Here is a 47,715-nt window from a genome sequence, read left to right as displayed (position 1 = left end):
AATATTGGAAGTAGGAGCTGGCTTTAGCCACGAAGGGTTTAATACCAGTGATAAGTTCACCAGCGTAGGCGCTAAGCTTGCTGGCGCGCGAGGTTTGGTTGGCTAAAGTGCAACGATAAAACCAATGGGGGCGTTTAAATTGTAGGTCGTCCTTTAGGGCGAAAAAGTGAATATCACCACCGAGAGCACAGAGGCGCTTCGCTACACAGAGGTTAAATATTGGAAGTAGGAGCTGGCTTTAGCCACGAAGGGTTTAACACCAGTGATAAGTTCACCACCGTAGGCGCTAAGCTTGCTGGCGCGTGTAACTGTTGGTCATTGCTTGCTAACTTGTCGCTTTCAAACTCGCTAACTGTTTAAAGAAACCTTATTTAAGGTTTTGTCGCGCTGGCTTGGTGAGCCAAATCGGTGTTGCTGCTGGACTCTCTGTAGCAGGCTTTAGCGCGAATATTTTCCACCAGAGCATCACGCTTAATCTTTCAATGCGTAATTGATGTGAACGTATTACTCACAATTACTTATTTTCAGGGCATGATGACGGGGGAAGGGTGTTAAACGTGAGATTGGAATGACCCTGCGCATTTTATGGTTTTTATCTATATTTTTATTCAAAAAATTAAGATATGCTGAATTTTATTTAATTTATTTTTCAAGAGGTTGATATGGAGGTTAGTGAGGAAGATAATAAGCAAACAGATGGATATACACCTTTTTTCCTTAGTGCAACAGACGAAGCTAAAATTGATCTTGATGTATCGGATGTTTTTGACCAAGTAATTGCATCTGATAAAGCATACAATATAGCGATAACTGGGCCATATTCATCAGGTAAATCTAGCTTTGTAAGCTCATATAAAAAGAATAATACTGAGTTTTCTAATTCATCAATTGATGTTTCATTAGCTTCTTTTCAAGTTGATGAAATGGAGGTTCAGGATGGAACTTCAACTAAGTTAGAGGCATTTGAGTTTAGTGATATTGAAAAAAGCATTGTCCAACAAATTATTTATAAAGTGCCTTCTTCGACAATTCCAAAATCTCGCTTTAGTAAATTAGCTAATTCAAAAGATACTACCAAATGGAGGAATTATATATTTGCTTCGCTTTGGCTTCTTTCCATTTTCTATATTTTTAATCCAAAAAGTTATATTTTCATCGATCCTGTTAGACCAATGCTTGGGAAATATTTAGAGTTTTTTAACATTGGTTTATCTTTATTTATGCTTGTAGGTTGCCTGCTTGGTATTGCATTTATATTTAAATATTTAAAGAACAACCTTCCACTTTCTAAAATAAGTTATTTAAACCCGACTAGTGCAGAAGTAAGTTTTTTTTCTGAATCGGACTCTGTATTAAATAGGACCCTTGATGAACTGGTGTATTTCTTTTCTAGTTCACAATACAATAAAGTGATCTTTGAGGATTTAGAAAGGTTAAATAAGCCTGAGATTTTTACAAAGCTACGTGAAATAAACATCATCTTAAATAATAGCTTTGCAGTTAGAGAAAAGCATAAAGAAGGGGTTAAGTTTATTTATGTGACAAAGGATGATTGCTTTTCAGCCACTGAAAGAACTAAGTTTTTTGACTTTATTTTACCCATAATCCCGATTATTCATTCAAATAACTCATATGAGAAAATTCGTGAATTAATTTCTACAATTAAAAATGAAAAACTATCTCGAAGGTTTTTAAGGGATGTTACGGTTTTTATTACTGATATGCGGGTTTTACAAAATATAGTTAACGAATTCTACTTTTATCGAAAACTAGTTAATCATGATCAAAGTTTATCTGACGATAACTTATTCTCGCTAGTTTTATGCAAAAACATGTTCCCCGATGAATTTGAGCTTCTTCAACAAAATAGTGGGAATATATTTTCTGCTTTTAATACATCAAAAATAAAAAAAGAGGTAGTTGAAAGTAAAAAAGCAATTATTCGTGAGTGCGAAGAAAAAATTGAAAAAATTCAAAATGCGATAAAATTTACTGAAGATGAGTATGAAGTGCTCATAAGGTGGAAGCTTCAAATAATTACAACTCAATACCCCGGACTGCGTGGCTGGAGATTTGGTCAAGACACTATTAGTAATAGCGATTATGATTCTGTTTTAGCCAGTTTACGAGAAGGTATTGAATTAAAATTGTCTGACTATGGCATACTAGTATCATTAGCTGCAAATAATGAATATTTAGAGATCCAAAGTTACTTAGAAAAACTAAATATGCTTGATGAGCCAAATGAAAAAGTTGAGCAGCTTAATAGTAAAATAAATGAAGCTTCAATATTAATAAGTAAGGTTGAGAGTGCTTCACTCAAAGAAATGTGCTTTCTTTTTGAAGATAAAAAAGAATCCCTTATAGGCTTTAAGTCTGATCACATTATTCATTACCTGTTGCGTGAAGGATATATTTATGAAGACTATCAAAAGTATATTTCAATATTCTATGAAGGCGAATTAACTCGAAACGACTTCACTTTCAGAAATAATATTGTATATGGAAAGAAACCGAATTTTGAATACCAATTAAGTCGCCCAGCAGACATTGTTAAATTACTAGATGATAGTAGCTTCTCTCAAACAGCTGTGCTTAACTTTAATCTTTTTGAGTATTTGATCTCTGAAAATCACCAGTTGTTAAACCAAGTCCCCGTTATATTAGATATCAACTCTAAGCTTCTGATTGAGTTTATTGATCAGTTAGAAAATATTAGGTTTATTGAGATATCACCAGTGCTCGAAATTTTAGTACGTAGTAGATCTAACTTTCTTGAGTTAAGTAAAAGCTATACAGATAAGTTTGGAGAGTGGTGTTTTAAATTATGTAAGAGTAAAGACTTCTCTAGTGTAAATTTTAGTCATTATGTTTATTTGACGAAGTATTTAAATGAAAACACTAAAACTGTTGTTGAGATAGCAAGCGAATCAAAGGAGCTGAGAGAGGTAATTCTGGAAAATATAATTTTACTAGATCCTTTGTTAGAGTTAGTCGAATTTGATCATGACAATGATGAGCAATGTGAAGTATACACAACTCTATTCAAAGCTAGGTGTATAAGAATAAGCCCAATTAGTTTGCATAGTTATTTCAAATCTATTCACAGAAGTGAATCGTTTTCTTTAGCTGCCATTCTTAGCTCTGGGGATGCTTTGTTAACCGAAATAATTGATGATACTGATATGCTTCAACATTTAGTTAAAGAGTATTGGATAGAGAGTATCAAGAAAGGTATTGAAGACGAGAGTTCTATTGTTTTCATGTTAAAGTCTGAAATTGACATGGAAGTTAAAAAGCAAGTAATAAGTTGCATATCTACTCCACTACCGAACATAGGCAAAGCGAAGTTTGACTACTTAACTCATTTAGAATTATCAAAGCAAGATAAGGTCAAGGTTTCTGTTGAAAATTTAGTCACTATATTTGCTCGCATTTATCATGATAATGAGCTCTTTGAAATATTTAATAAAGAAGCTGACAGGGTTATTTCGGTTAATTTTGAAGTTTTAACCAAAGAAATTAGGGAATTGGATGATGACAGACTTCTTTCAAGTTTCGCTAGTATTGTTCTGTTCAATGTTATAAAACAAGATACATTCCAGTCATTAGTACATCCTCTGAGTAAGCATATAGATGGTTATGATTTAGATAACTTAACTGATCAGAAGTATGAGTACTTAATTAAAGAAGGTTTAGTAATTTACTCTGATAAACTTAAAAGTGAATTTGAGGAAGATAGGCCTGAACTTCTCCCATTGCTAATTTCGTGCAATAAAGATAAGTTTCTAGAAACTTATCAGTTTTACGATCTTAAAGATGAAACGCTTTGCGCAATTGCTAAATTAGAGATTCTTAGTAATGCTGAAATATTGACCATTTTTGAAGGGTTAAATGAAAGTAGCTTCTTTTCTTCTGATGAATTAGCTTCTTGCTTTGCTGATTTGCTAATACTTCAACCATCTAATGAAGTATCTGAAAAGTTGTTTGAATATTTAGTAGAGCATGTAGAACCTAAATCAGATAAAGGTCAGTCCTTAATTCGTTCAATGCATGATAAGTTCGATTCCATTAATCTTATAGAACATATGACTTTTGATTGTATTCCTTTTTTCTCACTCCAAGACAGGATAAGTATTTTTGAACGTGGTGAAGTGAGCGAGAAAAACAAGATATCAGTAATTGCTAGTTTAAGCGATGAAGAATTTAAAAGCCCTTTAATAAATACTATTTATTTAAGCTCTTTAGCTTGCCAAATGAAGTTTGATGGAGTTAAAGAAGTTAACATAATTAAGTTAGCTTCAGAACTAGATACTGATTATGATTTAATAAAGTTTTTATCCTATCAAATCGATCTATTATCTAAGGATGGAGTAAAAGATATCTGTGGTTTTTCTAAAGAGCAGATTGCAAAAATTAATACAGCTAAAACTCACTTTGAATTACCAAATACTGAAGAGTATGATCTTTTTTCTTCATTGATGTCAGATAAAAAGTTGATCAAAAGAAAGCAAGTCACAAAAACAGATAAAATTAGAATTTATTTAAAAAATTCTTAAATAATTAAAGACTTGGTGGTAGTTTATCAGATAGATTTACCACCAAATTGAACGCTTCTACCCCCTACACATCTTTACCCCATCCCCTGCATGTTTAAGCGCTATGATCTGGCCTTGGCTGTTGTGGGCCATGGCGAGCATGTCGCCTTTCATTATATTGCTCTCTATGGCGTGTTTGGTTTTTAAGTTATTCAATAGCGAGTCTTTTATTTGAATGAGTACTTCGCTGTGGCAGCTGGCGATGTACCAGTCGTTGTCTACTTTAACTAATTGCCCGTATTCAATATAGCGCTGTTGGTGTAGGCGCAGGTCGGCGGCGAGTTTATCGTCGAGTTGTTGTTTTTGGCTGGTGATCTCACTTGAATAACTGCCCGCATTATCTACTTGGTGTACTTCTATAAAGTGGTAACTGCTTTGCTGTACGGCAAAGGTGTTGTTAAGTGTGTGTTGTTGTTCTGTGGTGTTAAACATGGTAAAGCCCAGTACTACTAAAGCGCAGGCGAGGCCGGTCATTTGCAGGGGTAATAAAAATCGAGTCGGCTTTTTATTAGCTTTTTGATTCGGCATTTGCGTAAACAATGCCTGTTGCTCTGGCGTCAGTGTGTGGCGTTTTTTACGCTCACTAAAATGCTGGTTAAGTTGCTGCTCAAACTGTTCGTTATGCTTGTTCATGATGGGCTCCTAATAATGTTTTTAAGTTTTGTTTTGCATAACGTAGCCGCGTTTTTACGGTTTCATGATTGCTTTGGGTGATCTGTTGTATGTCTTCAAGCGAAAAGCCTTCTTGCTGTAAGCTGAGCGCTTCGCGTTGTACAAAGCTTAGTTGCATTAAAGCGTGGTTAAAGGCTTCGTAATCAAAGCTTTGCTGAGTATTAGGTGCTGCAATTGCAGTATCGTCTTCTAATTCTACAAAACGCTGTTGTTTGCGAAACTCATCGATTAACGCATTACGGGCAAGGCGGAACAACCAGGCTTTTGGGTTGTCTTGCGGTTGATAATAATGGCGTTTTTCCATCACTTTTAACCATGTTTGTTGGCTTATATCAAAGGCGAGTTGCTCATTACTTTGCGTGACTAAGTAATGATACAAATCGTTGCCAAACAAGGTAACGAGTTTAGTTAAGTGGCGATTGTCGCCACTTTTTGCGTAGTCAGCCAAGTAGTCGTTACTGGGCTGACTGATAAACCATGACTTTAAGCTTGTAAGCATAGGCAACCTTATCCATTAATGAGCTTTTATTGCGTTTGGTCTAACTTAAAATCAAGTTGTACGCTTTGCCCCGTTTGCATTTGTGCTACGCCATCAATCACTTTTGGGCGGTATTTCCAGCGTTTTATTGCCCGTAGTGCTTCACGGTCGAAAATGCGTTTTGGTTCTGCGTTTGTTACTTGTGCATCTATTACTTCACCGGTTTGAGATACATTAAAGCTTAATTGTACCCAGCCTTCAATGCCTTCTCGTGCGGCAATGGGCGGGTATTTAGGATTTATACGTACTATGGGGGTCGCATCACCGGTTGGTCGCTGTAAGTTAGCTTTTATATCGCCACCTATTTTATCAATACTTATATCTGGCGTTATTGCGGTTGTTACTATATTAGTATCAGTACTTGGCGGTGTACGCGGCGGCACTTTAGGCGGCGTTTGCATTTTAGGTGGCGGCGGCAAGGTTTGCTTGTGCTGCACTTTAGAATCTTCTGGTGCTTGGAATATTTCTACAATGATGCTGTCATCAATAAAGCTTGGCGCGCGTTGCTCGCCACTAATTAAGTACTGCATAAATGCAAATGCCGCAAAGGTCATGGCTGCACCACCAACAATGGCCGTTGATGTTTTTAAAGCATGATTAGTGTGTGGTAAAGCTACTGTTTGCATAAGCAAATCCTCGATAAGTTAAGTGGTATTCATCACTAAAACGTGCGCTAGATTAAAAAGGGGTGAAATATTTTTAAAAAGTTTCGTGTTTGCTTATGGGCATTGGTTACAATGGCGGCTGTGAATTTTGGTTTTTATTTTATTAGGCAGTTATGCAACTTATTCAAATTGATAAAGCTCGTTATCGTAAGCATTTAAACCGCGTTATTATCGGCTGCGGCTTGGCGTTGGCTATTGGCAGTTTAGCAATCTCACAACTACTAATCGCGTTATTCCCTGATGAAAGTGGCAGTCATTTTCATTGGAATTTAATAGGTGTAGTTATTACTAGCCTAACAATTGGCTGGGCGCTGAATAAATACCGCACGCATGATTATATGACCGAAGTGGTGTATGTGTGGGATCTCAAACAAGCATTGAATAAAATCACCCGTAAAATGGCAAAATTAAAAGCGGCGGGGCGAGAGGGGAATCCTCAAGCATTGTTAGCAATTCATTATAGTTATGCGGGCTCGCGGTTATTATGGCAACTAGACGATAACACTATCACCATGGATGAATTAGCTATTAAGCAAGCTGAGCTTGATAATGTGGCGGCTAAGTTTAATGTGACGTTAAACGTTGATGATTATGATGATGTTATTTTAAAGCAATTTTAGTTGCTTTTTTGTTTCTAGAATGTGTAAAGTAGCATTCGCTTTATAATAAAAAACTTAAAAGGAACTTCAATGACATTAAACAAGCTTTGCCTAGGTGCTTTGCTAACGATTTGTACTTTTTCATCTAATGCAAACGATGTTAATTTTTCAATCGGTGGCGGCTACCCTTACTTTGTTATACCAGAGGTATCATTATCAGCAGCACAAGGTACACAGCGCTGGTATGCTAACTATAAAATAGGCTTAGATGATGGTTTTTCTGTCGGGTTTGAACATGCGCTAACGAGCGATAAAAAGCATGCTTTAGGCTTAGTTGTTGGCGCCATTGGTGCACAAGATGATGGTCGTGAGTGTCCGGATGCTGATGATAAAGACATTGGTGAGACATTTGGTAATATTTTTGGCTGTGCGCTATCAGGTATGTTTGATACAGAAACGACCAACGGTGTAGGCGTGAGTTATAGTTACCTTTTTAGTGGTTTAAATGAAGGCGGTTGGCGCGTTCGTTTTGAATTAGGCTACGGTGAAGGCAGCAACAGTAATGAAAAACGCGCTGATGGTGGCGTGAGTATTAGTTACGAATTTTAATAATTGCATTAGCTTATATAGGCTTTAGTGATAAATTAAAGCCTACCTCTACCTTGTAATACATAGTGAGTCATCTGATGTAACTGGTTATTTAATTCCTCTTACTAGCACCGCAAATTCCAACCCTACTTGGTAAATACTACCTGAAAATAGACAACCCACTTGATGGTCGAGCCAGACTTATACCTCTATGCAGCTGTGATTAGTTAGCTGTAAAATCACATTTCATTCAGTTAAATGTAAACGCAGTGGGTGGTGTTTACGTATCACGATGATTAATACGTAATGATGTTAGATAGGAATCATATGAATAAAATTAACCACAGAAAACTATTAAACAGTAAATGGACGGCAGTTTCCCCCGTCAATAAAGAAAAGCATTTTATGATTACGGAAATGGAGTTTGACGAAGAGGGCGTTGTTATCAGCTGTGTTATTGAAGCGGTGATGTCAAAGCGTTCGATGGAAATAAATTGGCATGATTTAAAAGATCAACAGCGCTGGTTACAAGGTTGGAAGTAACCTAGGTATGCAGGTTTTAATTTTATTGGTATCTTATGAATGCATGTTGATGCTAGTGGATGAAATTTAATCATGAAAAAAATACTGATCGTTTGTTTAGGTAATATTTGCCGCTCACCGACTGCGGAGGCGGTGTTAAAGGCTAAAGCATTACAACGTGGATCACAGTTTGAAATTGACTCAGCGGGTACCGCAGGCTACCACATTGGAAATCCTCCCGATAAACGCTCTCAAGCGGCGGCACTTAAACGTGGCTATAGCTTTGAGGGGATACGTTCACGACAAGTCAACGCTCATGACTTTGAGTACTTTGATTTGATCCTCGCTGCAGATAAAGCCAATTTAGCTGATCTAACTGCACTTTGTCCGGCGCATTTGCAGTATAAGCTGTCGTTATTTTTAGCTTATGGAACCTGTGTTGATGAGATCCCCGACCCTTATTATGGTGGCGAAAATGGTTTTGAACAGGTACTTGATTTAATCGAGGATGCCAGTGACAAAATACTCGATACCTTACAAAAATAGCCCAGTCATGCTGGGCTTAAAACGTGTTTATAAACAGTATTACAAACACTGATGTTATTAGTAATTACGTGTATTTATCTGCCAATTTTAAAGTCTAGCTGCACTTGAGCTTTTGCAACCACTGCTTTTCCATCTTCAAACTTAGGGGCATAACGCCACTTTTCCATTGCTTTAATGGCTTCTTGTTCAAATGCTTCACCACCTTCAGATTTAATGATGGTGATATTTTTTACAAAGCCAGCGGTGTTAACGTCAAATTCCATTTGCACTGAACCATCTTGCCTAAACCTTGCTTTACTATCTGGGTAGTTAGGTTCTTGACGATAAAGTGGGGTTTGTTGCTGGTTTTCTTGCCACGGCACCATTTTAGCTATAGCTAAACAATGTTTGGTCGCTTCGTCACTTTTACCTGTTTTTTCATAAAGGTGAACTAATTTAGAGTGAGCACTAAGCTCTGTTTCATGATCGAAGCTAAGCGCATCATCAAATACACTTACAACTCGATTTAAACGCTCAATCGCTTTAGAATATTGTCTTTTACCTTCTGCAAAAGCGGCAACTAAAAAGTCAGCTTTGATCCGCTCTACTGAGTTCTCAGGTAAGTTTTGGCTGTAAAACTCGTCTGCCTCAAGTAGGTAGCGTTTGGCTTGGTTGTATTTTTTCCCTTGAAAGCCATACGCTAATCCTTGTGCAGCAGCCAGTTTCATATCTGCTACTAATTTTGGGACTTTTTGGACTGCAGCGATTTCAATAACTTGTTTGTATAGGGCGTCGGCTCTATTTACCGAATCAGTATTGGTTGCCATACCAAGCAATGCATCGATGAGTTCAATGCTACTTGCTGGATGATTAGCCGCTAAAATAGTGTAAGCCTGCTCAAACAAGGTAAAACGTTTTTGTTTGTTTTCTGCAGGGTATTGATGAAGCTCATTAGCATAGTTTATGGCTAAATTTGCAGTGTTATCTGATTTATCTCCATAGATTTGCTTACCTAGCAAATAGGCTTGTTCAGCTTTATCTTCTGCGCCTTTGCCTTGTTGCTGTGAATCAAGGTATTGCTGGTACACTATTTTAAATTGACTATGTATAGATTCATCGGCGTGACTATAACCAGAATAGGTGATGGTAAGACAAAGTAGTAGAGAGGAGGCTTTCATAATGTTCCTTATTATTATGTTTAATTAAATTATACCAAATAGGTACAACTATGTCATTGATTTAGAGTATCGGGTAAGAATTTTGTTTTTGGTGGGGTGGAATTGTCGATTTAGCGCAGGGCAATGCTTGAATTGCGAGTAACTGCCTCAATATAGTTATTACTCATTGCGGTGTTGTATTATTTTCAATGCAGTTTATTTTTGTGATATTATCACGTTTGCATTATCGCATTACTTTTTAATTTTGGATTTGTCGTGGCGCAAGTAAGAGCTAGAGTCCAGCTAAATGTTGGCAAAAACAGTGATATACCCGCAGAAATCGTGTCATTTAGCGATTTAAAAGATGGCCAAGAGCATGTTGCTTTGGTGTTTAATCGTGCTGATAGCGAGCAGTCTGTGCCGCTTATTCGTATGCATTCTGAATGTTTAACCGGTGATGTATTTCATTCATCACGGTGTGATTGTGGTGAACAACTCAACGAATGTATTGAAATGATGCATCAACAAGGTGGTATTTTACTTTATTTACGCCAAGAAGGGCGTGGTATTGGTTTATACAATAAAATTGACGCCTATGTATTGCAATCACAAGGTATGAATACCTATGAGGCAAATAATCATTTGGGCTTTGCTGATGACTTACGTGACTTTTCTGACGCGGTATTAATGTTAGAAGCGATGGGGTTGGCTCATGTAAAGCTGATGACCAATAATCCTAAAAAGCTTAATGCCTTGAAAGATGCTGGTATTGAAGTTGAATCAGTGGTTGGCACGCATGCACACATTAAAGCTGGTTTAGCGGGCAATAAAGCATACCTAGAGACGAAAATTAAGCATGGTGCGCATATGTTAGATATAAAGAAGATTAAAAAACCGTAATTTTAAGCTGTCGTCTATGTAATCCCATCCAACGCCGAGTTATACTCGGCGTGTTTTGTTGTTAATTTAAGAGCAAGTATGTCAATTGAATTACGAGTATTTAAGGCCGATGCAGGGCTGAAATGGTTTAAAGCAGGCTGGCTTATTTTTAAAGCTCAGCCTTTTACCTTTATTTTTATGCACTTATTTATAGGTATTATTGGTTTACTATCGCTATTTTTACCTTTCTTACAAATTATAGCAGCCATCGCCACGCCGTTTTTAACTGCGGGGTTTTATCAAGCGGTGATCACCAAACAGCAAGGCGGCAAAATTATGTTGGCCGATATCCTAAAACCGTTTACCGCCAAGGGTAATCGCATGGGGCTGCTACGTTTAGCGCTCTATCAAATGGCGGCCGGTGTATTGATGGCTTTGCTAGCTGGGGGTTTATTTTCCGAAGCGATTGCGATTATGAGTAATCCGAATGTCGATCCTAACATTGCCTTGCAGCAAGTAATTGATAGCATCTCGATGGCAAATGTTGCGCTGTTTTTAATTGCGTTATCGGTGTATTTAACGGCTTTTTCTTATGCGGTGCCGTTGGTTTATTTTAATCAACAAAAACGTATTTTTGAGGTGCTAAAAAGTTCATTTATGGTGTTTTACCACAACATGGCACCATTGAGTGTATATGGGGCAATTATTGCAGGCTTGATGATGCTTTCAATGTTTTTATCATTCTTGCCGCTGTTGGTTTTAATGCCAATTTGCTACATTAGCTTTTTTGTTTCTTATCAAGCTATTTTTATGCCGATCGTACCGCCTGCAGAGGCAGAGCCTGTTGCGCCGCAGCATAATGATCAAAGCGGTCGTTTTGACGCATAATGGCTGAAGAAATGGATGAAGCATTACAAAAGAAGTTAAAAAATTATGTACTTTGGTTACTCGGGCGCCAAGAATATTCGCGTCGAGAGTTAACCCAAAAATTACAGCAAAAAGAGGCGACGCCTGAATTTATCGAAGCTTTATTAGATTGGTGTGAAGAGCACAATTTTATAAATGAGCAGCGTTATGTTGAAGGTTTTGTACGTCGCCACATTGCTAAAAAACATGGCTTAAAACGTATTCAAAGCGAAGCCATGGGCAAAAGGATTGACCGAGCACTGTTAGAAAGTGTGATTGAATCATTCGAAATTGATTGGTTTGGGTTAGCGCAGGATGCGTATTTAAAGAAGTATTCAAATTCACAGGACGACTTCGATCACAAAGAAAAAGCTAAGCGCGTGCGCTACTTAATGTATCGAGGGTTCAGTTACGAACAAATAGATTTTGCAATGCAAGCACAGTAAAAATGGGTGAGACGTTCACATGCAGCACATGACTACCGCACAGATCAGGCAACAGTTTTTAGATTTTTTTGCCTCTAAACAACACCAAATTGTTCCATCAAGCTCGCTTATTCCGGGTAACGATGCGACGTTATTATTTAATAACGCCGGCATGGTGCAATTTAAAGATGTATTTTTAGGCGCCGAAAGCCGCCCTTATAACCGCGCAACTAGCTCACAACGTTGTGTGCGTGCCGGTGGTAAGCATAACGATTTAGAAAATGTAGGCTACACAGCACGCCACCATACATTTTTCGAAATGTTAGGTAACTTCAGCTTTGGTGATTACTTTAAGCAAGACGCGATTAAGTTTGCGTGGGAGTTTTTGACTGACGTTGTAAAACTGCCGAAAGAAAAACTGCTCGTTACTATCTACCATGATGATGAAGAAGCATTTGGTTATTGGGCTAACGAAATTGGTTTGCCTGAAGATCGCATTATTCGTATTGCTACTTCAGATAACTTCTGGTCAATGGGTGATACTGGCCCGTGTGGTCCATGTTCTGAAATTTTTTATGATCATGGCGAAGAAATTTGGGGCGGACCTCCTGGCTCACCTGAAGAAGATGGCGACCGTTTCATTGAAATTTGGAATCTGGTATTTATGCAGTATAACCGTCAAAGTGACGGTACGATGGAGCCGCTTCCTAAGCAGTCTGTTGATACAGGTATGGGTCTTGAGCGCATTGCTGCAATTTTACAAGGCGTGCATTCAAACTACGAAATCGATTTATTCCAAGGCTTAATTAAAGCTGCTGCAGAAGTTACCAATGCACAAGATATGGATGATAAATCACTGCGCGTAGTGGCGGATCATATTCGTTCATGTGCGTTTTTAGTTTCTGATGGGGTTATGCCATCAAACGAAGGCCGTGGTTATGTACTGCGTCGTATCATTCGTCGTGCAGTTCGCCATGGTAACAAGCTTGGCGCACAAGGTTCGTTCTTCTATAAGTTAGTTGCTGCGCTAATCGAACAAATGGGTCAAGCGTATCCAGAGCTTGCAAAACAGCAAGAAATCATCGAAAAAGTACTGCGCATTGAAGAAGAGCAGTTTGGCAAAACTCTTGAGCGTGGTTTAGCTATTTTAGAAGAAAGCCTGACTGATTTAACTGGCGATGTGATCCCAGGTGAATTGGTATTCAAATTATATGACACCTATGGTTTCCCTGCCGATTTAACCGCAGATGTAGCGCGTGAGCGCTTTATGACGATTGATGAGCAAGGCTTCCAAGAGTGCATGGCTGTACAGCGTAAAACTGCACAACAAGCTGGTAAATTTGGTGCTGACTATAACCAGCAATTAAAGTCTGACAAACACACTGACTTTAAAGGCTATGACGCAACGCACTATAGTGGCACTGTGATTGAAATGTTCGCGCAAGGTGAAGCTGTATCAGTACTTGAAGATGGCCAACAAGGCATTGTGGTACTAGATCGCACACCATTTTACGCTGAATCTGGTGGCCAAGTTGGCGACACCGGCACATTAACGGTAGCTGGCGGTGAGTTTACAGTAACTAATACTACTAAACTTGGTAATGCATTCGCGCATCACGGAACAGTGATGGGCCGTATTGGTGTGAATGATAAAGTTGACGCTAACATTGATGATAAGCGCCGTGATCGTGTTAAAAAGAATCATACAGCGACGCATATTTTACACGAAGCACTACGTCAGTTATTGGGCGATCATGTGTCGCAAAAAGGTTCACTCGTAGACCCTGAACGTTTACGTTTTGACTTCTCGCATTTTGAAGCAGTCACGAAAGCTGAACTACGTGAAATTGAGCGAGTTGTGAATGACGAGATCCGTCGTAACTTTGCACTAAATACTGAGCTGATGGCAATCGATGCCGCCAAAGAAAAAGGCGCAATGGCGTTATTTGGTGAGAAGTACGATGATGAAGTTCGCGTAGTGACTATTGGTGATTATTCTATAGAACTGTGTGGCGGTACTCACGTAAATCGTGCTGGTGATATCGGTTTATTCAAAATAGTTTCTGAGAGCGGTATTGCTGCCGGTGTGCGTCGTATTGAAGCGGTAACGGGTGCTGATGCAATTGCTTATGTAAGTGAGCAAGAGCAACACCTAAACGACGTAGCGGCTCTTGTTAAAGGCGACAGCGCATCAGTACTTGAAAAAGTAACAGCCTTGCTTGAAAAGTCAAAAGGGCTTGAAAAACAAATAGCACAGCTAAGCGACAAGCTAGCCAGTGCTGCGGGTGCATCATTAATTGATTCAATTGTTGAAATTAACGGTGTTAAATTACTTGTGGCAAACGTTGAAGGCACTGAATCAAAAGCCTTACGCGGCATGGTTGATGACCTTAAAAACAAGATTGGCTCAGGTGTTATTGCACTTGGTGTTGCTGATGGCGACAAAGTAAGCTTAATTGCTGGTGTGACTAAAGACTTAACTGGCAAAGTGAAAGCCGGTGAGCTGGTAAATCACATGGCATCACAAGTTGGTGGTAAAGGCGGCGGTCGTCCTGATATGGCGCAAGCTGGTGGCTCTGAGCCGCAAAACTTAACTGCAGCACTTGATAGCGTAACCGCTTGGTTAACTGAGCGTACTTAATAGCTCAGTACGTAAAGTTGATTTAACACTTTAGGAGGCTCAATTGAGTCTCCTAAAGTGTTTATTCTAAATCTGCTTTAACAACTAAGTCACGTCCTAAATTTATGGCTAAAACGGCATACCCTACTAAATACACACTACCGCATTTTTTATTGCCACTGGATTTACCTTAATTACGAAAAAACTCTGAACCATCTCCATAAATTCTTTACAGCGATGATAAAACTAATTTTTATTGAAACTTTTTCTCGATAACTGCATCCAAATAGTTAAGATTAATCATAACTTTGAAAAAATAGGCTATGCTTATATCGACTACCGTTATAGTGCACAGAAAAGATTTTAGTAACTACTTGAAGTATTAGATGACAGCCACCATTATATTAACAGTAAAGAGATTTCTGTTGGTTGCTCAGTTGCTAAAGTCGCCATTGAGGCAGTGAGTATGAAATCATATCCTAGTGTAGTAAGTTTGTTTTTATACATTAACGTAAACACGTATCAAGATCTGATATTAAAATATTAGTTTGAATAGATGAAACATACTTAGAATTGGCAATAGGCGCATTATAAAGAGTTTTTTTAACAGAAAATGAATCGATTTAGAGTTTTTACTTACTATTAAGGCTTATTTTCTTTAATATACAGACGCGGAATCTTTTAATTTATTGGAATACGGGAGCAAGAGAATGCTAATACTAACTCGTCGAGTAGGTGAAACCCTAATGATTGGTGACGAAGTAACTGTCACTGTACTAGGTGTTAAAGGAAATCAAGTACGTATTGGTGTTAATGCACCTAAAGACGTTTCGGTACACCGTGAAGAAATTTACATGCGTATTCAAGCTGAAAAGTCTAACCCGAATCCGGGCAATGCTTAATCAATTTAATTGATATGAAAGAGCCACTATTTAGTGGCTCTTTTTTTTATGTATTCAATAATCTCATCACTCAGTACGCTGTTTGAAACGTACTGCATGCCGCGACGACTTTTTAAAATAATACCGCGAACAGTAAAAATTACTTCATCGATATCTTGCCATGCTAGCTGATAGCTTTTATGTGGGTTTTCGCTTTTAAAACCGCTTTCATCAATAGTTAAAGTTGCCTCAGAGCCTGATGCTCGACTAAGCATCTGCCGCGTTACCCACCAAGGCCTGCGATAATAAAAAGCAACACATTCAAGTACTGCGGCCATGATCAAGAAATTTCCTAAATAGTGTTTTTCTAACCAATAAATAGCTGTAAGTCCTAAACTAACCAATAAGACTAAAAAAACATATTTCGGCTTTGCTTGTGCGCTGTAAGGCAGAGACTCATCAAAACATTCGTAAAAGTAGGGTTTATCTAATGTATAAGTGGTACTAAATGACATGATTTACAAATTTAGAATTACTGTGCGGTTATTTTAGCAAGCTTAGTCGCAAAAAGCCGTTCTTTTAAATGTTCATTTGTTTGTTACTATGAGGGCTTAAGATCTATATGCGTGACAGGGGATGGTGATGTTTAGTTTAATTGGTTTGACTTGGGCGCTGTCCAGTAATGCGTTTTTGGTGATGGGGGATATGCCATATACTCCAATTGATGAAATGAATTTAGCGCCAACAGGGGCTTTGGGTAAAAAAATAAAAACGACTGAGCATGCTTTTTTGATCCATGTTGGCGATATGAAATCCGGTTCTGAGCCTTGTAAAAATGAGTTGCTTGAGAAGAATAAACAGTTACTTACCTCTTTAACTACGCAGCCATTTATTTACACCCCCGGTGACAATGAATGGGCTGATTGCGACCGAAAAAATTTAATTCCTCGTTATGATGAATTAGAGCGCCTGGTATATTTAAAAACCTTGATGTTTGATGATAAATACCTTGAAAAAGCCAATACCTTAGTTGATTTTCAGCAACAGCCTAGCATGCACGAAAATGCGCGTTGGCGCCTTGCTGATGTAGAGTTTATCACGCTGCATATTGCAGGCACCCACAATGGCCGTCGAGAGGTGTTAAAAAGTGATAAACAACTTGCTTATCAACAAGCTGACACAAGAGACGCCCACAACCTTAACTGGTTAGCGCAAGCAAATCCAGCAGCCAAAGGTTATGTGATTGCTTTTCAGGCAGATATTTACACCCATCGAACAGCACAACCGGCATGCAGTAAAACTCAGCCAGAACAGTGTGATGGTTTTAAAGTGTATCGCGATGCTTTGGCGGAATTTGCAAACACAGTAAAAAAGCCGGTATTAGTGATCCACGGTGATACAGGCCCTTATTGTCAGCAACCATTATCCGAAAATTTAACGCGGCTCAATGTACCCGGTGATTTTATGTTTAGTGACATTGCCAAAGTGAGTTTGGTGCAACAAGATACAGATGTAACTTGGCAGATCAACAGTTTAAAAAGTGGTAAACCACTCAAGCGGATCTGCCGTTAATTTTCGGCTAAGCCGGCATCTGTCATCAAGTTTTCAAGTTCGTCTTGCAGCTCAAAAAGCTCTGGCTCAATATAACTTAAATCACAATCGCCTTTTAACGCGGTTTCCAGTGCTTCAGCAAGTGTTTTTAGCTTGGGTACACCAGTGTAGCAGCAAGCACCATGAAATTTATGAATAATACTTAGCACATGTTCGCAATCTTGGCTGGCGGTCGCTTCTTCAAGTAATCGCAGAGTTTCTGGCACACTGAGTAACAACATATTAAGCATTTCAAGCGCCAGTTCGTTTTTACCGCCGGCACGTTGCAGTGCTAATGGCCAATCTAGTGATGAGCTAACAAAAGGAGGCTCACTAGCAATCAGGTCATTACGGCTTTTGTCACGGCGCAGCGGTGATTGCGGGCTATGATCACTAATAATCTGTTTCAACATATCTTCATCAATAGGTTTAGTTAAATAGCCTTTAAAACCATCGGTAATAAGTTGCTCTTTTTCGCCCGCTAAGGCATGCGCTGTGACAGCAATAATAGGAGTATCTTCGTTTAAGGATGATTCTAGGATCAGTTTACAGGCGGTAATACCGTCCATAATTGGCATTTGAATATCCATAAAAATAATGTCGTATTTATGGCTTTTGCTCAAACTATAGGCTTGTGAGCCATTATGAGCGGTATCAATAGTTTCAATTTGCTCTTCTAGTAAAGTACAAATTAACTTTAAATTGGCATCATTATCATCAACGACTAATACTTTTAGTGGTAATAATTTCTCGTCATTTTCTTCAATATTATGCACGGGATGATCGAGTCGATAAGGTGCTGCAAGCACTTCACAGAGCTTGCGATGGTTGAGCGGTTTACTTAAACACGCATCTGCACCACAGCCAATATAAGCTTCGCGCATATTGTGCGATACCGAATTAAGCATTAAATACAGATAGTCAGTCGATTCACGGACTGCTTTGATATAGCTTTTTAAGCGTTGCATTTCGTCAACTGCGGCAACATGGCCGATAATACAAATATCGTAATTAAACTCTTTATTTAACTCTTGTAAAAAAGTTTCTTGATCAAAGCACGCTGTGACCTTTGTTTGCCACTCGGTGAGTAAAGATAGCACTGCATGATGGGTATGTTCATGGGGTTCTAGGTATAAAATACGTTTATTTGCGAGAGATTTACTTGGCAAGTCGCTATTATAAATATGGCTTGGTAGTCTAAATACGCCATTAAAAGTAAAGCAGGTACCATTACCCGGCGCTGAGTTTAAAGTAATACGGCCACCCATGGTTTCAACTATGTGCTTGGTAATAATTAAGCCAAGGCCTGTGCCACCAAATTTACGGGTAATGCTTGAATCAGCTTGGCCAAAAGGAGTGAACAAAGCATCTTGTTTATCCATTGGAATGCCAACGCCAGTATCGGTTACTGACACTAACACTGAGGTACGTTCTTCATCAAGTAAACGATGGCCAACATCAATTTTAATTGAGCCTTTTTCAGTAAACTTAATTGCATTACTAATCAAGTTGATCAGGACTTGCTTAAACCTGGTTGGATCACCTGTTATGTTGTCAGGCACTAGTGAGTTGATATAAATCGATAGCTCTAATTGTTTTTCATGCGCACTAGGTGCCAGTAGTGTAAGTACTTCGTTTATTGTGTCTCGTAGTTGAAATTGAATGGACTCAAGTTCCATAGCGCCTGCTTCAAGCTTTGAAAAATCTAAAATATCGCTGATGATAGTCATTAAACTATTGGCTGATAGTTCGATGGTATCGAGGTAATCTTTTTGGTGTTTATTAAGTGGTGTTTTATGTAATTGACGAGTAAAGCCAATGACACCATTGAGTGGTGTGCGTAATTCGTGACTCATTTTCGCTAAAAAGTCCGATTTTACGCGGTTGGCGTCTTGGGCATCGGTTTTAGCAATACTGAGCTGAATATTCTGTGTTTCGTATAATTCTAACGACTCGCGCAAGTCACTGGTTGCCTGATCGATGTGCTTCTGCATTTCATCTTTTTGCATCACCATAGTATCAGAAATGGTGTTTAGCCCTTGGCGTAATAACTCAAACTCGCCCATCATCGGAGCGGTTAGGCCGGTTTCTCTTTTCCCTTCGATTAATTTGTCAGTAGCCAGTACTAACTTATTTAATGGGGTCATAAACATATGGCTAAGCCTGATGGCTAAAATAGCCGCTAACACTAAGGCTAAAATAATCACGATACCGCTGACTAATAATGCTTGTTGCTGACCAATAATCGCTTGGTCTTTGTTGAGCTGAATCACCACAGTGCCAAGAGATGTTTGAAACGCTGCATTATTCCATTGAGCGTCTGGCGTTGAGTGATTGATGATCGGCGTAAAAAATGTAATTAGGTGATCGCTGGGCAGTACCTTGGTGTTTTTTCCTGCTTGCAAGTATTCATTGTGCAGTAGATCATCAAAGTCACGGTGATAGTTACTGGTTAATACCAGTTCATTATGCTCGTCAAAAATTGCGATGGTTTTAATTGCTGGAGAGTGTTTATTATGCGCATGGCTGATCAAACGGTTTAGTAGCTGTTTATTTTTTGCTAATAATGGCTGCTCAATGGCAATCGACAGTGGCTCTGAGATAGTCGCACCTTGCTGATATAAAATTTCATCAAGCTCAATGTAACGATTTATTGTAAAATAGCCGCCAAGTAGTAATCCGATAATCACTGTGGGAATAAGTGTTAGCGTTAAAACTGAGTCGCGCAAACCAAGTTTAGTCATAAGTGAACGTTGTTATCATTATTAGTTAGTTAAAGAGTATATACTTATAAGCTAGTAATCAATCACCCTCGTAGAATCAATATTTAAGGTGTTGCCCGATGGCGCAGTTTTTCCAAGCAAAAAAGAAAACCCTTTCTGGGCAGTCGTTAACTTTAGCCATTTCAGGAATGGATCATCAAGGTCGGGGGATTGCCAAGCATAATAATAAAGTGTGCTTTGTTAGCGGTGCACTGACAGGTGAAACGGTTAAGGCCAAACTAACCGAAGATAAAGCTCGTTATAGCGCGGCTAAAACGATAAAAGTTGAGCAGGCCAGTGAAGCACGGGTTAAACCGTTTTGCGAACATTATCAACAATGTGGTGGTTGCCAATTACAGCATTTGCGACTTGATCAACAATTAGTTGAAAAGCAAGTGGCGGTGAGCCAGCTGTTTTCAAAGTTTGCCAAGCTTGATGCAATGAACTGGCAAGCCCCGTTATTGAGCGAGCCGACGCACTACCGTCGCAGTGCGCGGTTAGCGGTGATGTTTGATAAAACCGCAAAAAAAATGCGGGTTGGTTATCGCGCGCAAGGTTCTAAACAAATTGTCAGTGTGCAGCAGTGTGCAGTACTGAGTGACGATTTTGCCGCAATTTTTACTGTTTTTGATCAGTTATTAAACCAATATGGCGAACTTCGCAGTGTTAGCCATATACAATTATGCCAAGCAGATGAGCAAAATTTTGTGGTGATCCGCCACACTAAAAGCATCAGTGATAAGCTAAAAGCAACTGTTGAGCAGCAGGGGCTTGACCATCAGTGGCAAATAATATGGCAAGGAGATACTCAGCAAATTAATCACAGCCATTTACCTATGCCGTTTTATAGCTTACCTGAACTTGGACTAAAATTTACGTTTGGGCTGGAAAACTTTATTCAAGTCAATGCGCAGGTAAATCAAGCTATGCTTTCTCAAGCGGTTGACTGGCTGAATTTAAAAGGGGACGAACAGGTACTAGACCTATTTTGTGGGATTGGTAACTTCGCTTTAGCGCTGGCAAACAACGCAAAAAGTGTAATTGGTGTTGAAGGAGTGGCTTCTGCGGTTGCAATGGCGGCGCAAAATGCGCAAACTAACCATATAGCCAATGCTCATTTTCATTGTTTTGATTTAACACAAACAATGCAGCAAGCTCCGTGGTTTAGTAAAGAGTTGAATGTATTAGTACTGGACCCTTCACGTACCGGTGCCTTAGCTATTTTAGAGCAACTGCCTCTGAAGCAATTTAAAACGATTTTATATGTATCTTGCGACCCTGTTACTTTAGCCCGTGACAGCGCAATTATTACGCAAGCTGCATTTTCACTTGAAAAAATAGGGCTAATGAATATGTTTCCACACACGGGGCATATCGAAACGATGGCGTTATTTCAACGGAGGTAGAGCGCATTATGGTAGCTACTCGGCAATCACACCAACACGACAAACCGGGTGATTTTAGCACACGACTTGGTTTACTTAACTTAACGCAAGAAAAGCGCGAACTATTAAGTAAAGCGAATACCCTTTGCGCTGAACTGCATAATCATCAGCAACAAAATATTGCCATGGAAATGGTCGAAATTTTGGTGGAAATGAATCTCGATGCAGACACCCTCGCTACCGCATATATTACGCCGAGTTTTTTGGCTAATCTAATCGACATCGATACAGTAAGCGATGTGATGGGGAGCCATGTGGCAACTCTGCTAACGGGTGTTGCACAAATGGCTACTATTAGCACTTTGGCTCATCAAGGTACTGGCACCGTTCAAGTTGATAATATACGCCGTATGTTATTGGCGATGGTTGAAGATGTGCGCGCTGTGGTTATTAAACTTGCTGAGCAGGTATGTCATTTACGAGAGGTTAAAAACGCCAACGAAGAAGAGCGGGTGATTGCTGCAAAAGAAACCGCTGATATCTTTGCGCCACTTGCTAACCGGTTAGGGATTGGGCAATTAAAGTGGGAGCTGGAAGATCTATCGTTTCGCTATTTGCACCCTGATGTGTATAAAAATATTGCCAAGCAATTGGATGATAAGCGCCTAGGTCGCGAAGCTTATATGGTAGATATGGTTGAGCAAGTTAAAACTAAACTGGCTCAAGCAGGTATTAAAGGCGAGGTATATGGTCGGCCAAAACATATCTACAGTATTTACAAAAAAATGGCGCAAAAGAATTACGAGTTTGACCAGTTATTTGATATTCGCGCCATGCGTATTGTGGTGGATGAATTGCAAGATTGTTACGGTGCGCTGGGGATCGTACACACCAATTGGCGCCATCTAAATAAAGAATTTGATGATTATATTGCCACCCCTAAACAAAATGGTTATCAATCTATTCATACCGTAGTATTTGGCCCAGAAGGCAAAACGGTTGAAATCCAAATTCGTACCCACGCGATGCACCAAGATGCTGAGCTCGGAGTCGCTGCGCACTGGATGTATAAAGAAGGGGCGTTACCTGGGCGTGGTTCTGGGTATGAGCAAAAAATTAGCTGGTTGCGTAAATTATTGCAATGGCAAGAAGAAGTGGTTGATGGCAGCGATTTAGCCGAAGAGCTAAAAAATCAAGTGGTCGAAGATCGGGTGTATATTTTCACCCCTCGTGGCGATATTTTTGATTTACCGCTGGGCGCAACACCACTGGATTTTGCTTATTATATTCACTCAAATGTCGGTCATCGTTGTATTGGTGCAAAAGTATTTGGCAAAATTGTGCCTTTTACCCATCAATTACACACTGGCGATCAGGTTGAAATTTTAACCCAAAAACAACCTAATCCTAGCCGCGATTGGTTAAATCCATCACTGGGATATATTAAATCATCCCGCGCGAGAGCGAAAATACACCACTGGTTTAAACAACTCGATCGCGATAAAAATCTCAGTGCTGGTAAAGAAATTCTAGATAACGAATTGCAAAAGCTCGATTTGACCTACAAAAACTTAGAGCCGGCTATTATTCGCTATAACTTTAAAGAGTTAGATGACTTAATGGTTGCGATTGGCGCCGGCGATGTGCGTTTAAATCAGTTGCTGAATTTTATCACGGATCGCTCTGATGACGAGCCCGTCATCCGCTTTAAGAACCCGACTAAAATCAGCGGTGATAAAAATGGTATCGTGGTTGATGGGGTTGGTAGTTTAATGAGCCATGTGGCTAAATGTTGCCGCCCAGTTCCTGGTGAGTCAATAATCGGTTATATCACGCAAGGGCGTGGCATAGGTGTGCATAGGACTGATTGTGATTCTTTTAATAATCTAAGAACACAACATCCTGAGCGTGTTATTGCGGTTAGTTGGTCAGACGAAATTAACGGCTCTTATGCTCTGTGTATTAAAATTGAAGCAAGTGACAGAGCTGGGCTTATACGTGATATTAGTTCGGTACTGGCCAATGAAAAAGTTAATGTGCTGAATATGAATATGGAAACCGTAGACGACCGCCAATTAGCGTTGTTTACCATGCAAGTGGAAGTACATGATTTATCAAGTATCAATCGATTACTATCAAAATTAGATCAAATCGAAGGCGTGCATGAAGCAAAACGTAGTCATTAGGAATGTAAATGAACCAGACAACTAATACCTCGACGAATACCTTAACTGAGTTATTAGCCATTATGGCTAAATTACGTGATCCAGCAACAGGCTGCCCGTGGGATTTAAAGCAAGACTTTACATCCATCGTACCGCATACCTTAGAAGAAGCATACGAGGTAGCCGATTGCATTGAAAAAGGTGATTTCGGTGAGCTTAAAAATGAACTGGGTGATTTACTCTTTCAAGTGATTTTTTATGCGCAATTGGCACAAGAGCAAGGGTTATTTGATTTTAATGATGTAATGGCTGGGCTAAATAATAAGTTAGTGCGTCGCCATCCACATGTATTTGCCGATCAGCAAGGGCTGACTGAACAACAACTCAGTGAGCAGTGGCAAACTATAAAAGCACAGGAGCGGGCAGCAAAAGCTGAACCGCAGAGCAACACATTATGGCAAGATATACCTGCAAATCTGCCTAGTTTGAGTAAAGCCAAAAAAATTCAGCAGCGGGTTGCAGGATTAGGCTTTGATTGGCCTAGTTATCATGGTGCATTAGATAAAGTGGCTGAAGAAGTTGATGAAGTAAAAGAAGCGTTAGCCGTTGATCCATTTTCAGCACACAGCGCAGAAGAAATCGGCGATTTATTGTTTGCTACAGTTAATGTAGCACGGCATATTAAACGTGACCCAGAGCAATTATTACGTAGTGCCAACGATAAGTTTTCAGCGCGATTTGAAAAAGTACAAGCCTATTTATGTGAGCGTGGGCAATCGCTTGATACAGCAACCCTTGCTGAAATGGATGCCGCATGGGATGCGATAAAAAAGCAGCAGTAAATAATACGAAACGCTGAGTGCGTTTTTTGTGCAGAGAATTACTAACTTTCGCTGGATTGATGGCAGTGCCTTTGCTATAATTTCGCCCCGTCTTGATTCTATATTTTTCCTTTTAATTCCTGATATTCTAGGGTTCGCATGAGTACAAAATTTATCTTCGTTACCGGCGGGGTTGTTTCCTCGTTGGGTAAAGGTATTGCAGCAGCATCGTTGGCAGCTATTTTAGAGGCCCGTGGTTTAAATGTTACCATTTTAAAGCTGGATCCTTATATCAACGTTGACCCAGGCACAATGAGCCCAATTCAACATGGTGAAGTATTTGTCACCGAAGACGGCGCTGAAACCGATCTTGATTTAGGTCACTATGAACGTTTCATCCGTACCAAAATGACAAGCCGTAACAACTTCACACAAGGTCGTGTATATGAAGATGTGCTGCGTCGTGAGCGTCGTGGTGAGTACCTTGGTGCAACAATTCAGGTTATTCCACATATTACCAACGATATTAAGCAACGTGTTTATGACGGTGCTGAAGGCCATGATGTGGCACTCGTTGAAATTGGTGGAACGGTTGGTGATATTGAGTCACAACCATTCTTAGAAGCAATTCGTCAGCTTGGCACAGAGATTGGCCGTGAGCGCGCATTGTTTATTCACTTAACGTTAGTGCCATTCTTAGGCCCTGCGGGTGAAGTGAAAACCAAACCAACACAGCATTCTGTTAAAGAGTTACGCTCGATTGGTATTCAACCAGATATTCTTATCTGTCGTTCAGATCGTAAATTACCAAATAACGAACGTGCAAAGATTGCTCTTTTCACTAACGTTGAAGAAAAAGCGGTTATTTCATTACCAGATGTAGACAGCATTTATAAAATTCCTGCGCTATTAAAATCGCAAGAGCTTGATAACTTTGTATGTCGTCGCTTCCATCTTGATTGCCCTGAAGCTGATTTAGTTGAGTGGGAACAAGTGTTATACCAAGAGTCAAACCCAACGGGTGAAGTGACTATCGGTATGGTTGGTAAATACATTGAACTACCTGATGCCTATAAATCTGTAAACGAAGCACTTAAACATGCAGGTCTTAAAAATCGTTTAACAGTAAACATTCAATATGTTGATTCACAAGATGTTGAAAGTAAAGGTACTGAGTTACTAGCTAACCTTGATGCTATTTTAGTTCCTGGTGGTTTTGGTGGTCGCGGTGTTGAAGGTAAAATTTTAGCGGCAAAATATGCCCGTGAAAATAAAGTACCTTACCTTGGTATCTGTTTAGGTATGCAAGTTGCGCTAATTGAGTATGCACGTAATGTTGCAGGCTTATTAGATGCAAACTCAACCGAGTTTAATGCTAACTCGTCAAGCCCTGTGGTTGGTTTGATCACTGAATGGTTAGATGCGGAAGGCAACATTGAAACACGTAGCGAAAAATCTGATTTAGGTGGCACTATGCGTTTAGGCGCACAAAAATGTCATTTAACACCAGGCTCAAAAGTACGTGAAGTATATGGTAGTGATGAGATTGTTGAACGTCATCGTCATCGTTACGAAGTAAACAATAATTTTGTTGAACAGCTTGAAAAAGCTGGCTTGAGTTTCACAGGTTTATCGGAAGATAAAAAGCTAGTTGAAATCATCGAGAATAAAGATCACCCGTGGTTTATTGCGGCTCAATTCCACCCGGAATTCACCTCAACACCGCGTGATGGTCATCCGCTATTTGAAGGGTTTGTTGCCGCTGCGCATATTCATCAAAAAGCGTCATCATAATGTGAATAAGCCGTGCACTATGCACGGCTTATTTGTTTTCAAAGCCGACGGCATTAAGGAAAATTAATAAAGTCGGAGTAGACTCACCATTTTGGGAAAAGAGGAATCAAGATGTCAAATATCGTAAAAGTGATCGGTCGCGAAATTATGGATTCGCGTGGTAACCCAACTGTAGAAGCTGATGTTCATTTAGCTGACGGTTCATGGGGCCGCGCTGCTGCACCATCAGGAGCATCAACAGGTACTCGCGAAGCACTAGAATTACGTGATGGTGATAAAGCACGTTACTTAGGTAAAGGTGTATTAAAAGCGGTTGGTTTTATTAATAATGAAATCGCGACAGCCTTAGCTGGCCAAAATGCACTAGAGCAAAGCACTGTTGACCAAGTAATGCTAGATTTAGATGGTACCGAAAATAAAGAAAAACTAGGTGCAAATGCAATCTTAGCAGTGTCATTAGCAACTGCAAAAGCTGCTGCACAATCTAAAAAAGTAGAGCTTTATGAGCACATTGCTGACTTAAACGGTACACCAGGTGTTTATTCTATGCCGTTACCAATGATGAACATCATCAATGGTGGTGAGCATGCTGATAACTCAGTTGATATTCAAGAATTCATGATCCAGCCAGTTGGCGCTGCCAACTTCCGTGAAGCGCTTCGCATGGGTGCAGAAATATTCCACAGCCTTGCCAAAGTACTTAAAGCTGATGGTCATTCAACCGCAGTGGGTGATGAAGGTGGTTTTGCACCAAACCTTGCCTCTAACGAAGCGGCACTTGCAGCAATTAAAGTTGCTGTTGCTAATGCAGGCTACGAGTTAGGCAAAGACATTACTCTAGCACTTGATTGTGCTGCGTCTGAGTTTTACGACAAAGAAGCAAATATCTACGACCTTAAAGGCGAAGGTAAAAAATTCACGTCAGAAGAGTTTAACTACTTCTTAAAAGATCTAACTGAACAGTACCCAATCGTGTCTATCGAAGATGGCCTTGATGAGTCTGATTGGGACGGCTTTGCACACCAAACAAAATTACTTGGCGATAAGATCCAATTAGTTGGTGACGATTTATTCGTTACAAACACTAAGATCTTAAAGCGTGGTATCGACAACGGTATTGCTAACTCAATCTTAATCAAGTTTAACCAAATTGGTTCACTAACTGAAACGTTAGCTGCAATCAAAATGGCTAAAGACGCTGGTTTCACTGCTGTTATTTCTCATCGCTCAGGCGAAACTGAAGATTCAACGATTGCTGATTTAGCAGTGGGTACTGCAGCTGGTCAAATCAAAACAGGTTCATTGAGCCGTTCTGATCGTGTAGCTAAGTACAACCAATTGCTACGTATTGAAGAGCAATTAGGCGCTAAAGCACCTTTTAATGGTCTTAAAGAAGTTAAAGGTCAGTAATTCTTTTATAAGAAGCTGATTTAAACTTTTGAAAAATCCTCGCAAATGCGGGGATTTTTTTGTTTTATTAGATGATATTTTATGCAATAAGGTTGTAGGTGTGTAAAGTTTAAATTTAATAGGGGTTTAAGGTTCTTTTTTTGTTGTTTAATTGTTATTTTATTGGTGTAAAAAAATAACAGTTAGCAGATTATGAAAAATAACAAGATTACTCATCTACTTAATGCAAAGTATCATGGTGAGCTCCCACCACAACAAAGAATTTTAGATTTTGCTCTTACAGATTCCGAATTTGTCTATCATTGGTTATGTCATGTTGTGTCATGCTCAAGCTGTCCACAAGAACTCGCAATTGTTTTGTGTTTAGCTAAGCACCATGAAATTAAAGCGCTTCAGATATTGACTCATTTTTGGCCAAAGAGAATAGTTAACCATGATACAGTTGATAGTTTTGCAAAGCATTTATCGAGTATGCCTAATGTTATAAGGCAATATGCAGAACCTGATTTGATAAATTTGTGGTCTAGCTTAATTACCCCAGCAGTGCCTCAATCTAGTGGGCAATCAACACCCGTGACGATAATAGAAAGTATGCTAACGGAAGAATTGGCCAACGAGATAATTAAGTTTGCTGCGAAGAGTTTAAGTTTAGCTGCTGTCTATGCAGAGGCGTCTACTAGACAGAGAGTTGCAGATATTAGGGATAACGAGCAACTTATAACGCAATTACCTGTAGGTGATATTTCGGTTGCTATACTACAGCGCCTCATGTGCTCTGATGACTATACTGATTTAGCTTATGCTGAACCTATGGTGGTTTACCGTTATGTTAAAGGCCAACAATATAAGTGGCACTATGATTTTATAACTCCCTCAAACGAAGATGCTAAAAATGAGCTAAATTTTTTCGGGCAAAGGCAACGTACACGTATTATTAATTTAAATGAGGGGTTTGGCGGCGGAGAAACGGCCTTTAAAGATTGGAATATAAGCGTAAAAGCTAAACAAGGGCAAATTATTAAGTTCAATAATATGTTTGATAATAAAGTGGACAAAAAGTCAGTACATAGCGGTAAACCAGTGTTATCGGGGGAAAAATGGATATGTACGCTGTGGATGCGAGAGAAGCCATTTTGGCTACGCGCATCTATATGGCATAAAGATTAACATTTAACGGATGATCACAGCTGAAATTGCTGCTTCAAAATCTGCCCTGTAAAGCTGGTTTTTAAATAAAAACCACGGGGTAGGGTTTTAATAATTTGCCCGTTTGGACCGATTGCATCGGTGACTATTCTGCTGTTAGCTGCTTTTGGGCGAATTTGCATCGCATCCCCTAAATGCCCTGAGATCTCATCAATACGTCCCAGTGCAATCAACTCCATTTGCTCTTCCCAGTCTCGCTGTAACTGCGCATCTTGCTCAGCGGAGGGTTGCCATAAAAAGCCACTGCCAATGGTCCTATCAAATGGCACAATGTCTCGCTCGCCTAGAATGGGTAGCCACAAGACATGATTGAGTTTTTTACGCACATTACTTTGCTGCCATGTCATACCTGTGACATTCAATAACGGTGTCACAGACACAAAAGTGGTCTCTAATGGTTTGCCTTTATATGAGATTGGTAACGTTTTAAGTTCAATCCCGAGCTCTTCAAAATCAGGGGTTGGTTTGGAACCTGCCGTTGCACCTAATGCATATTCAATCAATTGTCCCGTCCAGCCTTTTTCCTTTAATAAATGCTCAGGTGTTTTAAACTGATAATGACTTGCTAATTGGCCTAATGTCAGCCCTGAAATGTTGCTAACACGTTGCATTAATTCATTGATTGAATGTGGTTTTATCGGTTTCATAGCGAGTTATTTGGTTGTATAAATTCACTACTCATGATAGCAAAAGAGTTTAACCGTGGATATCTTTGCGTTTGGGTGTTTTTTGTTCAGTGATAGTTTGCTGTGTTTTTAGGCAAGGTGAAACTTGCTGACTTTAAGCTTAATGTATTGAATTTAATGGTTTTTAACTGTTAAATTTGCAAAGCCTTTAAGCTGTGTTGAAAACTTGTTGGGATAAATACATAACTATGAACAATGTTATCCACAGAAACTGTGGAAAAGGCAAGTTATTGGATCTGTTATTGTGGATTTGTTTGCAAAATGAGCTGTATAAACTAAAGTTATGCACAAGCTGTGAGTAAGATGCGTAAAACTCTGAATATTGTTTGCCGTATTGCAGGTAATGTGGAACAATCATTAAAAATCGACTTACAAATGAGGCACTAAGGTGATTGATGCCGAAGGTTTTCGTGCCAATGTCGGAATTGTAATTTGCAATAATCAGGGACAGGTCTTTTGGGCCAGACGTTATGGTCAGCATTCTTGGCAGTTTCCTCAAGGTGGTGTTGATAGTGGCGAAACAGCAGAGCAGACCATGTTTCGTGAATTACACGAAGAAGTCGGCTTGCGTCCTGAAGATGTAGAAATTGTCGCAAGTTCAAAACATTGGTTACGTTATAAATTGCCCAAGCGTTTGATCCGCCGAGACTCCAGTCCGGTGTGTATTGGGCAAAAGCAAAAATGGTTTTTATTGAAACTGCGTTGTAAAGACGAAGACGTCAACTTACTAAAAACACATCATCCGGAATTTGATGATTGGCGGTGGGTAAGTTATTGGTATCCGGTAAGGCAAGTTGTATCGTTTAAACGCGATGTTTATCGCCGTGTTATGAAAGAATTCGCACCCTTTGCGATGCCTTTTAATAAACGTGAACAGTCCAAAGATACTTGGCGCCATAAAGGTAAATAATATAAAGGAGCAGTATTATGCTGGCTACACTCAGAGCTATTGCCGAGTCCGTTTCGCAACAAGCGAGTTTGGATAGTGCGCTAGCATGTTTTGTTGAAATGGTGAAAGATGCCATGAAAACTGAGTGCTGCTCCATTTATTTTGCTGATTACAGTCAAGATAATTTTGTATTAATGGCAACCAGAGGGCTTAATCCCGCAGCCGTGGGTAAGTTTAGAATCGGTTTTACCGAAGGTTTAGTTGGCTTAGTAGCACAACGAGAAGAACCTATTAATATTGCCTTTGCCAAGTCTCACCCCCGTTTTAAACTCTCTCCTGAAGTGGACGAAGAAGGCTTCAACGCATTTTTGTCTGTGCCTGTAGTTCATCAAAAAAAAGTACTGGGCGTTATTGTTGTACAACAGAAAATTGCCCGTGTATTTAGTCAAGATGAAGAGTCTTTTTTAATTACGTTATCTGCGCAACTAGCGTCGCAATTAGCCCATGCAGAAATCAAAGAAGTTCTTCGCCAAGATGAGTTTTCTCATCAGACCTCGGTGCTAAAAGGGGTTTCTAGCGCGCCAGGAATTGCGATAGGGCAGGCGTTTGTTATTCTGCCGAAACTTGACTTTAAATCGATAGAATTAAAAAAAGACGATAACTGTATTGAGCAACGCCGCTTATTTACTCAAGCTGTTGCTGCAACCCGCAAAGAATTTAACACCTTGTCGATGACTCTTAGCGATTCCATCCCTAAAGAAGCGTTGGCAGTATTTGAGGTGTATCAGCAACTACTGGATGCAAAAAGTTTAGGGCAGAATGTTGAAGCACAGCTGCAAGAGGGCTGGTGTGCAAAAAGTGCATTGAAAATAGTGATCGAACGATTGATCTCCCAATTCAATGCCATGCAGGATCCTTATATCAAAGAGCGTGCGGTTGATGTTAAAGATATCGGCCTGCGCGTACTGCATCACCTCGTAAATACTGAACACGCAGTAAAAAGTTATCCTAAAGATACAGTACTGATCGCTAATACTTTAACCCCAGCCATGCTTGCAGAAGTGCCTAAAGGCCATTTAGTTGGCGTGGTGAGTGTTAACGGTGCGGCAAATAGTCATGCGTCAATTTTAACCCGTGCCATGGGGATCCCTGCAATTTGGGGTATTGAAGATTTACCGTTATTGCAGTTTGATGGTAAACCAATGATTTTAGATGCATACGCAGGGCGATTATATATTTCGCCTTCGCAAATGCTACAAGATGAGTATTTACAATTACAGCACCAAGAAAGTCTATTAAACGACAAGTTTGTGGCTGAGCAAGAATGCGATGCAGTGACATTAGATGGCGAGCATATTAGCTTGTTGCTCAATGCTGGTTTGGAACTCAATACTGAAAAAGCTAACACCAAAGTCTGTGATGGCGTTGGCTTATACCGAACTGAAGCCTGGTTTATGCAAAAAGGCCAGTTTCCATCACAAATAGAACAAGAGAATTGGTATCGCGAAGTATTAGCCAGTTATCATCCAGAACCTGTAGTGATGCGTACGCTTGATATTGGTGGTGATAAAGCACTTGATTACTTTGATATTACTGAAGAAAACCCATTTTTAGGCTGGCGGGGTATTCGTGTCACATTGGACCACCCAGAGATCTTTTTAGATCAGCTCAAAGCCATGGTTAGAGCAAATATTGGTTTAGGTAATTTAAAAATTATGCTGCCAATGATAAGCGGTACCGAAGAGGTTGATGAATCTTTAGCGTTGTTAGAGCAAGCCTATTTTGAACTGGAAGAAAAATACCCAGAGCAAGCCATTGAACGCCCAGAGATTGGCGTAATGTTAGAAGTCCCTTCAAGTGTATTTATGCTCCCTGAATGGTCTAAAAAAGTAGATTTTTGTTCTGTGGGTAGTAACGATTTGACGCAATACTTACTTGCCGTCGATCGTTCTAATGCGCGTGTTGCTGATTTATTTAATCCCTATCATCCTGCGGTATTAAGAGTACTGCAAAAAGTTGCAAAAGAGTGTCAGCAATATGAAATGTCCTTTAGTTTATGTGGTGAATTAGGTGGCGATCCTGAAGGTGCAATACTGCTGATTGCGATGGGTTATCGACGCTTGAGTATGAACTACTCATCATTAAGTAAAGTTAAATGGGTATTAAGACGTTTAAAAGCCAGCGATATGGAAGCATTACTGGCGGAGTGTTTAGCACAATCTACTGCAAAACAAGTGCTTAGGTTAACGCGTAATTTTATGATTGAGCATCAACTTGGTGAATTATTTTATACCCCAAATCAGGCTTCTTAGTAGCCTAAACGAGTGCTGTAAAGATTCGATATAATCGATTAGTATATGCATATAATAAATTCAATTTTATAAGAGTGTACGATGCATGATTTAGTTATCCTGATTATCAGCTGCGCGCTATTAGGTTGTGTGGTTGGTTTTTTAGCTGGGTTATTAGGCATTGGCGGCGGATTAATTATTGTGCCAGTACTGAGTTCATTATTAGTGCATTTTAATGTTGTTGCGGTTGATCATGTACTGGTTATTGCTATTGCTACCTCGCTTGCCTCTATTTTATTCACTTCAACGTCATCTGCATTAGCGCACCATAAGAATCAAAATGTGCCATGGGAAATTGCGCCTTGGGTTATGTCTGGCGTTGGACTTGGTGCTCTGATCAGTGGTTTTGCCGCGAGTTTAATTCCAGAACAGTTATTACGCATCGTTTTTGCTGTTAGTGTGGTGTTTATTGCTGCTCGTATGGTGTTGTCTGCTCGTAATAAACCTGTCGCGGTCAAACCTATGCCAAGAGGCCCAATTATTGGCGCTATTAGTGCAGTGATGGGCGGATTATCAGGTTTGATTGGTATTGGTGGCGGCGCATTGATTGTGCCGCTACTACATTATTTTTCAGTTGATATTAAAAAAGCCATAGGCTGCGCGGCAGCATGTGGCATTGTGATTGCGTTATTTGGCTCTGTGGGGTATATCAGCGCTGGTTGGCAAGTAACCGATTTACAACATGGCTTTGCAGGTTTTGTGTATTTACCAGCATTATTAGGTATAGTGATAACTTCGTGGTTTATGGCACCAATTGGAGCCAAAGCAACGCATTATTTACCTGTTTCAACGATAAAAAAAGTGTTCGCGGTGTTACTGGTTATTATCGCGCTTCAAATGGTTTTTAGTTAAGGTTTAATTTTTATGGCTCTTGAATTTCCAGACATCAATCCGATTATTTTCTCTGTCGGTCCTCTCAGCGTACGTTGGTACGGTTTAATGTATTTAATTGGTTTTGCTTTTGCGATGTGGTGGGCAAATAGGCAAGCGGCTAAACCTAACTCGGGGTGGACAAAAGAAGAGGTCAGTGATTTACTGTTCTACGGTATGTTGGGAGTCATTCTGGGTGGTCGGATTGGCTATGTACTGTTTTATCAATTTAGTTATTTTTTAGAAAATCCACTGTATTTATTTAGAATCGATCAAGGTGGTATGTCTTTCCACGGTGGCACTTTAGGGGTGATAACCGCTATTTGTGTGTTTGCCTGGACACGTAAAAAACAGTTACTTGCAGTGGGGGATTTTGTTGCTCCGCTAGTGCCGGTTGGCCTTTTAGCAGGGCGTATTGGTAACTTTATTAACGGCGAATTATGGGGCAGAACTACCGATGTACCATGGGCTATGGTATTCCCAACTGGTGGTCCACTGGCGCGTCACCCATCACAGTTGTATGAGGCATTTTTAGAAGGCCTAGTGCTGTTTATTATTCTGTATGTGTTTACAAAAAAGCCACGTCCAGCGGGCAGCGTAGGCGGATTATTTTTACTAGGCTACGGGGTATTTAGATTTTGCGTTGAGTACGTACGTGAACCCGATGCGCATTTAGGTTTATTTGGCGGCTTTATTTCAATGGGGCAAATATTGTCATTGCCGATGGTCATCGCAGGCCTAGGTTTGATAATATGGGCGTATAAAAAGCCACAGCCAGCTGTTGCCAGCAAAGCTTAATAAAAGAAGTTAACAATGAAACAATATTTAGAATTATGTCAGCGCATCGTTGATGAAGGCGTGTGGGTTGAAAATAAACGTACAGGAACTCGTTGCTTAACGGTTATCAATGCCGAGCTTGAGTATGATGTGGCAAATAATAAGTTCCCAATGATCACTACCCGTAAAAGTTACTACAAGGCGGCGATAGCTGAATTGTTAGGTTATTTACGTGGTTATAGTAGCGCTGCGCAATTTCGTGACATAGGTTGCATGACTTGGGATGCTAATGCCAATGAAAACCAAGCATGGTTAAATAATCCGAACCGCCAAGGTGAGGATGACATGGGCCGAGTATATGGCGTACAAGCTCGTGATTGGCAACGCCCTGATGGCACTGCGTTAGATCAGTTGAAAAAAGTCATTGATAATTTAAAAAATGGTGTGGATGACAGAGGCGAGATCATCACTTTTTATAATCCGGGTGAATTTGAGTTAGGGTGTTTGCGCCCATGTATGCACACGCATACTTTTTCGCTTCTTGGCGATACGCTTTATTTAACCTCGTATCAGCGTAGTTGTGATGTGCCACTTGGTTTGAACTTCAATCAAATTCAATGTTTTGTATTGCTTGCACTGGTCGCGCAGATCACTGGCCACAAAGCAGGTAAGGCCTATCATAAAATCGTTAATGCCCATATTTATGAGAACCAACTGGAATTAATGCGCGATGTGCAGTTACAGCGTGAGCCATTTGCATCACCTACGTTGACGATTAATCCAAATATTAAATCACTCGAAGATATCGAAACGTGGGTCACCCGTGATGACTTTGAGGTAAATGGCTATCAATGCCACGATGCAATTAAATACCCGTTTTCAGTGTAACAATTAATAAGCATCATAGTTTTAAGGAGAGAATAATGAAAGCAGTGATCCCAGTTGCAGGACTTGGCACCCGTATGTTGCCAGCTACTAAAGCTATTCCAAAAGAGATGTTACCGATTGTAGATAAACCCTTGATTCAATATGTAGTTAATGAAGCGGTTGCTGCGGGTATTAAAGAAATTGTATTAGTGACTCACTCTAGTAAAAACTCTATTGAAAACCATTTTGATACCAGCTTTGAGTTAGAAGCAACGCTAGAGAAGCGGGTTAAACGTCAGTTACTTGCTGAAGTACAAGCTATTTGTCCAAAAGATGTGACAATTATTCACGTTCGCCAAGGTGAAGCAAAAGGGCTAGGGCACGCAATAAACTGCGCTGCGCCGATTATTGGTAACGAACCGTTTGTGGTTATTTTACCAGACGTAATTATTGATGACGTTGAAAGCGATCTTCAAAAAGATAATTTAGCTGAAATGATTACTCGCTTTAATGCAAACGGCGAAAGCCAAATAATGGTTGAGCCTGTGCCTATGCAGGATGTTGATAAGTTTGGTGTGGTCGATTTAGGCGACGTAAAGCTTGAACAAGGGCAAAGCGCAGCGATCCTTAATATGGTTGAAAAACCTCCTGTGCATAGCGCACCATCAAATTTGGCTGTGGTAGGTCGTTATGTGCTAAGTAAAAATATTTGGCCATTACTTGCAAAAACTCCCGCAGGCGCCGGCGACGAAATTCAGTTAACAGACGCAATTGCTATGTTGATGGAAAAAGAATCTGTTGCTGCTTATGCGATAAAAGGGCGTAGTCATGATTGTGGTAGTAAGTTGGGCTATTTAAAAGCTACTATTGAATTTGCACTGCGTCGTGATGAATTTAAAGATGAACTAAGTGATTTTATTAAAACCTTAGTTTAAGCTCATTTATTGAGCCTAACTTATAAAAGTGCCTTAGTGGCACTTTTTTATTGCTTAAAAATCCTGAAACTGGCACTGACTTTGCTTATAATATGGCATTATTTATTTTGTGATGCTAACAGATGATGTGTTTTAAAAAGCAAGCTTGGTATACCACAGTGTTGGTTACAGCAACTGTCTGGCTTAGTGGGTGCAGTAGTATTAATGCTAACCCGGTGGAACAGCAGCCTGCATTAATTTCTGATCAACAAGTCAAAGAGTATGTTCAGCAATGGCACTCGCAACAAGAGAGTATTACTCGTTTAGCTGCGATGGAGGAAGACTTGCAACTATTAATAATGGCACTTTCCTCTCAAACTGATATTGCAGAAAACCCAGCGGTGCTTCGCGAAGATAATGTTACGGTGGCTCATTATGCTGAAAAAATACAGACCCCTGATACTGCTAACTCCTCAAAAACTATCGAAAACCGCCCCCAGCCACTGTATAACAATTCACTGCCAGGCGCGCAACTTGGGCTGTATTTAAAACCGCAAAGAGTGAGAACGCAAATAACAAAGTTACAGCAGCAATATCCACAGGCATTTAGCCAATTAGATTTTGTAATGACTGAGCGTCAAAATAAAGGTGTTACCATGTATGGGTTACGAGTTGGGCCATTTCAAAATTATACTGAGGCCAATCTATTTTGTTCTTTAGCGCAAAGTTTAGGCCAAAAATGCCTGAGTGCTCCGTTTGTTGGTGAGCCACTTTAACTAAGCCAGTTATTTATCTGATTTTTATGTAATTAATCTTAAAGTAATTGTTCTAATTGCCGATAAATCTTATGATAGGGGCTCTTTATGGTAATGCCCCATTTTTATAAGGATTTAATATGAAACGATCTCTTCCAATACTTGCTGTGAGTATTCTAGCTATATCTTTTAGTGCGGTGTCTACTACTTCTACATTCCGTGCCGAAGTAACTGTGCAGAATGCAGTTAAATTAGACAAGGATGATGATTTAAGCTTTGGTACTATCCGTGCAGTTGCAGATTTATCTGGCACTCATGTTGCGAGTATAGTTGTTAATCCATTACCAGCTGCAAGTCCTGTCTCTACTAGTAGCTCTACAGGTACAGATGCTTCAATTTCGATCATTGATGATGGAGTTCCCGCTTCTTTTACTGTATCTGAAGCGGTTAAGAATGCACAATTAAAAATAATTAGCCCTACACAAACTACTTTAGAATATGAAGGAACTAAAGATGATGGGCGGCCAAACTTTACTATTGGGAACTGGACTTATGTAATTACTTCAGGCCCTAATGAAAACGAAACTTATACAGATGGAACACCTAATTTAATGGTTGATTCTACAGATGGAACAGTATCGTTCAATATAGGAGCGACACTTAGTACACCCGATTCAGCAGCGTTTTCTAAAGATTATGCTGATGGAGTCTATTCTGGTGATTTCCAAATCGAAGTCGCTTATTAAATCGCTTCTAGTGCGACTTTTACCTTATGCAGTGGCTGTAAGTATTTTAATTTACAGCCCTAACCATTTCGCAAATACCATAGAGCAACAGTCGCTTGATTTTGGCACGTTAGTCATACCAAGTAACAGTAATGTTAGTTCCGTGATAATCAAAGCGAACGGTGACATAAATACTATGGGTAAAATTTATGTACTAGAGAAAGGACGACCTGCTGAGCTATTACTAACCGATTTCCCTGCACATACAGAATTAACTATGCAATTAGTTAATTCTGTAACCTTACAGCACAACGCACAGGGTAGCAGCAGCGCCGATTTTGAAGTACGTCTCAATGGCTTTCCAAAATCTACCATCACTGATGATTTAGGTGAGGCGAAAGTGTTTATAGGCGGCACATTAATAACAAAACCTAGTAGTAAAAGCTATTCCGATGGCGACTACTCCTCAACTACTAACCTAGAAATTTTGATTGACTACTAAGGACTGAGATGTTCAATAAATTAACAGTGATGTGTGTGCTGCTAACAGCATTTTTTAGCCAAATGGCCTTGGCAAACTTATTGATTTCACCTACCCGTGTTACTTTTGATGAACGCCAGCGTAGTGCTAAAGTCACGGTGATCAATAATTCTGATGAACAACGTACGTACCGAGTAGTCTGGAGTGAAAAACAAGCTTTACCAGGTGGGGGTTATAATAATTTAGCGCAAGTGACCGAAAACAGTTTATCGCCAATGACACGTTTATCCCCTAAGCAAGTGACCTTAGCAGCAGGTGAAAAACAAACCGTTAAAATTGCTATTCGAAAGCCAAAAGGTTTGCAGCAAGGCGAATACCGCTCGCACTTATTATTTCAAGCTCTACCTAACGAAAATAAAGAGCAAAAATCAGGAATACAGATCAACATGATTATGAGCTTTAGTATTCCCGTTGTTTACCGTGAGCAGCCAGAACAACCTAATGTTACGATCACTCAGGCAAATATTATAAAAAATAGCAATCAAAGCAAGCCACAAATTCAAGTTCAACTGCAACGACATAACAACTTTAGTAGTTATGGAAAACTCAGCGCTTATATAAAAACAGCATCAGGCGAGAATGAGAAAGTAGCTGAAATTAGCAATTTAAGCCTGTATCCAGAAGTTGATACTACCATTGCAACACTGAGCCTATTTAAAGATAAACAGCTGCCAACACAGGGCAGTATTTTCCTCGATTATCAAGGTGCTGAAGAATATAAAGGGGTTGATTTTGCTTCATACACACTCGCTATTGGGAAATAATCTTAAGCGTTATTAAGCGAATAAAGTGATCCGTATATTTACTCTTGGGCTTTTATTTTTAAGCTCAATGAGTTTTGCTAGTGCTGTGCAAACTGCTGATGTGTTGCGCACACTTAAGGCTATTCAAACTAAATTAAATCAACCGCACCCGAAAGTGAGTGCACAGCAGCCCGTTATAGACGAACACAGGCAACCTGCAGCACAGCGCATTGCCGCCGGTGAATTTTTACTCTTTTCGCTGCACTTAAACGGTGAATATCTTGGTGAAGCATTTGCGATAAAAAGCGAACAAGGTGTGTTATTGGGGTTATCGGGTTTAGTCGAAATATTACAACTGGCTATTAATGTTGATATTGCAAATGGCACCGCTTCAGGTTGGTTTATCAATGAAGCAAACTTATTTACACTAAATGCTACTGAACCTAAACAATTAATTTTTAATAATCAGTTTGTTACGCTATCTTCGCAGCAACTACTAATTGATGATGATATTTATATTGATGCAGCCGTTTTACAGCGCGCCTTCTCAGTTGCTATTATTCCTGATTATGCGAATTTGACGCTAGAGCTTACAACGGAGCAATTGTTTCCTGTTGCTGCGCAACAACAAAGGCAAAAGCGTTTGTTTAACAACCAGCGTAAAGGGGATAACCAACCTACACAACCTTGGAAGGCTAGTCCCTATCAGGCGGTTTCAATGCCAGTGGCTGATTTGCAGCTAAATTATCGTCGTGATAATGATAGCAGCCGTACAAGTTATTCATTATTAGGCGCACAAGATTTTGCGTACCTTTCAGCAGAATATTTTTTAGCAGGACGTAAACAAGATTTATTGACTGACTCTCGGCTGACATTCTCTAAACAAGATGTTAATAACAGCTTACTCGGTGTTTTTGCAGCCAGCGAGTTGGAGTTTGGTGATATCACTGCAACGCAAGTAGGTAGTCGTTATAACGGTCAATATGGCCGTGGTTTTAAGTTTTCAAATTATCAGTTAGATCGCAAAATAGATAACAATCGGATTAATCTCACAGGCGCTATCCAGCCTGGTTGGGATGTTGAGCTTTATCGTAATGGCATTTTAATTGAACAACAGTTAAGCCTTGCAGATGGCCGTTATATATTCGATAGTATTGATTTACTGTATGGTGAAAATAACTTTGAGTTGATCTTTTATGGTCCTCAAGGGCAAGTTGAACGCAAAACAGAATATTACTTTATTGACGGTAATCAATTGGCGCAAGGAGAAGCAGCATACGAAATATCAGTATCAGAGCAAGGTAAACAATTACTAGGAAGTGAAAGTAATTCACAACAAAGTGGCTGGTTAGCGGCAGGGCGATACGAACGTGGTTTGACTGATAATATCGCGATTTACACCGGGGCTATGGCGCAAAAGCGTGAGGACGATGAGTTTTATCAATTTGCTTTTGGTACCAATATCAACCTGTTTGAAAGACTGTTGGTTAATTTAGACTACGAGCAAAATAACCAACAACAAAATGAATTAGAACTCACAGCAAGAACTCAACTGGCCGATCAATCACTGCTGTTTACCGTTACAGATCGCTCGGATCAACAGCAAGACTTGCAAAGTTATCAATTCGATATGTCGGGTGAGTTGATGCAAAATCGTTATGGTCGCCTTAATTATCAAAACAACTATTTATTACAGCATTCAAGCTCAGGTCGCGACCTACAACAAGCCTATAATCGTTTTAATTATAGTTATTCAGGCTTCTCTGTGAACAACCTATTGCAATGGCAAAATGTAAATGAGCAAAGCAAAGTATATGGGGCAACCCGTGTGCAAGGACGAATAGGGCGTTTATATAGCCGTTTTGGTTTTGATTATTTATTATCGCCAGACAGTGATATTTTAAGTTACCAAGCTGAATTTAATCGCAGTATTACTGCAAAGTTACAAGCCGAGCTCACACTTAAAAATACCCTAAATGAGAATATCCAATCAGCGGACTTGGGCCTTAATTGGCAAAATGATGATTTTAATTTAAGCAGCACCATTAACTACGACAGTAATGATAATTGGCTTTTTAGTTTATATAGCCGTTTTAGTTTTGGTTATGACGCTGAAAATAACCGCGCCTTTATGTCAAACCGCAGTCTAACCAGTACCGGTAGTCTACTGGTTAAAGTATTTTTAGATCAAAATAACAACGGCATTATGGATCCTGACGAGCAAGGTGTTGCTGGTATAAAAGTAAAAGGGCTGCAAAATTATCGCCAAGCAATAACCGATGAAAATGGCATTGCATTGTTAACCTCAATGCCAGCTAATCGCACCACAGATATTGTGCTCGATAGAGACAGCTTCCCCGATCCGTTTTTTGTGCCTGCCAATGAGGGCTTTTCAATCACGCCAAGAGCAGGATTTATTGAATACATGGATTACCCGCTAAATAACGCCAGCGAAATTGAAGGGGTGGTGTATCAGCAGCAAGGGGAGCACACTTATGTGCAGCCTTATGCAAAAATAACCCTATTAGATCAAAACGATAAAGAAGTTGCCAACACCCAAGCGGCTTATGATGGCTATTATTTGTTTACCGACCTACGGCCAGGGCAGTATCGGGTTGTGGTTGACGATAGCTTTAAAGAACGTAAAGCATTAAAAAACACCCAGCAAGTAACAGTTGATTTATCAGCAAAAGGGGATGTGTTGGTTGGGGTTGATTTTACTTTAAAATCACTCGAAGAAGTGTCGGGGACTATTGTTAATGCGGGGAATTTTTCATCGTTAATGATGTTAAAGGCATACTTACGTTTGATAAGCCCGCGCTTAAAATTACAACAGCAAGACGTGTTTTATATTCATGACCAACAGCAAAGTAAGTACATACTCGCCTTAGCATACGCTAAGCAAGTACAGCCTGAATTTACGGATCTTTGTCAGTCATTAATAAAACAAAGATTGAAGTGTGATATTGAACAACGAACAATACTTCATTAAAGGAATAGCAATGAATATCAAACAATCGTTTAGTGTAATTCAATCAGCCGTATTAATAATGAGTTTAATTATATTATCTGGCTGTACCAGCACGACGGATAGCGCGCAAAAAAGTACCAGCAGCACAGCTGAAACTAATCATGAAACCTATGTGCAGATCACGCAACAAGAGCTACAACAGCTACAAACTAGCTCTGCACAGTGGCAAGCAATTAAACCCGATCTTGAACGGTTATTACTGATTGAAAGTGATTTGAATTTATTGATAGCACAGTTAACCGCGATAGCAAATGATGACGAGAACACAGGTAATAAGAGCCATTCATCTGCTGCCTTGGCATCACAGCAAGTACCGTTAGATAGGCCTGCGCAATCTATAGCAACACAGTCAAACATAACTAACAACGCGCTTTTTGCGCTGCAAATTATTGCGGTCACTCAACAATCGCAATTAGCTCCAAGCTGGCAAACAATTCAACAAAAAGTACCGAGTTTATTGTCAGATAAATTTACCACCAATGTCGAAACTGCTCAGGTAAAAGGCATGACTTATTACCGCTTAAAAATCGGGGCATACCAATATCAAAAAAACGCCCAAGCTGATTGTGATAAATTAAAGCTACAACAGCTCAACTGCATGGTGACTCACTACACCGATAACCCAATAAAATTATAAATAGGCATAATACTTGCTTTGTTATTGCCATGTTTAGTGAGGATGGCAATTATGCGCCTTTTGTTATGTTTATTATTGCTGAGTCTAACTGCGTGTAGTTTAACGCAAGAAAAACCGCCAGCACCAAGTACCAATGCCCCAAAAGCAACAATGGCACCTTATACTGTGCATCAGTATGTGAGCGACTTGAGTAGTCAATTGAGCCATGTGCAAGGGCCATTTAAAAGCTCTGCACGGATTGCCGTTACTAGCTTTTACTTAGCCAACGCGCTAGATAGTGAGCTGGCACAAGGGCAGGGCGCTGGGCTGAGTCAGCAAATTCAAGAAAGCTTAATTACTCAGTTTACCCAACTTGGCTATAACACTATTGAATATCGCCTTGAAAAACACCTTAATTTAGCCAGCAACGCAGATGGTATATTAAGTCGCGACATTAGCAAATTACGCCAACGTCAGAATATTGACTTTGTTATCACGGGTACCTTAACACGGCAACAACATGCCTATATAGTTAACGCCCGTATGGTAAATACGCAAGATAGCCGCGTTGTATCTGCCGGCAGTACAGAGATCCCCATAAATGTGATGTGGGGCGATGAAAAAATACAACAGCGCGACGGTTATATTTACCGCAGCGAGTACTAATTAGGAGCTCTCATGAAACGCTTAATATTAACTTTATGTTTGCCACTGGGTTTTGGTTGCGCGCAAATGATGGAACCGGGCAAAACAGCACAAACTGATAACTCTGCGCAGTTAGAGGGTGATCAAAGAATGGTTGCTGCTCCTGGGCAAAATAATACATTTTATCAAAACAATATTCCAGTGATGAACGATAGTAGCCAAGTCACAGTCCCAACACGTAAAAATATTAATCATTATGTACGTGGCATAATGCAAGATATGGCTGAAAATTTACAATACGTAAATACCAAAACGCCGCTGGCCGTATCAAGCTTTATTTTTTTAGATGATGATTACAACGACGGCACATTGTTAGGTAATCAAATCGCCGAAAGTTTTATGCACGAGCTACACAGTTTTGGTGTACCGGTGATCGACTTTAAAACCACCGACTACATGCGTGTTACTCCCTCTGGCGACTTTGTATTTAGTCGCGATTATTTAGAGCTAAGTAAAGATCAAAACTTCAACTACGTACTGGCGGGCACTATGGTAAATCACCAAGGTGGTGTATTAGTCAATGCCCGAATTATTGGTTTAACAAGTAAGGCAGTGGTTGGCTCTGCACAAGGGTTTATTCCGCAATCCGTTGTTGATGCACTGGACAGTAGCTATCGCACTGATGGCGTAATGCTAAAACAAGCGAGTAAGTGAGGCCAATGATGAGTAAGCTAATCCACAGCGCTAAATTATTAACCGTAGGGGGTGTGATCAGCATTCTCAGCGCATGCAGCATGACCAATAATACGGCTGAGCCTGTACAAAGTACGACTAGCCGATATGACCTTACTCAAATGCTAAAACAAGTACAAATGAATAGTGCCGAGCCACTTGATAACTCAGCGCAGTTTAGTCCTAACAAACACCATAAAACACTGGTTAATTATGTAGAGCAAATGGCGTTAGACTTAGTCGACACAATGCAAACAGAGCTTGATACCTCGATTGCCGTTACTTCATTTGTAGATTTAGATGCCAGCCTTAATAACAGCAGCCAATTAGGCAACCAGTTATCAGAGAGTTTTATTCATCAACTGCAAAAATTTGGTTATGGTATTGTTGACTTTAAAACCACCGACCAAATAACTATGAACCCACGCGGTGACTTTGTATTTTCACGCGATATAGAGCAGTTAGCGGATCAACGCATCGCCAGTCATGTGTTATCAGGCACCTTGATCTACCGCAGCAACGGTGTTGAAGTAAACGCCCGTATTATTGATATCACCAGCAAACGCGTAGTTGCCAGTAGCAACAAAATACTGCCTTATTACGTACTCAACAACGCCGATATTCACCTACAACGCGCGAGTGTTAACTAGCATCGTTATAAAATCCATTTAACTGCTTGATTGTAAATAGGATAAACCGTTATAATTTTGCTATCAGCTATCAGCTATCAGCTATCAGCTATCAGCTATCAGAGTGGCCTCTTAGTTAAATGGATATAACGGCCCCCTCCTAAGGGGCAGTTACAGGTTCGATTCCTGTAGGGGCTACCAATAAAATCAATGGGTTATGTCTACACTCTATTGTAGTGCTTGTTTTTTATAGCACATTTATAGCAATCTAAATTGAATTATTATAATTTTAGAGAGGCTATTTATATCTTCTTAATACCCCGATAATTTTGTATCGTGATTTAATTTATAAGCATCTAATAAATGTAAAAGTAGCTGGTTGAGTTCATTTGCACAGATGTAAAGTTAATAGTTTTTCTACTTGAAGACTTATAGTCTTATTTAGTTTATTGGAATTTATAAGCCTTTGATGCATAATTGTTTACCAATACCATAATTGTCCGTTGTGGTATTTTTTAATGGATATGAGCATAATAACCGAGGATTGGTAATTCGAATGAACAATAGTGTATTCAAATTATGAAAGTAGTTATCTTATCAGGTGCAGGACTTTCTGTTCCTTCGGGTTTACCTTTATATGAAAATATCAAAGAAACTCCTGAGTATAAACAGTTTCAAGTAGCTGATGAATCTGAATTATTGAAGTTAATTGAGACTATTGGCTACAGATATGCGACATTTATGCCAAATCAAGCTCACTTAGAATGTAAGTACCTTGAGACATACTGTGATTCTATTGGTGTAGAGTTTAAACATTACACACTTAATATTGATGATTTAATCGAAAAGTCAGGTGGAAGTGCTATACATATACACGGCTCTATAGCTGAACCAAATAGTATTGTTAGTTTTAAAGATATTCCAAGCATAGATCTTTTTGAATTAAAATGGGAACAGAATGATATTTTAATTGTGTTGGGTGTCAGTAATACAGGTTTTCCATTAGCTGCTATCGAAGACAATGTACTTGCAAGTGGAGCAAGGTTTTTAAACTACAATGTGATGCCCAATAATGAAACTAGGACTGACACGGTTCTAGGTGATGTTGTAGATACTTTTAGAGCTCTAGATCATAATAATTTGCCGCAGGTTGAGTTCATCGAAGTTGATTTAGGCTATACTGTAAGCCAGCTCGAATGTAATATCATGGGTGATGAGTACATAGTATATATACTTCCCTCGACTGAAAGCGATTTTAGTGCAGAAAGACTTAAAGAAACTGAATCGTTAATAGGGATGGAACTCGACGAAAATTGCTATGAGATTAAGTTTGATCTTAAATCTAATATTGAAAATGAAACTCCATTTGAGCGACCAAAGGAACCTGCTACAAGAAAGCAACTAAACTTGCTAGGTAGGGTTATTTCAGGGTTAATATTATCTCATTCTATAGATAATGAGGCTACAGTTTACACTGCGTCAGCCGCAGACAAAAGACTTGTCTCATTTTACAATTTGCTTGCAAAGCGGCATGTTGATCGACTAGAATACGATCCATGGTGTGGTTTTGGTAATGACGGAGTAGATTATGCGTTCAAAAAGAAATGAAGTGACTAATCAACGTAAAGTTGAAGCTATGCGTAAGCTATCAAAAGCTTGTAATATTGCGATTAAAGCTGGTAAAGCAAAAAAAGCCATCCTGAACCCACAATAAATTAATAGCTTTATATTTATCTTAAAAAACTGACTCTTACGTCAGTTTTTTGTTTTTTAATATCGAAAAATTATTCTTATATATGTCTAGAGAATAGATTTTTTTGTATTTAAACTGCACGTAATATGTGCTCTTTAGTCTCCGCTTTTAGTACTCAAGTTGAACAAAACTTATTAACCCACGCGCATTGCGTCAAACTACCTCTGCATTACTCCGTCTTTATTCTCTTTCTATTTGATTTATATTATTTAAAAAATGAATTTATAGAACATCACTTTACAGCTCTAAGCTGACAATGAAGTAACCGCATTTTTATATTACTTAGTACAGTTATTTACAGAACTCCGAACTCCAAGTAAGAGCCTTTTTGCCATACTGGCAAATAGTGAACTAAAGGTGATTTTTGACTTCGTGTTAGTGTTTGGTATGAGCTAAAGCTAATTTCAGAGCTTTAGCTATTTGAAATGTTGAATTTAACTGCAATTTTATTTAAAAGTGATAGCTTTAGCTCTTTTTAGATATTAGGGAGCTTTAGCTAACTCGTTTCAACCGTAGATTATGCTTTTTCTACCTTCCATGAATAGTGCCTTGTGATGATGGCTTTACCAGCGAACCACAAGCCTTTTACTTTGAGTATCAGTTCACCATCGTAATAGCTTTGTAAGCACTCGCCCGTTTCCTCAACGATGTTTAAATCGTAATGTAACCTGATAGGTCTATCTTTGATCAATTCATCAGTTGCAGGTGTTTGCTTACTACATATTCACTGTAGTAGAGCTGCAGGACAATATATTCCTTTTCCAGTGGTGATGATCCTTGCGTGCCTGTGGGTTTAATTGTTTGATAGGCTGGCATTTATTTAAAACCAAAGGAGTCAAATCCTGACTTCAGACATCAGAACTTTAGATTGACCTGATATCAAGCTAACTGATTGTATTTTAGACTTTGCTCTATCTGTTAAGATGTTGGTTTACACTTTTACGCGCGAATAAATGCGGGTTTTCACACTTTTATGCGCGAATAAGTGTGGTTGTGTTGTATGAATTAAATTTACTACCATTTTAAACTGTGATGCTTTACCTTGTTGTGCAGTCGTTTTCAAGGGGTAACGAAGATATGGCAAGGCCTATTTCAATAGAAAACGCTGAGCATTATAACTGGGGTGATAATTGCGATGGCTGGCATTTGGTGCAAAGTGAGCAGCTGAGTGTTATTCAGGAGCGAGTGCCGAGTGGGGCGTGTGAGATGGCGCATAAGCATGAATTTGCAGAGCAGTTCTTTTTTATACTTAGTGGGCAGGCTAGTTTGAAAGTGGAAGCTGAAACGCACATATTAAATCCGCAGCAGGGCTTGCATGTGCCAGCAGGGGCTGTTCATCAACTATGTAATTATGGCCAAGATGACCTTGTGTTTATTGTTACTTCAACGCTGCCAAGTCATGGTGATAGAGTTAACCAATAATAATCAAGGAAGCCTAGACCTCCTTGATTCTTGGTTATATTTTTATCCTAGCAAACTAGCA

General features: G+C 39.6%; 43 protein-coding genes and 1 tRNA gene. 37 read left to right on the top strand and 7 right to left on the bottom strand.

The genetic code is table 11. The features are described from left to right. Positions 1 to 219 precede the first annotated feature (219 nt). Both H5162_RS05115 and H5162_RS05110 read left to right on the top strand, forming a co-directional pair. On the top strand, positions 220 to 360 hold the full coding sequence (locus H5162_RS05115) for a hypothetical protein (RefSeq protein WP_182777855.1): 141 nt from the start codon (positions 220 to 222) through the stop codon (positions 358 to 360). A 302-nt stretch (positions 361 to 662) separates the two neighbouring features. After that, the gene (locus H5162_RS05110) at positions 663 to 4,559 is read left to right on the top strand and encodes a hypothetical protein (protein ID WP_182777853.1); all 3,897 of its coding nucleotides are present in this window, start codon (positions 663 to 665) and stop codon (positions 4,557 to 4,559) included. Between the two features lie 57 nt (positions 4,560 to 4,616). Here H5162_RS05110 and H5162_RS05105 read toward each other — a convergent pair whose 3' ends face one another. The 3 genes from H5162_RS05105 to H5162_RS05095 are packed head-to-tail and all read right to left on the bottom strand — an operon-like array spanning position 4,617 to position 6,434. Further along, positions 4,617 to 5,231 (bottom strand): hypothetical protein, encoded by a 615-nt coding sequence (locus H5162_RS05105; protein WP_182777852.1) that lies wholly within the window; start codon positions 5,229 to 5,231, stop codon positions 4,617 to 4,619. Further along, positions 5,218 to 5,769 (bottom strand): RNA polymerase sigma factor, encoded by a 552-nt coding sequence (locus H5162_RS05100; protein ID WP_145240886.1) that lies wholly within the window; start codon positions 5,767 to 5,769, stop codon positions 5,218 to 5,220. Before H5162_RS05100 ends, H5162_RS05105 begins: the two co-directional genes overlap by 14 nt. A gap of 26 nt (positions 5,770 to 5,795) precedes the next feature. Further along, on the bottom strand, positions 5,796 to 6,434 hold the full coding sequence (locus H5162_RS05095; RefSeq protein ID WP_182731172.1) for an energy transducer TonB: 639 nt from the start codon (positions 6,432 to 6,434) through the stop codon (positions 5,796 to 5,798). Between the two features lie 152 nt (positions 6,435 to 6,586). On the opposite strand from H5162_RS05095, the gene H5162_RS05090 reads away from it, so the two are divergent. The 4 genes from H5162_RS05090 (at position 6,587) to H5162_RS05075 (ending at position 8,728) form a co-directional block, all read left to right on the top strand. After that, positions 6,587 to 7,093 carry a DUF3087 domain-containing protein gene (locus H5162_RS05090; protein WP_182718023.1) on the top strand — a complete coding sequence of 169 codons (507 nt, stop codon included), beginning with the start codon at positions 6,587 to 6,589 and terminating at the stop codon, positions 7,091 to 7,093. Between the two features lie 69 nt (positions 7,094 to 7,162). Then, a complete protein-coding gene (locus tag H5162_RS05085) occupies positions 7,163 to 7,681 on the top strand; it encodes a hypothetical protein (RefSeq protein ID WP_182731174.1) in 519 nt (172 codons plus the stop codon). Between the two features lie 306 nt (positions 7,682 to 7,987). Continuing rightward, positions 7,988 to 8,203, top strand: coding sequence for a TIGR02450 family Trp-rich protein (locus H5162_RS05080; protein WP_145240894.1), 216 nt, complete (start codon positions 7,988 to 7,990; stop codon positions 8,201 to 8,203). Between the two features lie 72 nt (positions 8,204 to 8,275). Then, complete coding sequence (locus tag H5162_RS05075) at positions 8,276 to 8,728, top strand: low molecular weight protein-tyrosine-phosphatase (protein ID WP_145240896.1); 453 nt, start codon at positions 8,276 to 8,278, stop codon at positions 8,726 to 8,728. A 74-nt stretch (positions 8,729 to 8,802) separates the two neighbouring features. On the opposite strand, the gene H5162_RS05070 is transcribed toward H5162_RS05075, so the two are convergent. Then, the gene (locus H5162_RS05070) at positions 8,803 to 9,885 is read right to left on the bottom strand and encodes an energy transducer TonB (protein WP_182777851.1); all 1,083 of its coding nucleotides are present in this window, start codon (positions 9,883 to 9,885) and stop codon (positions 8,803 to 8,805) included. Positions 9,886 to 10,140: 255 nt separating this feature from the next. On the opposite strand from H5162_RS05070, the gene ribA reads away from it, so the two are divergent. From ribA to csrA, 5 genes are all read left to right on the top strand, one after another. Then, positions 10,141 to 10,764, top strand: a complete 624-nt coding sequence (gene ribA / locus H5162_RS05065) for a GTP cyclohydrolase II (protein WP_145240900.1) — start codon at positions 10,141 to 10,143, stop codon at positions 10,762 to 10,764. Positions 10,765 to 10,842: 78 nt separating this feature from the next. Next, positions 10,843 to 11,631, top strand: a complete 789-nt coding sequence (locus H5162_RS05060) for a BPSS1780 family membrane protein (RefSeq protein WP_182757979.1) — start codon at positions 10,843 to 10,845, stop codon at positions 11,629 to 11,631. 11 nt (positions 11,632 to 11,642) lie between these two features. Then, the gene (locus tag H5162_RS05055) at positions 11,643 to 12,095 is read left to right on the top strand and encodes a regulatory protein RecX (protein ID WP_182718042.1); all 453 of its coding nucleotides are present in this window, start codon (positions 11,643 to 11,645) and stop codon (positions 12,093 to 12,095) included. 19 nt (positions 12,096 to 12,114) lie between these two features. Continuing rightward, on the top strand, positions 12,115 to 14,715 hold the full coding sequence (gene alaS / locus H5162_RS05050; protein ID WP_182777850.1) for an alanine--tRNA ligase: 2,601 nt from the start codon (positions 12,115 to 12,117) through the stop codon (positions 14,713 to 14,715). Between the two features lie 689 nt (positions 14,716 to 15,404). Further along, a complete protein-coding gene (gene csrA, locus H5162_RS05045; protein WP_004587515.1) occupies positions 15,405 to 15,596 on the top strand; it encodes a carbon storage regulator CsrA in 192 nt (63 codons plus the stop codon). A gap of 26 nt (positions 15,597 to 15,622) precedes the next feature. Here csrA and H5162_RS05040 read toward each other — a convergent pair whose 3' ends face one another. Then, entirely contained in the window at positions 15,623 to 16,090 is a 468-nt protein-coding gene (locus H5162_RS05040; protein ID WP_145240906.1) for a YcxB family protein, read from the bottom strand. 127 nt (positions 16,091 to 16,217) lie between these two features. Between H5162_RS05040 and H5162_RS05035 the strand changes: the two genes are divergently transcribed. After that, positions 16,218 to 17,147 (top strand): hypothetical protein, encoded by a 930-nt coding sequence (locus H5162_RS05035; RefSeq protein WP_182777849.1) that lies wholly within the window; start codon positions 16,218 to 16,220, stop codon positions 17,145 to 17,147. Here H5162_RS05035 and barA read toward each other — a convergent pair. Then, complete coding sequence (barA, locus tag H5162_RS05030; RefSeq protein WP_145240910.1) at positions 17,144 to 19,909, bottom strand: two-component sensor histidine kinase BarA; 2,766 nt, start codon at positions 19,907 to 19,909, stop codon at positions 17,144 to 17,146. The genes H5162_RS05035 and barA overlap by 4 nt on opposite strands. 98 nt (positions 19,910 to 20,007) lie before the next feature. Here barA and rlmD point away from each other — a divergent pair, with 98 nt between their 5' ends. The 6 genes from rlmD (at position 20,008) to H5162_RS05000 (ending at position 28,669) form a co-directional block, all read left to right on the top strand. Continuing rightward, positions 20,008 to 21,333: a 23S rRNA (uracil(1939)-C(5))-methyltransferase RlmD gene (gene rlmD / locus H5162_RS05025; protein ID WP_145240912.1), complete on the top strand. Its 1,326-nt coding sequence runs from the start codon at positions 20,008 to 20,010 to the stop codon at positions 21,331 to 21,333. Between the two features lie 8 nt (positions 21,334 to 21,341). Continuing rightward, positions 21,342 to 23,498, top strand: a complete 2,157-nt coding sequence (gene relA, locus H5162_RS05020; protein ID WP_182777847.1) for a GTP diphosphokinase — start codon at positions 21,342 to 21,344, stop codon at positions 23,496 to 23,498. 8 nt (positions 23,499 to 23,506) lie between these two features. After that, positions 23,507 to 24,319 (top strand): nucleoside triphosphate pyrophosphohydrolase, encoded by an 813-nt coding sequence (gene mazG, locus H5162_RS05015; protein ID WP_145240915.1) that lies wholly within the window; start codon positions 23,507 to 23,509, stop codon positions 24,317 to 24,319. Between the two features lie 138 nt (positions 24,320 to 24,457). Further along, positions 24,458 to 26,092 (top strand): CTP synthase, encoded by a 1,635-nt coding sequence (locus H5162_RS05010; RefSeq protein WP_145240916.1) that lies wholly within the window; start codon positions 24,458 to 24,460, stop codon positions 26,090 to 26,092. Positions 26,093 to 26,203: 111 nt separating this feature from the next. Continuing rightward, complete coding sequence (eno, locus tag H5162_RS05005) at positions 26,204 to 27,502, top strand: phosphopyruvate hydratase (protein ID WP_145240917.1); 1,299 nt, start codon at positions 26,204 to 26,206, stop codon at positions 27,500 to 27,502. 192 nt (positions 27,503 to 27,694) lie between these two features. Next, entirely contained in the window at positions 27,695 to 28,669 is a 975-nt protein-coding gene (locus H5162_RS05000; protein ID WP_145240918.1) for a 2OG-Fe(II) oxygenase, read from the top strand. A gap of 14 nt (positions 28,670 to 28,683) precedes the next feature. On the opposite strand, the gene mutH is transcribed toward H5162_RS05000, so the two are convergent. Further along, positions 28,684 to 29,355 (bottom strand): DNA mismatch repair endonuclease MutH, encoded by a 672-nt coding sequence (mutH, locus tag H5162_RS04995; RefSeq protein ID WP_145240919.1) that lies wholly within the window; start codon positions 29,353 to 29,355, stop codon positions 28,684 to 28,686. Positions 29,356 to 29,782: 427 nt separating this feature from the next. Here mutH and rppH point away from each other — a divergent pair, with 427 nt between their 5' ends. The 19 genes from rppH to H5162_RS04905 all read left to right on the top strand — a co-directional run bounded on the left by rppH (position 29,783) and on the right by H5162_RS04905 (position 47,654). Then, positions 29,783 to 30,304 carry an RNA pyrophosphohydrolase gene (gene rppH, locus H5162_RS04990; RefSeq protein ID WP_145240920.1) on the top strand — a complete coding sequence of 174 codons (522 nt, stop codon included), beginning with the start codon at positions 29,783 to 29,785 and terminating at the stop codon, positions 30,302 to 30,304. Positions 30,305 to 30,321: 17 nt separating this feature from the next. Further along, entirely contained in the window at positions 30,322 to 32,595 is a 2,274-nt protein-coding gene (ptsP, locus tag H5162_RS04985) for a phosphoenolpyruvate--protein phosphotransferase (RefSeq protein ID WP_145240921.1), read from the top strand. Positions 32,596 to 32,676: 81 nt separating this feature from the next. Further along, complete coding sequence (locus H5162_RS04980) at positions 32,677 to 33,486, top strand: sulfite exporter TauE/SafE family protein (protein WP_145240922.1); 810 nt, start codon at positions 32,677 to 32,679, stop codon at positions 33,484 to 33,486. A gap of 12 nt (positions 33,487 to 33,498) precedes the next feature. Next, complete coding sequence (gene lgt / locus H5162_RS04975; RefSeq protein ID WP_145240923.1) at positions 33,499 to 34,302, top strand: prolipoprotein diacylglyceryl transferase; 804 nt, start codon at positions 33,499 to 33,501, stop codon at positions 34,300 to 34,302. Positions 34,303 to 34,317: 15 nt separating this feature from the next. Next, positions 34,318 to 35,169: a thymidylate synthase gene (locus tag H5162_RS04970; RefSeq protein WP_145240924.1), complete on the top strand. Its 852-nt coding sequence runs from the start codon at positions 34,318 to 34,320 to the stop codon at positions 35,167 to 35,169. 35 nt (positions 35,170 to 35,204) lie between these two features. Further along, the gene (galU, locus tag H5162_RS04965) at positions 35,205 to 36,083 is read left to right on the top strand and encodes a UTP--glucose-1-phosphate uridylyltransferase GalU (RefSeq protein WP_145240925.1); all 879 of its coding nucleotides are present in this window, start codon (positions 35,205 to 35,207) and stop codon (positions 36,081 to 36,083) included. Positions 36,084 to 36,205: 122 nt separating this feature from the next. After that, on the top strand, positions 36,206 to 36,838 hold the full coding sequence (locus H5162_RS04960; protein ID WP_257326304.1) for an SPOR domain-containing protein: 633 nt from the start codon (positions 36,206 to 36,208) through the stop codon (positions 36,836 to 36,838). Between the two features lie 119 nt (positions 36,839 to 36,957). Next, positions 36,958 to 37,563 (top strand): DUF4402 domain-containing protein, encoded by a 606-nt coding sequence (locus H5162_RS04955; protein ID WP_182735244.1) that lies wholly within the window; start codon positions 36,958 to 36,960, stop codon positions 37,561 to 37,563. Between the two features lie 10 nt (positions 37,564 to 37,573). Next, entirely contained in the window at positions 37,574 to 38,044 is a 471-nt protein-coding gene (locus H5162_RS04950) for a DUF4402 domain-containing protein (protein ID WP_182777845.1), read from the top strand. Positions 38,045 to 38,052: 8 nt separating this feature from the next. Then, positions 38,053 to 38,847, top strand: a complete 795-nt coding sequence (locus H5162_RS04945; RefSeq protein WP_182777843.1) for a molecular chaperone — start codon at positions 38,053 to 38,055, stop codon at positions 38,845 to 38,847. Positions 38,848 to 38,872: 25 nt separating this feature from the next. Then, the gene (locus H5162_RS04940) at positions 38,873 to 41,818 is read left to right on the top strand and encodes a hypothetical protein (RefSeq protein ID WP_182777842.1); all 2,946 of its coding nucleotides are present in this window, start codon (positions 38,873 to 38,875) and stop codon (positions 41,816 to 41,818) included. A 10-nt stretch (positions 41,819 to 41,828) separates the two neighbouring features. Continuing rightward, the gene (locus H5162_RS04935) at positions 41,829 to 42,494 is read left to right on the top strand and encodes an SPOR domain-containing protein (protein WP_182735241.1); all 666 of its coding nucleotides are present in this window, start codon (positions 41,829 to 41,831) and stop codon (positions 42,492 to 42,494) included. Positions 42,495 to 42,545: 51 nt separating this feature from the next. Next, on the top strand, positions 42,546 to 43,139 hold the full coding sequence (locus H5162_RS04930) for a FlgO family outer membrane protein (protein ID WP_182777841.1): 594 nt from the start codon (positions 42,546 to 42,548) through the stop codon (positions 43,137 to 43,139). Positions 43,140 to 43,151: 12 nt separating this feature from the next. Beyond that, positions 43,152 to 43,832 (top strand): FlgO family outer membrane protein, encoded by a 681-nt coding sequence (locus H5162_RS04925; RefSeq protein WP_182735240.1) that lies wholly within the window; start codon positions 43,152 to 43,154, stop codon positions 43,830 to 43,832. 8 nt (positions 43,833 to 43,840) lie between these two features. After that, positions 43,841 to 44,500: a FlgO family outer membrane protein gene (locus H5162_RS04920; protein ID WP_409076809.1), complete on the top strand. Its 660-nt coding sequence runs from the start codon at positions 43,841 to 43,843 to the stop codon at positions 44,498 to 44,500. A 105-nt stretch (positions 44,501 to 44,605) separates the two neighbouring features. Beyond that, positions 44,606 to 44,680, top strand: a tRNA-Arg gene (locus H5162_RS04915). A 378-nt stretch (positions 44,681 to 45,058) separates the two neighbouring features. Beyond that, the gene (locus tag H5162_RS04910) at positions 45,059 to 46,087 is read left to right on the top strand and encodes a hypothetical protein (protein WP_182777839.1); all 1,029 of its coding nucleotides are present in this window, start codon (positions 45,059 to 45,061) and stop codon (positions 46,085 to 46,087) included. After that, positions 46,068 to 46,193 (top strand): hypothetical protein, encoded by a 126-nt coding sequence (locus H5162_RS21340; protein ID WP_256729715.1) that lies wholly within the window; start codon positions 46,068 to 46,070, stop codon positions 46,191 to 46,193. The genes H5162_RS04910 and H5162_RS21340 overlap by 20 nt, the downstream gene beginning before the upstream one ends. 1,116 nt (positions 46,194 to 47,309) lie before the next feature. Further along, on the top strand, positions 47,310 to 47,654 hold the full coding sequence (locus tag H5162_RS04905) for a cupin domain-containing protein (protein ID WP_182777838.1): 345 nt from the start codon (positions 47,310 to 47,312) through the stop codon (positions 47,652 to 47,654). Positions 47,655 to 47,715: the final 61 nt, after the last annotated feature.

The organism is Pseudoalteromonas sp. SR41-8 (assembly GCF_014163915.1).
Taxonomy (GTDB): Bacteria; Pseudomonadota; Gammaproteobacteria; order Enterobacterales; family Alteromonadaceae; genus Pseudoalteromonas; species Pseudoalteromonas rhizosphaerae.
This window is presented reverse-complemented; position numbering and strand designations above follow the sequence as displayed.

Bases quoted from the DNA above. Each gene is read 5' to 3' on its own strand.
- mazG (WP_145240915.1), top strand. From the start codon at position 23,507: ATGAACCAGACAACTAATACCTCGACGAATACCTTAACTGAGTTATTA.
- H5162_RS04930 (WP_182777841.1), top strand. From the start codon at position 42,546: ATGCGCCTTTTGTTATGTTTATTATTGCTGAGTCTAACTGCGTGTAGT.
- H5162_RS05060 (WP_182757979.1), top strand. From the start codon at position 10,843: ATGTCAATTGAATTACGAGTATTTAAGGCCGATGCAGGGCTGAAATGG.
- H5162_RS05010 (WP_145240916.1), top strand. From the start codon at position 24,458: ATGAGTACAAAATTTATCTTCGTTACCGGCGGGGTTGTTTCCTCGTTG.
- H5162_RS04935 (WP_182735241.1), top strand. From the start codon at position 41,829: ATGAATATCAAACAATCGTTTAGTGTAATTCAATCAGCCGTATTAATA.
- H5162_RS04920 (WP_409076809.1), top strand. From the start codon at position 43,841: ATGAGTAAGCTAATCCACAGCGCTAAATTATTAACCGTAGGGGGTGTG.
- H5162_RS05090 (WP_182718023.1), top strand. From the start codon at position 6,587: ATGCAACTTATTCAAATTGATAAAGCTCGTTATCGTAAGCATTTAAAC.
- barA (WP_145240910.1), bottom strand. From the start codon at position 19,909: ATGACTAAACTTGGTTTGCGCGACTCAGTTTTAACGCTAACACTTATT.
- H5162_RS04925 (WP_182735240.1), top strand. From the start codon at position 43,152: ATGAAACGCTTAATATTAACTTTATGTTTGCCACTGGGTTTTGGTTGC.
- H5162_RS04970 (WP_145240924.1), top strand. From the start codon at position 34,318: ATGAAACAATATTTAGAATTATGTCAGCGCATCGTTGATGAAGGCGTG.
- H5162_RS05110 (WP_182777853.1), top strand. From the start codon at position 663: ATGGAGGTTAGTGAGGAAGATAATAAGCAAACAGATGGATATACACCT.
- H5162_RS05075 (WP_145240896.1), top strand. From the start codon at position 8,276: ATGAAAAAAATACTGATCGTTTGTTTAGGTAATATTTGCCGCTCACCG.
- lgt (WP_145240923.1), top strand. From the start codon at position 33,499: ATGGCTCTTGAATTTCCAGACATCAATCCGATTATTTTCTCTGTCGGT.
- galU (WP_145240925.1), top strand. From the start codon at position 35,205: ATGAAAGCAGTGATCCCAGTTGCAGGACTTGGCACCCGTATGTTGCCA.
- rlmD (WP_145240912.1), top strand. From the start codon at position 20,008: ATGGCGCAGTTTTTCCAAGCAAAAAAGAAAACCCTTTCTGGGCAGTCG.
- H5162_RS04905 (WP_182777838.1), top strand. From the start codon at position 47,310: ATGGCAAGGCCTATTTCAATAGAAAACGCTGAGCATTATAACTGGGGT.
- H5162_RS05105 (WP_182777852.1), bottom strand. From the start codon at position 5,231: ATGAACAAGCATAACGAACAGTTTGAGCAGCAACTTAACCAGCATTTT.
- H5162_RS05100 (WP_145240886.1), bottom strand. From the start codon at position 5,769: ATGCTTACAAGCTTAAAGTCATGGTTTATCAGTCAGCCCAGTAACGAC.
- relA (WP_182777847.1), top strand. From the start codon at position 21,342: ATGGTAGCTACTCGGCAATCACACCAACACGACAAACCGGGTGATTTT.
- H5162_RS04910 (WP_182777839.1), top strand. From the start codon at position 45,059: ATGAAAGTAGTTATCTTATCAGGTGCAGGACTTTCTGTTCCTTCGGGT.
- ptsP (WP_145240921.1), top strand. From the start codon at position 30,322: ATGCTGGCTACACTCAGAGCTATTGCCGAGTCCGTTTCGCAACAAGCG.
- H5162_RS05040 (WP_145240906.1), bottom strand. From the start codon at position 16,090: ATGTCATTTAGTACCACTTATACATTAGATAAACCCTACTTTTACGAA.
- H5162_RS05080 (WP_145240894.1), top strand. From the start codon at position 7,988: ATGAATAAAATTAACCACAGAAAACTATTAAACAGTAAATGGACGGCA.
- H5162_RS05055 (WP_182718042.1), top strand. From the start codon at position 11,643: ATGGATGAAGCATTACAAAAGAAGTTAAAAAATTATGTACTTTGGTTA.
- H5162_RS04960 (WP_257326304.1), top strand. From the start codon at position 36,206: ATGATGTGTTTTAAAAAGCAAGCTTGGTATACCACAGTGTTGGTTACA.
- alaS (WP_182777850.1), top strand. From the start codon at position 12,115: ATGCAGCACATGACTACCGCACAGATCAGGCAACAGTTTTTAGATTTT.
- H5162_RS04980 (WP_145240922.1), top strand. From the start codon at position 32,677: ATGCATGATTTAGTTATCCTGATTATCAGCTGCGCGCTATTAGGTTGT.
- H5162_RS05000 (WP_145240918.1), top strand. From the start codon at position 27,695: ATGAAAAATAACAAGATTACTCATCTACTTAATGCAAAGTATCATGGT.
- csrA (WP_004587515.1), top strand. From the start codon at position 15,405: ATGCTAATACTAACTCGTCGAGTAGGTGAAACCCTAATGATTGGTGAC.
- H5162_RS05085 (WP_182731174.1), top strand. From the start codon at position 7,163: ATGACATTAAACAAGCTTTGCCTAGGTGCTTTGCTAACGATTTGTACT.
- H5162_RS04945 (WP_182777843.1), top strand. From the start codon at position 38,053: ATGTTCAATAAATTAACAGTGATGTGTGTGCTGCTAACAGCATTTTTT.
- H5162_RS05035 (WP_182777849.1), top strand. From the start codon at position 16,218: ATGTTTAGTTTAATTGGTTTGACTTGGGCGCTGTCCAGTAATGCGTTT.
- mutH (WP_145240919.1), bottom strand. From the start codon at position 29,355: ATGAAACCGATAAAACCACATTCAATCAATGAATTAATGCAACGTGTT.
- H5162_RS05095 (WP_182731172.1), bottom strand. From the start codon at position 6,434: ATGCAAACAGTAGCTTTACCACACACTAATCATGCTTTAAAAACATCA.
- eno (WP_145240917.1), top strand. From the start codon at position 26,204: ATGTCAAATATCGTAAAAGTGATCGGTCGCGAAATTATGGATTCGCGT.
- H5162_RS21340 (WP_256729715.1), top strand. From the start codon at position 46,068: ATGCGTTCAAAAAGAAATGAAGTGACTAATCAACGTAAAGTTGAAGCT.
- H5162_RS05070 (WP_182777851.1), bottom strand. From the start codon at position 9,885: ATGAAAGCCTCCTCTCTACTACTTTGTCTTACCATCACCTATTCTGGT.
- H5162_RS04955 (WP_182735244.1), top strand. From the start codon at position 36,958: ATGAAACGATCTCTTCCAATACTTGCTGTGAGTATTCTAGCTATATCT.